General features: G+C 65.2%; 38 protein-coding genes. 27 read left to right on the forward strand and 11 right to left on the reverse strand.

The features are described 5' to 3' along the window. The 5 genes from CBW50_RS20535 to CBW50_RS20555 form a co-directional block, all read left to right on the forward strand. Positions 1–227: carbohydrate porin (locus CBW50_RS20535; protein WP_139842584.1), on the forward strand; the 227-nt coding region annotated here is incomplete at its 5' end. A gap of 368 nt (positions 228–595) precedes the next feature. Further along, positions 596–1849 (forward strand): ABC transporter substrate-binding protein, encoded by a 1254-nt coding sequence (locus CBW50_RS20540; protein ID WP_086143001.1) that lies wholly within the window; start codon positions 596–598, stop codon positions 1847–1849. A 115-nt stretch (positions 1850–1964) separates the two neighbouring features. Next, on the forward strand, positions 1965–2849 hold the full coding sequence (locus CBW50_RS20545) for a carbohydrate ABC transporter permease (protein ID WP_076573023.1): 885 nt from the start codon (positions 1965–1967) through the stop codon (positions 2847–2849). After that, entirely contained in the window at positions 2846–3721 is an 876-nt protein-coding gene (locus CBW50_RS20550) for a carbohydrate ABC transporter permease (protein WP_086147271.1), read from the forward strand. The genes CBW50_RS20545 and CBW50_RS20550 overlap by 4 nt, the downstream gene beginning before the upstream one ends. Positions 3722–3730: 9 nt before the next feature. After that, a complete protein-coding gene (locus CBW50_RS20555) occupies positions 3731–4840 on the forward strand; it encodes an ABC transporter ATP-binding protein (protein WP_086147272.1) in 1110 nt (369 codons plus the stop codon). A 69-nt stretch (positions 4841–4909) separates the two neighbouring features. Here CBW50_RS20555 and CBW50_RS20560 read toward each other — a convergent pair whose 3' ends face one another. The 6 genes from CBW50_RS20560 to CBW50_RS20585 all read right to left on the reverse strand — a co-directional run bounded on the left by CBW50_RS20560 (position 4910) and on the right by CBW50_RS20585 (position 11640). Then, on the reverse strand, positions 4910–5932 hold the full coding sequence (locus CBW50_RS20560; RefSeq protein ID WP_216356385.1) for a ParB/Srx family N-terminal domain-containing protein: 1023 nt from the start codon (positions 5930–5932) through the stop codon (positions 4910–4912). A 99-nt stretch (positions 5933–6031) separates the two neighbouring features. Beyond that, positions 6032–7267, reverse strand: coding sequence for a carbohydrate porin (locus CBW50_RS20565; RefSeq protein ID WP_086147273.1), 1236 nt, complete (start codon positions 7265–7267; stop codon positions 6032–6034). Between the two features lie 92 nt (positions 7268–7359). After that, positions 7360–8493 (reverse strand): ABC transporter ATP-binding protein, encoded by a 1134-nt coding sequence (locus CBW50_RS20570; protein WP_086147274.1) that lies wholly within the window; start codon positions 8491–8493, stop codon positions 7360–7362. Positions 8494–8503: 10 nt separating this feature from the next. Further along, a complete protein-coding gene (locus tag CBW50_RS20575) occupies positions 8504–9343 on the reverse strand; it encodes a carbohydrate ABC transporter permease (protein WP_086147275.1) in 840 nt (279 codons plus the stop codon). 8 nt (positions 9344–9351) lie between these two features. After that, a complete protein-coding gene (locus CBW50_RS20580) occupies positions 9352–10266 on the reverse strand; it encodes a carbohydrate ABC transporter permease (protein ID WP_086147298.1) in 915 nt (304 codons plus the stop codon). A gap of 111 nt (positions 10267–10377) precedes the next feature. Then, complete coding sequence (locus CBW50_RS20585; protein WP_086147276.1) at positions 10378–11640, reverse strand: ABC transporter substrate-binding protein; 1263 nt, start codon at positions 11638–11640, stop codon at positions 10378–10380. Positions 11641–11995: 355 nt separating this feature from the next. On the opposite strand from CBW50_RS20585, the gene CBW50_RS20590 reads away from it, so the two are divergent. From CBW50_RS20590 to CBW50_RS20600, 3 genes are read left to right on the forward strand one after another with little or no spacing between them, the layout of a single operon-like run. Further along, positions 11996–13324 carry an ABC transporter substrate-binding protein gene (locus tag CBW50_RS20590; protein ID WP_226935562.1) on the forward strand — a complete coding sequence of 443 codons (1329 nt, stop codon included), beginning with the start codon at positions 11996–11998 and terminating at the stop codon, positions 13322–13324. After that, positions 13299–14012: a response regulator gene (locus tag CBW50_RS20595; protein WP_086147277.1), complete on the forward strand. Its 714-nt coding sequence runs from the start codon at positions 13299–13301 to the stop codon at positions 14010–14012. The genes CBW50_RS20590 and CBW50_RS20595 overlap by 26 nt, the downstream gene beginning before the upstream one ends. Next, entirely contained in the window at positions 14005–15465 is a 1461-nt protein-coding gene (locus tag CBW50_RS20600; RefSeq protein WP_086147278.1) for an ATP-binding protein, read from the forward strand. The genes CBW50_RS20595 and CBW50_RS20600 overlap by 8 nt, the downstream gene beginning before the upstream one ends. Before the next feature lie 16 nt (positions 15466–15481). On the opposite strand, the gene CBW50_RS20605 is transcribed toward CBW50_RS20600, so the two are convergent. After that, positions 15482–16699, reverse strand: a complete 1218-nt coding sequence (locus CBW50_RS20605) for a hypothetical protein (protein ID WP_086147279.1) — start codon at positions 16697–16699, stop codon at positions 15482–15484. 240 nt (positions 16700–16939) lie between these two features. On the opposite strand from CBW50_RS20605, the gene CBW50_RS20610 reads away from it, so the two are divergent. Both CBW50_RS20610 and CBW50_RS20615 read left to right on the forward strand, forming a co-directional pair. Continuing rightward, positions 16940–17302: a type II toxin-antitoxin system RelE/ParE family toxin gene (locus CBW50_RS20610; protein ID WP_086147300.1), complete on the forward strand. Its 363-nt coding sequence runs from the start codon at positions 16940–16942 to the stop codon at positions 17300–17302. Next, entirely contained in the window at positions 17259–17606 is a 348-nt protein-coding gene (locus CBW50_RS20615) for a DNA-binding protein (protein WP_086147280.1), read from the forward strand. The genes CBW50_RS20610 and CBW50_RS20615 overlap by 44 nt, the downstream gene beginning before the upstream one ends. A gap of 15 nt (positions 17607–17621) precedes the next feature. Here CBW50_RS20615 and CBW50_RS20620 read toward each other — a convergent pair whose 3' ends face one another. From CBW50_RS20620 to CBW50_RS20630, 3 genes are read right to left on the reverse strand one after another with little or no spacing between them, the layout of a single operon-like run. Beyond that, positions 17622–18644, reverse strand: coding sequence for a Gfo/Idh/MocA family oxidoreductase (locus CBW50_RS20620; protein WP_086147281.1), 1023 nt, complete (start codon positions 18642–18644; stop codon positions 17622–17624). A 28-nt stretch (positions 18645–18672) separates the two neighbouring features. Continuing rightward, the gene (gene iolG, locus CBW50_RS20625; RefSeq protein WP_086147282.1) at positions 18673–19659 is read right to left on the reverse strand and encodes an inositol 2-dehydrogenase; all 987 of its coding nucleotides are present in this window, start codon (positions 19657–19659) and stop codon (positions 18673–18675) included. Next, positions 19652–20518 (reverse strand): MurR/RpiR family transcriptional regulator, encoded by an 867-nt coding sequence (locus tag CBW50_RS20630; protein ID WP_034757651.1) that lies wholly within the window; start codon positions 20516–20518, stop codon positions 19652–19654. The genes iolG and CBW50_RS20630 overlap by 8 nt, the downstream gene beginning before the upstream one ends. Before the next feature lie 298 nt (positions 20519–20816). Here CBW50_RS20630 and CBW50_RS20635 point away from each other — a divergent pair, with 298 nt between their 5' ends. From CBW50_RS20635 to cobA, 11 genes are all read left to right on the forward strand, one after another. Further along, positions 20817–21821 carry a sugar ABC transporter substrate-binding protein gene (locus CBW50_RS20635; protein WP_086147301.1) on the forward strand — a complete coding sequence of 335 codons (1005 nt, stop codon included), beginning with the start codon at positions 20817–20819 and terminating at the stop codon, positions 21819–21821. A gap of 296 nt (positions 21822–22117) precedes the next feature. Next, positions 22118–23239: an ABC transporter permease gene (locus CBW50_RS20640; protein ID WP_086147302.1), complete on the forward strand. Its 1122-nt coding sequence runs from the start codon at positions 22118–22120 to the stop codon at positions 23237–23239. A 3-nt stretch (positions 23240–23242) separates the two neighbouring features. After that, positions 23243–24028: an ATP-binding cassette domain-containing protein gene (locus tag CBW50_RS20645; protein WP_086147283.1), complete on the forward strand. Its 786-nt coding sequence runs from the start codon at positions 23243–23245 to the stop codon at positions 24026–24028. Between the two features lie 8 nt (positions 24029–24036). Next, positions 24037–25983 (forward strand): 5-dehydro-2-deoxygluconokinase, encoded by a 1947-nt coding sequence (gene iolC, locus CBW50_RS20650; protein ID WP_086147284.1) that lies wholly within the window; start codon positions 24037–24039, stop codon positions 25981–25983. Further along, positions 25980–27809 carry a 3D-(3,5/4)-trihydroxycyclohexane-1,2-dione acylhydrolase (decyclizing) gene (gene iolD, locus CBW50_RS20655; RefSeq protein WP_086147285.1) on the forward strand — a complete coding sequence of 610 codons (1830 nt, stop codon included), beginning with the start codon at positions 25980–25982 and terminating at the stop codon, positions 27807–27809. Before iolC ends, iolD begins: the two co-directional genes overlap by 4 nt. Before the next feature lies 1 nt (position 27810). Continuing rightward, positions 27811–28725, forward strand: coding sequence for a myo-inosose-2 dehydratase (gene iolE, locus CBW50_RS20660; protein WP_086147286.1), 915 nt, complete (start codon positions 27811–27813; stop codon positions 28723–28725). Then, positions 28722–29519 (forward strand): 5-deoxy-glucuronate isomerase, encoded by a 798-nt coding sequence (gene iolB, locus CBW50_RS20665; RefSeq protein WP_086147287.1) that lies wholly within the window; start codon positions 28722–28724, stop codon positions 29517–29519. Before iolE ends, iolB begins: the two co-directional genes overlap by 4 nt. 13 nt (positions 29520–29532) lie before the next feature. After that, positions 29533–31032: a CoA-acylating methylmalonate-semialdehyde dehydrogenase gene (locus CBW50_RS20670; RefSeq protein ID WP_086147288.1), complete on the forward strand. Its 1500-nt coding sequence runs from the start codon at positions 29533–29535 to the stop codon at positions 31030–31032. 62 nt (positions 31033–31094) lie between these two features. Further along, positions 31095–31733, forward strand: a complete 639-nt coding sequence (locus CBW50_RS20675) for an ANTAR domain-containing response regulator (protein WP_086147303.1) — start codon at positions 31095–31097, stop codon at positions 31731–31733. A 157-nt stretch (positions 31734–31890) separates the two neighbouring features. Further along, positions 31891–33069 (forward strand): CmpA/NrtA family ABC transporter substrate-binding protein, encoded by a 1179-nt coding sequence (locus CBW50_RS20680; protein ID WP_086147289.1) that lies wholly within the window; start codon positions 31891–31893, stop codon positions 33067–33069. A gap of 14 nt (positions 33070–33083) precedes the next feature. Next, a complete protein-coding gene (gene cobA / locus CBW50_RS20685) occupies positions 33084–33848 on the forward strand; it encodes a uroporphyrinogen-III C-methyltransferase (protein ID WP_086147304.1) in 765 nt (254 codons plus the stop codon). Positions 33849–33860: 12 nt separating this feature from the next. On the opposite strand, the gene CBW50_RS20690 is transcribed toward cobA, so the two are convergent. Next, positions 33861–34871 (reverse strand): cyclase family protein, encoded by a 1011-nt coding sequence (locus tag CBW50_RS20690; protein ID WP_086147290.1) that lies wholly within the window; start codon positions 34869–34871, stop codon positions 33861–33863. Between the two features lie 107 nt (positions 34872–34978). On the opposite strand from CBW50_RS20690, the gene CBW50_RS20695 reads away from it, so the two are divergent. From CBW50_RS20695 to CBW50_RS20720, 6 genes are all read left to right on the forward strand, one after another. Continuing rightward, positions 34979–35860, forward strand: coding sequence for a LysR family transcriptional regulator (locus CBW50_RS20695; protein WP_086147291.1), 882 nt, complete (start codon positions 34979–34981; stop codon positions 35858–35860). Positions 35861–35969: 109 nt separating this feature from the next. Further along, positions 35970–39023 carry a CHASE domain-containing protein gene (locus CBW50_RS20700; protein ID WP_086147292.1) on the forward strand — a complete coding sequence of 1018 codons (3054 nt, stop codon included), beginning with the start codon at positions 35970–35972 and terminating at the stop codon, positions 39021–39023. 75 nt (positions 39024–39098) lie between these two features. Continuing rightward, positions 39099–42530: an exodeoxyribonuclease V subunit gamma gene (gene recC / locus CBW50_RS20705; RefSeq protein ID WP_086147293.1), complete on the forward strand. Its 3432-nt coding sequence runs from the start codon at positions 39099–39101 to the stop codon at positions 42528–42530. Then, positions 42527–46201 (forward strand): exodeoxyribonuclease V subunit beta, encoded by a 3675-nt coding sequence (gene recB, locus CBW50_RS20710; protein WP_086147294.1) that lies wholly within the window; start codon positions 42527–42529, stop codon positions 46199–46201. Before recC ends, recB begins: the two co-directional genes overlap by 4 nt. Then, on the forward strand, positions 46191–48149 hold the full coding sequence (recD, locus tag CBW50_RS20715) for an exodeoxyribonuclease V subunit alpha (protein WP_086147295.1): 1959 nt from the start codon (positions 46191–46193) through the stop codon (positions 48147–48149). The genes recB and recD overlap by 11 nt, the downstream gene beginning before the upstream one ends. Before the next feature lie 159 nt (positions 48150–48308). Further along, positions 48309–50163: methyl-accepting chemotaxis protein (locus CBW50_RS20720; RefSeq protein ID WP_086147296.1), on the forward strand; the 1855-nt coding region annotated here is incomplete at its 3' end.

Genomic DNA, 50163 nt, shown 5'->3' on the forward strand with positions numbered 1-50163 from the left:
AGGCGGGCGGCCTGCCGGCCAAGCGCCTGACCAAGCTGACCATCGCGCCGACGATCTCGGCCGGTCCCGGCCTGTGGTCGCGTCCTGAACTGCGCGCTTTCGTGACCTATGGCAAATGGAACGATGCGGCCACCGCCTCGGTCAACGCGTCGAACAACTCCGGTCCCGTGTACAACAACAATACCAGCGGCACGTCGTACGGTTTCCAGGTGGAAACCTGGTTCTAAACACCGACCCGAACCTGCTGCGCGGCGCGCTGTGCGGCCTGCGATGCTCACCGGCTCGGCGCCCCGCGTTCTAGCAAGGCTGCGCTTGCCGGACGCACATGAGTGCCGCGCGCGACGGTTTTGTTCAGTGTTGATGTTTGTAAATGCAGATCAACCTGGCGCATCCTTCGCGGATGCGTTTTTGGCGCCGTCCCGTGATATAAATGCAATGTAGTCATGTCATGGATCGCGGCGCCGTCTTTACACCAAGATGATGCCCGTTTGCAAGCGGGTCTGAGCACAAGAGCGCCGGCACAGGCGCACTATTACCTTTTTCGGCCCCGTATGCCGAAGCCCCCTAAAAGCTTGATCAAAAAAGGAATGTGGAGATGAAACTGAAATTCAAGATTACCCAACTGGCCGCATTGACCACCCTGGCGTTTGCCGGCAGCGCGTTTGCGACCGACGTGGAAGTGTTGCACTACTGGACCTCCGGCGGCGAAGCGAAGTCCGTGGGCCAGTTGCAGCAAATCGTGAAGGAAAGCGGCTTCGGCTGGAAAGACTTCGCCGTGGCCGGCGGCGCTGGCGAAAACGCCGCGACCGCGCTGAAGACCCGCGTCATTTCCGGCAATCCGCCAACGGCCGCCCAGATCAAGGGCCCGTCGATCCAGGAATGGGGCGCCGAAGGCGTGCTGGCCAATATCGATGATGCCGCCATTCCAGGAAAATGGGATGCCGTGCTGCCGAAAGTCGTCGCCGACATCATGAAGTACAAGGGCCACTACGTCGCCGCCCCCGTCAACGTCCACCGCGTCAACTGGATGTGGGTCAACCCTGAAGTGCTGAAAAAAGCCGGCGTGGCCACCACCCCGACCACCTGGGATGCGTTCTTCGACGCGGCCGAGAAGATCAAGAAATCGGGCGGCATCGCCATCGCCCACGGCGGCCAGCCTTGGCAGGACGCCACCGTGTTTGAATCGGTCGCGCTGGGCGTGGGCGGCACGGAATTCTACAAGAAGGCCATCCTCAAGCTGGACCAGAAGGAATTGACCGGTCCGACCATGCTCAAGGTGTTCGACACCCTGGGCAAGGTGAAGACCTACATCGACAAGGATGCGGCCGGCCGCGACTGGAACCTGGCCACCGCCATGGTCATCAACAACAAGGCCGGCTTCCAGTTCATGGGCGACTGGGCCAAGGGCGAGTTCACCGCCGCCGGCAAGGTGCCGGGCAAGGACTACCTGTGCGTGGCCGCGCCGGGCACGGACAAGGCCTACACCTTCAACATCGATTCGTTTGCCATGTTCACGCAAAAGGATGCGAATGCGAAGAAAGGGCAGATCGCCCTGGCCAACGCCATCATGAATCCGAAGTTCCAGTCGATCTTCAACCTGAACAAGGGTTCCATCCCCGTGCGTTCCGGCGTATCGAAGGACAAGTTCGACGCTTGCGCCCTGAAATCGATGGAAGACATGGACGCCACCAACAAGAACGGCGGCCTGGTGCCATCGTTTGCGCACGGCATGGCGCTGCCATCGGCCACGCAAGGCGCCGTGACCGACGTCATCGCCAAGTTCATGAATACCAACATGAGCTCGAAAGACGCGGTTGCCGCCCTGGCCAAAGCGGCAAAAGTGAAGTAATCACGACAGCGCCGGCACTCCCGCCGGCGCGTTCTGCATCGCATGCATCGCAGGCGCGCGCCCTGGCTGTCGCCCAGGGGCGCGCCACACGCAGTTTTACTTCTACGGCTGTCCTATGTCCATACGCAAGCAATTCGACCGATGGATACCGCAGATGGTGCTGGGCCCCACGCTCATCGCCAGCCTGGTATTCGTCTATGGTTTTATCTTTTTGACCGGTTGGCTGTCGCTGACCGAATCGCGGCTGATGCCGAACTACGAGTTCGCCGGCCTGGTGCAATACGTCGAGCTGTTCGACAACGAGCGCTGGTGGACCTCGCTCAAGAACCTCGGCATCTTCGGCGTCCTGTTCATCGCTTGCAGCATCGCCATCGGCCTGTTCCTGGCCATCCTGCTGGACCAGAAAATCCGCGCCGAAGGCGCGCTGCGCGCCATCTACCTGTATCCGATGGCGCTGTCCTTCATCGTCACCGGCACGGCCTGGAAATGGATGCTCAACCCCAGTCTGGGCCTGGAAAAAGTCATGCACGACTGGGGCTGGACCTCGTTCACCTTCGACTGGCTGGTGAACTCCGACATGGCCATCTACACGGTGGTGATCGCCGGCGTCTGGCAGTCGTCCGGCTTCGTCATGGCCCTGTTCCTGGCCGGCCTGCGCGGCATCGATGATGAAATCATCAAGGCGGCGCAAGTCGATGGCGCGTCCCTGCCGACGATCTACTGGCGCATCGTGATTCCCGCCATGCGTCCCGTGTTCTTCAGCGTGCTGCTGATCCTGGCGCACATCGCCATCAAGAGCTTCGACCTGGTCATCGCATTGACGGCTGGCGGACCTGGCAACTCGTCGTCCGTGCCGGCCATCTTCATGTACCAGTTTTCCTTCACCCGCGGCCAGCTGGGCCTGGGCTCGGCATCGGCAATGATGATGCTGGCCACCATCGTGGCCGTGCTCGTGCCGCTGATGTACCTGGAAACGCGCAGCGCAAAGGCGATGAGATGACACACACTCCTACACGTAACAACAAACTCACCCTGGGGCGGGTGGTGCTGTACCTGCTGCTGATCCTGTTCGCGGTGTACTACATCGTGCCCCTGTACGTGACCTTGTCGACGTCGTTCAAGTCGCTCGACGAGATTCGCAGCGGCAACCTGCTGGCACTGCCGCACGTGTGGCAGTTCGATTCCTGGGCCAAGGCCTGGTCCTCGGCCTGCACGGGCGTCACCTGCGACGGCATGCAGCCGTTCTTCTGGAACTCGATCAAGATGGTGATTCCCGCCGTGCTGATCTCGACCTTCCTGGGCGCCTTCAACGGCTATGTGTTCGCGCACTGGCGCTTCCGCGGCTCGGAAATCCTGTTCGCCGCCTTGCTGGTGGGCTGTTTCATCCCGTTCCAGGTGGTGATCCTGCCGATGGCGCGTTTGCTGGGCGAATTCGGCCTGGCCAACACCACCACGGGCCTGGTCTTCGTCCACGTGGTGTACGGCACGGCGTTCACGACCTTGTTCTTCCGCAACTACTATATCGGCGTGCCGGAAGAGCTGATCAAGGCGGCGCGCATCGACGGCGCCGGCTTTTTCCTGATCTTCCGCAAGATCGTGCTGCCGATTTCGGGTCCGATTTTCGTCGTCTGCATCATCTGGCAGTTCACGCAGATCTGGAACGACTTCCTGTTCGGGATTGTGTTTGCCAGCGGCGATTCGCAGCCGATCACGGTGGGCTTGAACAACCTGGTCAACACGTCCACGGGCGTGAAGGAATACAACGTCAACATGGCCGCCGCGGTGATTGCCGCGCTGCCGACCCTGCTGGTCTACCTGGTCGCAGGCCGTTATTTTGTGCGCGGCCTGACCGCAGGCGCAGTCAAAGGTTAAGGAAAGAATATGTCCAGTTTATCGATACGCAGCATCCGCAAGGTGTACACGAATGGCGTCGAAGTCCTCAAGGGCATCGACATCGAAATCAAGGATGGCCAGTTCCTGATCCTCGTCGGCGGCTCCGGCTCCGGCAAATCGACCTTGCTCAACATGGTGGCCGGCCTGGAAAGCGTCACCTCGGGCGAAATCCTCATCGACGGCAAGGTCGTCAACGACCTGCCGCCGAAGGACCGCGACATCGCCATGGTGTTCCAGTCGTATGCGCTGTACCCGTCGATGACGGTACGCGAAAACATCGCGTTTGGCCTGAACGTGAAAAAAGTGCCGAAGGCGGAGCAGGAAGAAATCGTCGCCCGCGTGGCCGAAACGCTGCAGATCACGCACTTGCTGGAGCGCCGCCCGGCGCAGCTGTCGGGCGGCCAGCGCCAGCGCGTGGCCATGGGCCGCGCCATCTCGCGCAAGCCCTCGCTGTTCCTGTTCGACGAACCGCTGTCGAACCTGGACGCCAAGCTGCGCGTGGAAATGCGCGCCGAGATCAAGCTGCTGCACCAGCGCCTGAAGGCGACCATCGTCTACGTCACGCATGACCAGATCGAGGCGATGACGATGGGCGATCTGATCGCCGTCATGAAGGATGGGGTGGTGCAGCAACTGGGCACGCCACAGGAAATCTACGACAATCCGGCCAACCTGTTCGTGGCCGGCTTCATTGGCTCGCCATCGATGAACTTCATCACCGTCAAGCCTGTCATCGAGAGCAACGAGGTGTTTGTCGCCATCGAGAACGCGGGCAAGAGCCTGCGCCTGGCCCTGCCGTTCGCGGCCGACAAGCTGCGCAGCTATGCGGGCCGCGACGTGATCCTGGGCGTGCGTCCCGAGCAGATCACGGACATGAGCAGCGCGCACGGCGACGTGGGCCAGGAACTGGGCTGTTTGATCGACCTGGTCGAGCCAACCGGCCCCGACACCTTGCTGACGACGCGCCTGAACGGCGCCGCCGTCACTTGCCGCACGCACCCGCGCGAAGCCGTGCTGCCGGGGCAGACCATGCAGTTGTCGTTCAACCTGTCGAAGGCGGCCCTGTTCGACCCGGCCAACGGCGAACGCATCGCGTAAGCGCTGCTGCCCCAGAGAAAGCGGCCCGCTTGTCCAGTGACAGGCGGGCCGTTGTCGTTTGCGCCGCGCTTAGTGCGCCAGCGATTTTCTGTACGCGATGGCGTAGCTCAGCTTGCCTTTGTCCTGCGTCAATTCTTCCAGCGTTGCGCGGTCGACCTTGTCCAGCGCGCCCAGCTCCGCCGCGCGCTTGCCGCCGCTGACGATGTCGCCGGGCCGCAGCGCCGCCATTGCCTGCGCCGCTTGCAAGATGGCGTTGGCGTACGCCGCGCGGTCCAGCAGGTCGGTGTGCGCCAGGTCCGGCGCCGGCTTGCCGCGCAGCCAGTCGGCCCAGTAAAACTCGAGAAATTCCGTGGCGTGCCCGGGCGGCTCATAGCCCACGTCGCGCGTGAAGTAGACGAGCGAGCGGTAGGGGTCGTCGCCCAGGAATTTGAGGCCGATGGCGGACGGCAGCTGCTGCGGCGTGATGGCCTGGTTGCGGCCGTTCTTCAGCCACACCTTGTTTTGCGCGCGCATGCGGGTCCAGAAGGCCGCCTCGTCCAGGGCGCTGAAATTGTCGCTGACCTTGACCCAGACTTTCAGCTGCGCGTTGCGCCCGCCGTCGGCATCGCGGAAGGTGGAAAACGTGTGATGGCCGTCCGTCAGGTACACGGTGCCGCGCGGGCCGATGACGACGGTCTTCATGTCGTCGGGACGGCTGCCGACGGCCGCCTTGCAGCGGTAGCCGGCCGGTGGCGCGCTCAGGGTGGCGCCGGCCACGCTGGCCGTGCCGGACAGGACGTCGCCCTGGCCATTGGCTTCGCACAGGTCGGCGAATTTCTTCGGTTTGGCGATGTCGGCGATGTGCTTTTCTTCGGCCGCATAGCGCCCCAGCTTGTAGTACACCTGGTCGTAGCCGATGGCCGGCTGGGTGGGATGCAGTTCATCGAGGCTCACCTGCAGGATGCGCGGCTGGGCGGCGCTGCCTACCACGGTGGCCATCAGCGCCTGCTGGCGCGCGCTGAGGGCGGGCGCGACGGCGGCATCCCGCGCCCAGGCCATGCTGGCAAAAGACAGGGCCAGCGCGGCGGCGACCCGTGGAAATGCGGCGTGCATGCGACCTCCGAAATGAGCGGTATGGCATGCAGCATAGCGCGGCACGCGATTTTGCACAGTCCCGCAGGCGCATGCACTGCGCTATATCAAGGCAGTTTCTTAAAACCACGTCTCCACTTGCAGGCCGAACGAGGTGCCGCTGGTGCCGTTGCCGTACACGGGACCGGACTCGTTGGCCTTGTTGACGGCGGCCGTGGCGGCGTCGTTCCATTTGCCGTAGGTGACGAAGGCGCGCAGCTCCGGGCGCGACCAGTAGCCCTTGCCCGCCGTCAGGGTGGGCGCGAAGGTCAGCTTGGTCAGGCGCTGCGCGGCGCCGCCCGTGGGCGAGGTCACGCGGTCCGTGCCCAGCTCGAACTGCAGCTTGAAGTTGTCGTTGACGGCATACACGGGGCGCACGCCCAGGCTGGTCCAGGTCGAGCTGCCGCCCGAGACGTCGGACTTGTCGCGCTGTACGATGGCCACCATTTCCGCGCTCCACTCGGGCGTCGGCTGTATCCACAGCGAATTGAAGATGCGCAAGCGAGTCACGTCGCTGCCGTTGCGGATCGAGCCCGTGGTGCCCATGCGGTCGCAGCACTGGCCGCCGGCGCCCGTGCCAGGCCCCACGCCGTACTGGATGCCGAAGGTATTGGCGCCGCCCCATACTTTATCCTGCTTGTGCAGCACGGTGGCCTGCCAGCCGCTGTGCGAGGTGCTGTCCTTCTTGTCGGGCGTGATGAGGGTGGTCAGCACTTCCAGCGTGCCGTCCTGGTTGACGGGGATGCCCTGGTAGACGAGGTTTTGCCGGATGGCCGAGTTGCCGGGCTTGTCGTTATCCTTGAAGAAACCATAGCTGATGCGGCCCGGTCCCAGCTTGTACTGGTCGATGCCGCCGCCCGTGCCGTTCATATTGATATATTGCAAGTCGAGCATGTGGATGTCGGGACGCATGTAGTAGCGCTTGCCGATCCAGGCCGTGCCGCCGTTGAGCGTGGGTATGTTTTTCGCTTCCACGTACATCTTCGACATGCTCAGGTCCGAATCGCTGACGGCGGAGCTGGGCGTGTAGGCGGCCACCATGACGTGGCCGACGAAGCTGACGCCATTGGGCGACTTGGCCATTTCCTTCTGGTATTCGAATTCGCCATACGTGTCGCATTCGTTGCCGAGCCGGTAGCGCATGGTGTTGCCGCCCAGGCCGTAGCAGCTTTGCGGACCGCGGCTGTCCGTGCTCGAGCCGAGGCCGGCGCGGAAGTAGCCGTGGTATTCGCCTTCGGCATCGCTGGCGTGGGCGGCGCCGCCGGCGAGCAGCACGGTGCAGGCCAGGGCCAGCGAAGTCTTGATCGGGTGTTGCATACAATCTCCTTGTCGTTATTGAAATGCGTGCTTGGGCACGTCGTGCCGGATCGCTGCCGATCCAGTCGGGGCGGCCGCCTGGGCGGGAAGGCTCAGGCGGCCAGATTCTGTTTCGATGAAATCAGGTTGCCGGGCTGGCGCCGCGTGCGCGCCACGCCCTGCGCGTCGAACAGGTGGAAGGCGCTGCTGGCGGCCGAGACCGTGAACGGCTGGCCCAGCGGCACGCGGTTGTTGCCGTCGCCGCGTATCACCAGTTCCTGGCCGTTGTCCAGGGTCAGGTAGATGAAATTGGCCTCGCCCAGGTGTTCCACCAGGCTGACGACGCCCTGGAAGCGGGCGCTGCCGCCGCCGTTCTCCAGGATGTGTTCGGCCCGCAGGCCCGCCGTGACGGCATCGCCCGCCCGCAGGCCCGCCGGATCGACGAGGGCCGTGATTTCCTGGCCGCTGGCCAGGGCCACGCGCACGCCATCTTCCTCGGCGGCAATGACTTTTCCCTCGAAAAAATTCATCATGGGCGCGCCGATGAAGCCCGCCACGAAGCGGTTGGCCGGCTGCTGGTACAGTTCCAGCGGCGTGCCCGCCTGCTGGATATGCCCGCCATGCATGACGACGATCTTGTCGCCCAGGGTCATTGCCTCGACCTGGTCGTGCGTCACATACACGATGGTGGCGTTCAGCTGGCGGTGCAGCTTGGCAATTTCCAGCCGCGTCTGCACGCGCAGGGCAGCGTCGAGGTTCGACAGCGGCTCGTCGAACAGAAACAGCTGCGGTTCGCGCACGATGGCGCGGCCGATGGCCACCCTCTGGCGCTGGCCGCCCGACAGTTCGCGCGGCAGGCGTTCGAGCAGGTGGTCGATCTTCAGGATGGCGGCCGCGTGGCGCACGCGCCGGGCGATGTCGTCCTTGCCGGCGCCGGCGATCTTCAGGCCGAAGGCCATGTTGCGGAACACGCTCATGTGCGGATACAGCGCATAGCTCTGGAAGACCATGGCGATGCCCCGTTCGGCTGGCGCCAGGTCGTTGACGACCTTGCCGCTGATCGACAGCGTGCCGTGCGAAATGCTTTCCAGGCCGCACAGCATGCGCAGCAAGGTCGATTTGCCGCAGCCGGAAGGGCCGACCAGCACGACGAATTCGCCGTCGCGGATGTCGAGGTCGATGCCGGCCAGCACGTTGTTGTGGCCGTCGTAGGATTTGCTCAGTTGTTGCAGGCTTACATGTGCCATGGTGCACCTATTATTTGACCGCGCCGGACGTCAGGCCGCGGATCAGTTGACGAGAGAAAATGACGTACATGACGAGCACGGGAATGACGGCCAGCGACAGCGCCGCCAGCACGGAGTTCCAGTCCGTCACGTATTGCCCGATGAATTGCTGCACGCCCAGGGTGACGGTCTTGGTGCGGTCCGACGGCGCCAGGATCAGCGGGAACCACAGGTCGTTCCAGGCGGGAATCATGGTGAACACGGCCACCGTGGCGATGGCGGGACGGATCAGGGGCAGGATCACCTGGAAGAAGATGGCGAATTCGCCCACGCCGTCGCAGCGCGCCGCATCCTTCAGTTCGCGCGGCACCTGGCGCACGAATTCGGACAGGATCATCACGGCCAGCGGCAAGCCCTGCGCCGTGTACACGAGCACCAGCGCCGTCAGGGTGTTGATCAGGTCCAGGCGCACCACCAGTTCCAGGATGGACACCGTGCCCAGGCGGATGGGAATCATGATGCCCAGCGCCAGGTACAGGGTCAGCAGGCGGTTGCCCGTGAACGTGTATTCGGACAGTGCCCAGGCCGCCATGGCGCCGAACAGCACGATCAGCAGCAGCGACAGCAGGGTGACGAACAGGCTGTTGCCGAAATACAGCAGGAAGTCCGAATTGGCCAGCACCTTGTGAAAGCCCACGAGGGAAAAGGTGGCGGGCGTGGGCAGGGCCAGCGGATTGTCGAAGATGGCGGCCCGCGTCTTGACCGAGTTGATCAGGATCAAGACGATGGGGAACAGGGCGATGATGGTGTAGCCGGCCAGGATCACGTGCACGGCGGCGCGGCCCAGGGGGCGGGTGGAAACGTTGCGCATGGCGGCCCTTACAGTTCGTAGCGTGTCAGCTTGCGCTGCACGAAAAAGAAATACACGCCCACGCCCACGAGGATGACGAGGAACATCATGGTGGCCACGGCCGCGCCCATGGTGGGGCTGCCCAGCTGGGCCTGGTAACCGAAGAAGGTGCGGTAAAAGAAGGTGCCGAGGATGTCGGTGGCGTAGTTCGGCCCCGCCAGCGCGCCTTTCACGGAGTACACGAGGTCGAAGGCATTGAAGTTGGCGACAAAGGTCAGGATGGTCACCAGTCCCAGGGTGGGCCAGATCAGCGGCAGCTTGATTTGCCAGAAGATGCGCATGGCGCTGGCCCCTTCCGCGTGGGCCGCCTCGATGATTTCCTCGGGCACGGCCAGCAGGGCCGCATAGATCAGCATCATGGGGATGCCGATGTATTGCCAAACAGAAATGAGCGCGATGGTCAGCAGGGCCGTCGACTCCTGGCCCAGCCATGGCGCGAAATAGCTGCCGATGCCCACGCCATCCATCAGCGACTGGCCCACGCCCCACAGCGGCGACAGGATCAGCTGCCAGATGAAGCCGATGATCACCACGGACAATAGGGTGGGCAGGAAGATCAGGGTGCGATAGCTGCGCTCGCCCTTCAAACCCTTGAGGCTGAAGAGGGTGGCCAGCAGCAGGCCGATGGGATTCTGCAGCAGCATATGGATGAGGAAAAACTTGCAGTTGTTCCACATTGCATTCCAGAAACTTTGCGACCATTGCGGGTCGAACAGGATGGTGGCGTAGTTGGCCAGGCCGGCAAAATGGTGGCGGCCGCCCTCATCGCTCGTGTACAGGCCCAGGCGCAGGGTGTCGGCCAGGGGCAGGGCGCTGAACAGCGAGTAGATGATCAGCGCCGGGGCCAGGAACACGGCCACGTGCCACGGGAAAGCTTTCTTCACGGCGAAACTCCAGACGAATAAAAACACCGGCGGCGGGGCCGCCGGCAAAACCGCGCCACCGGGCCGCTGCATCGCACTGCTCAGGCCGGTTGCGGGGGGAGGATGGGGGGATTACTGCTGCGGCTTGTACCACTTGGCAAAGCCGGCCTGGATCTGGCGCGCCGCGTCTTTCGGCGCCAGCTTGCCGTTGAGGACCTGGGCGTTGACGTTCCACAGCTCGTTTTCCATGCTCGGTTCGCCCCGGTTGAGGATTTGCGCGTTCAGGCGAATGGTCGAGGCGCAGCTGGCGCGCCAGCCGTTCATCTGCTTGGCCAGCGGATCCTTGATGGAAATCAAATGGTTCGACAGCGAGAAGAAGCCCGTCACCTTGTTGGTGTAGATGTCGGCGAATTCCTGGGAACCGAGCCAGGCCAGGAATTTGTAGGCGTCTTCCTTGTTCTTCGACTTCTTGTTGACGCTCATGCCGATGTCCGTGTGGTCGGAGATATAGCACTTGTCGCCGGCCTTGCGCACGGGCGGGTTGAAGGCGCCCAGTTCCAGTTCCGGATCCTGCTTGAAATAGGCGATGTCCCAGGAGCCGGACGGATAGATGGCGGCCTTGCCCAGCGCGAACTGGTTCTGGCTGTCGCCATAGGTTTGTGCGCTGGCGCCCTTGGACAGATAGCTGCCCAGCCGGGCTTCATATTCCCAGGCGGCAACAAATTGCGGATCGGTAAACTTGGCCTTGCCGGCGATCAGTGCCTTGCGGCCATCCTCGCCCTTCCAGTAATTGGCGCCGATGCTGGTAAACACCACCTGGTTCGCTTCCCACTGGTCGGCCGTGCCCAGCGCCAGCGGCGCATACTTGCCGCTCCGCTTGACCGTCTCCAGCACCTTGAAGAATTCCTCTTCCGTGGCGGGCGGCTGCAGTTTCAATTCGCGGAAGATTTTCTTGTTGTACAGGAAACCATGCATGACGGAAGCGATCGGCATGCAGAAGGTGTCCTTGCCATCGTCCGTCTGCCACGCCACCTTGGCCGAGGCGGGAAAATTGTCCATGCCGGCCTTGCCGTCGAGCTTTTCCAGCTGGCCCCGCTTGTACAGGGCCAGCGAGACGTCGAACGGGCGGCAGGCCAGCAAGTCGCCGGCCGTGCCGCCGCTCAGGCGCGCGTTCAGCGTGGAATCGTATTCGGTGGGGGCGGTGGGCGAAAACTTGATCTCGATGCCCGGATGCTTTTTCTGGAAAGCGGGGATGAGCACCGTTTCCCACAGGGTCTTGTCGTCCACGCGCCAGCTTTCGATGGTGAGCGTGCCCGCTTGCGCCGTGCCGCTGGCCAGCAGCAGGGCCAGCAATGTGTTGCGCGCGGCCACGCCGCCTTGTGCATGCAATCGCATGATGTCTCCTTGTTGGTGTTGGTCTTGTTTGGCTGCCTGTTACGCTGCAGTTGGCGGACAGTAGCATCGGGGGAAATGTGACGCCAGCTCCCGGCATTGCGCTGACGATCGTTTCTTATCTTGTTGATTTCAAAGGATAATATTGAAATGCGCAGGTGCGCTTGCTTACCTTTCCTTACCGTCGGCCGCTGCCGTGGCGCGCCGCGCGGGGCGTCGGGCGGGCGGGACGGCCCGGGCGTCGTGCAAGATGGCGCAACAAAAGCTCACGTTTCTTTACAAATCAGGGGACTAAATTACCAACCCGCTGTTTTGTAGTTGGGCTATAGTTTGTCGCGACAAGAACAAGGGGACAGTATTGAAGACGCCACCGCGCAGCACCGCCGACCGCCATGCCGGGGCCGCCCGCCGTCGCGGCGTGGCCGCGCTGGCGCTGCTATCGCTGATGTGGACCGGCGCGGCCGTGCCGGCCGAGCCGCTGCAGGTGCTGCACTGGTGGACCTCGACCGGCGAGCGCCGCGCGGCCGACGTGCTGGTGGCGCGCCTGGCGCAGGAAGGCGTCGAGTGGCGCGACGCGGGCATCGCGGGCGGCGCCGGCGTCGGCGCTGGCAAGGTGCTGAAGAGCCGCGTACTGGCCGGCAATTCGCCGGAAGTCATGCAGCTGATCGGCTACACCCTGGGCGAGTGGAGCGACCTGGGCCTGCTGCTGCAGCTCGACAGCGTCGCCGCCAGCAATAACTGGCGCGCAGCCATGTATCCCGCCGTGTGGGGCCTGCTGCAGAATCGCGGCCATACGATGGGCGTGCCGGCCGGCATCCACCGCATCAATACGCTGTTTTACAACCGCAAGATTTTCCAGCGCCTGGGCCTGGCCGTGCCGCGCAGCTGGAGCGACTTCGAGCGCGTGGCCGGTCAACTGCGCCAGGCCGGCGTCACGCCGCTGGCGCAAAGCAGCGAAGCGTGGCAGGTGGCCACGCTGTTCGAGACGCTGGTGCTGGCCGAATCGGGACCCGCCTACTACCGCGCCCTGTTTGTCGAGAAGAAGGCCGAGGCGTATGCCGACCCCCGCCTGCGGCACGCCTTGCAGCGTTTGAGGTCGCTCAAGCAATGGATGGCGGCGCCGCTGCGCGAACAGAGCTGGCCCGAGATGGCGCGCCAGGTGGGCGATGGCGAGGCGGCCATGTACATCATGGGCGACTGGGCGAAGGGCGAGCTGAACGCCTGGGGCCGCGCCACGGACGAGGTGTTCGGCTGCGTCGCCGCGCCCGACACGGGCGAGTACCACCTGTACAGCATCGATACCCTGGCCATGTTCGCGTCCGACTACACGCACCAGGGCGCGCAGGAAAAGCTGGCGCAGGTGGTCGCTTCGCCGTCCGTGCAGCTCGAGTACAGCCAGGTGAAGGGCTCGATTCCCGCCCTGCGCCAGGCCGACCTGTCGCGCCTGGACAGCTGTGCGCGCGCGTCGGCGCAGGCGTTCGCGCGCGGCGCGGCCTTCCAGGCGCCCAGCCTGGTGCACCGCATGGCCACCGATGAAACCAGCAAGGATGCCATCATCGCCGAGGTGCACCGCTATTTCCTCAATGACAAGATCAGCGCGGCCGACGCCCAGCGCCGCATCGCCAGCATGTTGCAGGCGTTGAATAAAAAAGGACGAGACCATGTCGCGCAAAATCCTGGTCGTTGACGACGATCAAAAGACCCGCATGTTGTTGAAGGCCTACCTGGAAAAGAACCAGTACGAGGTGGGCCTGGCGCACGATGGCGCCGCCTTTCTGGCCGAATTCCACCGCCATGTCGACAGCCTGTCGCTGGTGATCCTCGACGTGATGCTGCCCGACACGGACGGCTTTGCCCTGTGCAAGGTGGTGCGCGCCCGCTCGAACGTGCCCATCATCATGCTGACGGCCAGTTCCGACGAGACGGACAGGGTGGTGGGGCTGGAGCTGGGCGCCGACGACTACATCGCCAAGCCCTACAGCCCGCGTGAATTGCTGGCGCGCATCAAGGCCATCCACCGCCGCACGGGCATCGACGCGGCGGCGCCGCCACGCTACTACCGCTTCGTGGGCTTTACGCTCGATACGCTGGAGCGCACGGTCACGGACGCGGACGGCGAGGCGCTGCAGCTGACGGGCCTCGATTTCCAGCTGCTGCGCTATTTTGTCGAGCATCCGGGCGACATCCTCGACCGCAGCGTGCTGTGCGAACAGACGCGGGGGCGCGACGCGGGGCCGCTCGACCGTTCGCTCGACGTGCAGGTGAGCCGGCTGCGCCTGCGCCTGAAGGACGATGGCAAGCAGCCCATGCTGATCAAGACGGTGCGCGGCGCCGGCTATGTGTTTTCGGCCGACGTGAGCAGTGCGCATGTCTGAGCGCGCGCAACGGCTGCCGGGGCGTTTGCTGCCGCAATCGCTGCTGGGGCGCCTGTCCGTCGTGATGGTGGCCGGCGTGCTGGCCACGCAGCTGGCGGGCAACCTGATCTGGGCCGCGCAGCTGCGCCGCGACTCGGCCGTCGAAGCGCGCATGGCCTCGCAGCACCTGGCCCGCAGCGCCAGCAGCACCATCCGCTTTTTTCTCAGCCTGCCCGCCAATTACCGGCCCATCCTGATCCAGCAATTCCGCGAGATGGGCGGCACGCGCTTCTTTGTCAACGTCAACCAGGGGCCGCTGGCCATCCGCGAAATCGCGCCCCACGCGCTGGCCGATACGGTCGTGGCGACCGTGGGCGCGGCGCTGAAGGATGATTTGCCGCAACTGGCCGGCTACCGCGTGGGCTTCGCCTGGCCGGCCGACCTGGTGGTGGCCGACAGCGGCGCGCGCATCGGCGACTTGCCGGAAAACTGGGTCCAGCATATCCTGCTGCTCAAGCCGAATCCGGCCCCCGTGCTGGTGATCCAGGCCGAGCTGGAGCCGGGCAACTGGCTGTACCTGGCGGCGCTGATGCCGAATCCGTATTTCTTGCAAAGCAGCAACCCGTGGACCCTGGACCGGGTGCTGCTGCAGGCGCTGTCGCTGGCGGCCGTGCTGCTGCTGTCCATCCTCGTCGTGCGCTGGACCACGCGGCCGCTGGCGGCCCTGTCGGACGCGGCCGAGGCGTTTGGCCGCGGCGAGACGCCGCCGCCCCTGCCGCAGACGGGCAGCCGCGAGTTCGTGCAGACGGCGCGCGCGTTTGGCGCCATGCGCGAGCGCATCCAGCGCTACCTGGAAGACCGCGAACGCCTGTTCGTGTCGATTTCGCACGACTTGCGCACGCCCATCACGCGCTTGAAATTGCGCACGGAACTGCTCGACGACGATGTGCAGCGCAATGAATTCCACGATGACCTCGACGAGCTGGACATGATGGTCAAGGGGGCGCTGCAATGCGTGAAGGATAGCGATATCCATGAAAACGCCACCGAGGTGCGGCTCGACGCCTTGCTGCAGCGCATGGTGCGCGGCACCCAGCTGGCCGGCCACGACGTGCATTACGTGGAGACGGGCCTGAGCGTGAAGGCCAAGCCGCTGGCGCTCAAGCGCGCCATCGGTAATTTACTGGACAATGCCTTGTTTTACGGCAAGACTGCCCATCTGTCCGCCTGCCGCGAAGGCGAGCACATCGTCATCCGCATCCGCGACGACGGCCCCGGCGTGGCCGAAGAGGCGTTCGCCAGCCTGTTCCAGCCGTATGTGCGCCTGGAGCATGGCCGCGAGCAGAATGCGCACGGCATGGGACTGGGGCTCGGCATCGCGCGCAGCATCGTGCAGGCCCACGGCGGCGAGCTGAGCCTGGCCAACCACCGCGACGGCGGCCTGGAAGCGACCATCCGCCTGCCGGCGCAGTAAGGCGCCGGCGGCAGCGTCAGGCCAGCAGCGCGCTGGGCACGCGCGGCGACGACATCAGCTCGCGGAACGCGGCCCAGTGTGCTTCGCGCGTGGCGCCCTGGCGCTCCACATACGCTTTCGCCATGTCCTGGCCCAGGTTGTAATTGATGACGTACGCGCCCATGGCGTCGTAGAACTGCAGGCGCTGCGCCGATTTCTCGGCCGGATACAGGCGCACGTTGACCAGCCATTCCAGCGCTTCTTCGCGGTTCAGGCTGCCTTCCAGGTACTGGCGCGCGATGTCATTGTCGGCGTAGCTCAGTTTGGCCAGCAAGGCATTGAGTTGCGCATAGCGGGGCGCCAGCTCTGGCTCGAGGCCGGCCAGCGGATACAGCACTTGCTGTTCGAAGTCCAGCCGCTCCGCCTCCGTAAAACTCAGTTCGATGCCGTAATTGGCCGTGCCTTCGGCGATCAAGGATTGCGGCGAGTACAGCGGGTAGACGCAGTATTCCATCCAGCCCTTGCCGCGCACCAGGTCGCGCTCGAGCAGCACGTTGTAGACGTGGTGGCCCGGATACGCTTCGTGGCAGCCGAGGTCGACGGCGCGATCGATATACACGGGCAAGTCCGTATTGATCTGGATCACGCTCTGGTAGTTACCCTTGTACCAGTTGTAGCCGCTCCAGGGTTTATCTGTGACAAATTCCAGCACGAAATCTTCGCCTTCGGGCAGGGCGATGTACTGCAAGGTGCGCTCGCGGCCCGCGCGGATGGCCGCATCCATGACGGCGCGCAGCTTGTCGGCTGGAATGACGAACTGCGCGCGGAAAGCGTTAACCCGGTCGCTCACCGTGCCGTCGCCAGGCAGCAGGGCGTCGATCTGCGCCACCAGTTCTGCGTAATATGCGCGGCTGTGGTGGGGCGAGACGGCGTCGTACAGGCGCGCGCTTTGCGTATCGAAATCGAGGCGTGCGCCTTGCAGCATGTCCGCCTTGGCCAGCACGGCCTGCAACTGCTTGCGCAGGTTGAGGGCGCGCAGGCAAGGTTCGTCGGCCAGCAGGGCCAGCGCCTTGTCTGTCGCGGCTTTGATGTCGCTCAAACTTAAATGCTGTTCTACCGCTTCCTGTTGCCATGCGGGCGGGCCGTAATACGCGTCCACGTACGAGGCATCGTGCTGGCCCATGGCCAGGACCAGCTTGACGTAGCGTTCGGCCACGTCGGCGAGGGAGGGGGAGTGGCTGTCGTCGTTCGTCATGGTGGCCTTGGTTTTCGCGGTTGGGCAGGCGCTTATTGTATAGCGCAATGGCATGCGCGTGAGGCGTGTACGCGTCACATCATTTCTTTACAGTAATTGGGAAAATACATCTTGATATAGTTCAGTGAACCCGACATTCAAGGCCTGCTTGAGCGGGTTTGGTAGCAAGATGGCGTGGTCCTCCTTTTACGTATCAGCGTGCTTTCCCCCTTGATTTTTCTTCGTTTATGGACGAATATGATGGTCGAGATCCGCCATTACCTGACGTCATCGGGCAGGGATTTGTATACGGAATGGCTGAAGCGCCAGCGCGACAACACGGCCAGGGTGGCCATCGTGCGCCGCGTGCTGCGTATGATTGCCGGCAATTTTGGCGACCATAAATTTTGCCATGATGGCGTGTGGGAATTGCGCATCGACGCGGGGCCTGGTTACCGCGTGTATTACGCCATCGCCGGCGAACAGATCATTTTATTGCTGTGCGGCGGAGACAAGCGCACGCAGCCGAAAGATATCGAATACGCCTGTGCCTGCTGGCACGACTGGAAGGAGATAGGACATGAAAGAGGAACTAAGCAAACCACCGAGAGACCGCTCGCATGACGAGGCGATGGCCGAACTGTACCGCGACGATCCCGATCTGGCCCTCGAATTGATCAACCATATCCTCGTCGATGGCGATCACGGCGAACTGCTGGCCGTGCTGCGCCAGCTGACGCGCGCCTTTGGCGGCGTGCCGGCCGTGGCGCAGGCGGCCAAGCTCAATCCCACCCAGCTGTACCGCACCCTGTCGCCCGAGGGCAATCCCTCGCTCGCCACCTTGACGGCCATCCTCGATGCCATGGGCTTGCGCCTGGCCGTGGAACCCAGGCAGCCCGAACGTCCATTTCCCGCGCCGGCCGCCTGAGTCCACGGCGTGGGCTTAAAACTCCACGGGCCGCGCCTCGCGCATCGCCTGCGTCATGGCCAGGCCGATGCGCGTCGCTTCCGTCGCGTCGTGCAGGGTCAATGACAAGGTGCGCCGGCCCAGCGCCGCATCCGTGAATTCCTGCGCCTCGATCAAAAAGGCGTCGGCGAAGCGGGCATAGAAGTCCGGCGTGCATTCGTTGCGCACGCCGTGCGCATCGGAAATTTCCACCCTGTTCAGGCGCGGATTGCTGCCCACGGCCAGGCGGCCGCCCGTGCCGAACACTTCCGTCAGGGTTTCATGGCCATGCGCCATGGTGCGCGACGCCATGAAGCTGGCCATGCTGCCGTCGCTGAACTCGACCGTCGCCAGGCCGTTGTCGACGTCGCCGAACGCCTGCAAGCCCGTGTGGATGGCGTTGGTGCCGCTCGCATACACGCGTCTGGGCACGGGATTGCCCAGCAGCCAGCGCGCCAGGTCGATATCGTGCACGCTGCAATCGAGGAAGATGCCGCCGCTGGTGGGGGCAAAGCGCATGAAGGCGCCGCTGGGGTCGTTCTGGTCGCAGGTTTGCGAACGCACCAGATACGGCTTGCCGATCAGCCCTAGTGCGATCTTTTGCTGCGCGTCATGGTAGCTGGCGTCGAAACGCCGCACGAAGCCGATCATGACGGTCAGCTGCGGGTGGCGCGCCGCTTCGGCTTCCACCTTCAGGCAATCGGCCAGATCCAGCGACAGCGGTTTTTCGCAAAATACGTGCTTGCCGGCGCGCAAGGCGGCGATGATCTGGTCCGCATGCAGCGAGGTGGGCGTGACGAGAAAGACGGCGTCCAGGCCCGGATGGGCCAGCAGGGCGTCGTAGTCGGCATAGCCGGTGGTGATGCCGAGCTGGCTGGCGGCCCAGTCCAGTTCGGCGGGCACGGGGCTGCAGGCTGCCACGACTTCGGCGTTCGGCACGCGCTGCGCCAGGTTGATGGCGTGGCGCTGGCCCAGCCGGCCCAGGCCGACGATGCCGACTTTTAATGTTGGGGATGACATGGTGTCTCCAGATAGCTTTATTATTGGTTTATACAGTGACCACGCGCTGTTCGCGCCACGACAGGGTGGCCGCCTCGGCCAGTTCCAGGGCCTTCAAGCCATCGTGGACGGTGGTGCGCAGCGGCGTGCCGTGGCTGAGGGCGTCGAAGAAATGCGCCATTTCCTGCGCGTAAGCATGGCGATAACGTTCCAGGAAAAAATCTTCCGGCTTGTCCACGCTGACGTTCACGGCACCATAGGCTGTCACTTCCGTCGGCTTGTGATTGCCTGCTTGCAGCATGCCGGCGCTGCCCAGCACTTCGAAGCGCTGGTCGTAGCCGTAGGCGGCGCGGCGCGAGGCATTGATCTGGCACAAACGTCCCTTGGCCGTGCGGATGGTGACGACGGCCGTATCGAGGTCGCCCGCCGCGCCGATGGCCGGGTCGACGAGGCAGCTGCCCGTGGCGTGCACGCTGACGGCTTCATCGTCGAGTATCCAGCGGAAGATGTCGAAGTCGTGGATCAGCATATCCTTGAAGATGCCGCCCGAGACCTTGATGTAGCTCACGGGCGGCGGGCCTGGATCGCGGCTGGTAACCACCAGCAATTCCGGCGTGCCGATCTCGCCCGCTTCGATGCGTGTCTTGACGGCATTGAAGGTGGGATCGTAGCGGCGCTGGAAGCCCAGCATGCACAGCACCTTGGCTTCCTTGACGGCGGCGGCGCAGGCGCGCGCCCGGTCCAGCGTCAAATCGACGGGTTTTTCGCAAAAGATGGCCTTGCCGGCGGCGGCCGAGCGCAGGATCAGGTCCGCGTGTGTGTCCGTGCTCGAGGCGATGACGACGGCCTTGACGGCCGGGTCGGCCAGCGCCGCTTCCACCGTGGCGCTGCTGCCGCCATGCAGGCCGGCCAAGGCGGCCGCCGCTTCCTGGTTGACGTCGACCACGTACTTGAACTGCACGCCGGGCTGGGCAGCCAGGTTGGCCGCGTGGATTTTGCCGATGCGTCCGGCGCCGAATAACGCTACTTCAATCATCATGTTCTCCTGGGGTGTGGATTTCTTCGATGTCGAGCTCTAGTTTGTATGCCAGCGCGATGAACAGCGCCTGGCACAGGCAGATGGTGCTCGTCAGCGAGCGGAAGGCGAAGGCGCTGCCCTCGGTGACGGTGAGCAGCGCGTCGGCCGCCCGCGCGAGCGGGGCCAGCTTGCTGTCGGTAATCACCAGGACCTTGGCGCCCTTGTCCTGCGCCGCCTTGATGCACTGCTGGGTTTCCTTGCCGTAAGGCGAGAAACTGATGGCGATCGCCACATCGCGTTCGCGCACGCTGCGCATCTGTTCGCGGTGCATGCCGCCCAGTCCGCTAATCAGGTGTACGCGCTTGTCCGTGTGTTCCAGCGCGTAGGCGATGTAGGAGGCGATCGGGAACGAGCGGCGCACGCCGATCACATAGATATTTTCAGCTTTCAGCAGCAGGTTGACGGCCGCTTCCAGCTGGGCGTCGTCGAGGCCGGCCGCCAGGTCGTCGAGGCCGGCGCGGCTGGCGCCGACGAATTCGCGCGTCAGGTCGCCCGCGCTCAGGGCCGCGTCGCGCGTGGAAATGAGCTTGCGGATGCGCTGCTGGTAGTCGGGCGTGGCGCCGGCCTGGTCCGTGTAAGCCTGGCGGAATACATCCTGCATTTCAGAAAAGCCCGTGTAGCCGAAGCGCTGCGCGAAACGCACGATGGCCGACGGCTGCACGTCGCAGGCGGCGGCGATGTCGCTGATGCGTTCGAGCATCAGGCTGGCGCGATGCTTTTCAATGTATTGGGCGATGACTTTCAACTGGCGCGACAGGTTGTCGTACTCGGCGGCAATGTGCTGCATCAGCTGTTCGATGGGGGCGGTGGCTGCCATGTGTTTTCCTTGGTGTACTTGCTGGGCCGCGCTGGCGTATCAATTCCATGCGGCTGGTTCTGGCGAGAATTATAGGAGGGAATCCTAAAAATAGAAACGAATTTCTATTTATATTTATTTTGAAAATTTTATTGCATTTGTCTTTTTTGTGGCCTAAGCTGTGCGCAGTGCATCGGGTCTTGCCGGTTGTCCGGTTCCCCGCTGACACGCTTCAAAAGCTGGCAACTATAAAAATCAATCCTTCAAGGAGACATTCATGCAAAGCAATAAGCGTAAGGGATTTCTGAAGAGCCTGGCCATGCTGGGACTCGGCCTGGGACTGGGTCTGGGCATGAGCGCCAGCCACGCGGCGGGCGAGAAATTCGTGCTGATCAGCCATGCGCCCGATTCCGATTCCTGGTGGAATACGATCAAAAATTCCGTCAAGCAAGCAGGTGAAGACTTCAATGTCACCGTCGACTACCGCAACCCGCCGAATGGCGACCTGGCCGACATGGCGCGCCTGGTCGAGCAATCGGCGGCCCGCAACTATGACGGCGTGATCGTCAGCATCGCCGACTTCAGCGTGCTGCAAAAACCGCTGGGCCTCGTTGCCGCCAAGAAGATTCCGTTTGTCACGATCAACTCCGGCACCCTGGCGCAAAGCGAGCAGCTGGGCGCCGTGATGCACGTGGGCCAGCCTGAATACGAGGCAGGCAAGGGCGCCGGCGAAAAAGCCAAGGCGGCCGGCATCAAGTCCTTCGTCTGCGTCAACCATTACGCGACGAACCCGTCGTCGTTCGAGCGTTGCCGCGGCTTTGCCGAGGCCATCGGCGTCGATTTCAAGGCCGCCACCCTGGATGCGGGCGAAGATCCGACCACCATCGAAAGCAAGCTGAGCGCCTACCTGCGCAACAACCCGAAAACCCAGGCCGTGCTGGCGCTGGGCCCCACCTCGGCCCACGCTTCGCTCAAGGCGCTGGAAAAGATGGGTTTGAAGGGCAAGATGTGGTTCGCCACGTTCGACCTGTCCGATGAAATCTCGAAAGGCATCAAGGATGGCAGCATCCAGTTCGCCATCGACCAGCAGCCCTACCTGCAAGGCTACATCCCCGTTGCCGTACTGGCCATCATGAAGCAGGACAAGACCACGGACCTGGCCAAGGTGCGCGAAAAGCTGGTCAATAACGCCAAGTTCAAGGCGCGCCTGGCCGAATACGGCCTGGCGCCATCGTATGGCCCGCGCCATATCGGTTCCGGTCCGGGTTATGTCACCAAGGACAATATCGGCAAGGTGGAGAAATACGCCGGCCAGTTCCGTTAAGCACCCGCTTTTCAATTCAATCAATACCTTACAACGTCTAACAAAACCGTAGCGAGCGGATGGGAGTTGTGGTTGAGAAGCGGAACTGGACGAATGTACAGTGAGCATCGGAGACCGCAAATCGCGACGCGCAGTAGATTTTGACAGGTGTTCTTAGTTGTTGTCCCCGCGCGCAGGCCTAGCTTGCCGGCGCGCGGGTCCTGCCGCCCTGGAATTGTTGTCGAGGCTGGCAGGTTGCTATAAATCAAGGGAGACATAGCATGAGTACCGTGAAATTCAGCGTGGAACAGGGCGGCATGGCCGCCTCGGGCACGCCGCCGCAAAAGCAGGGCTTTGATGAGCGCGTGGGACAGGTCAGCTGGCTCAAGCGGCTGTTCAGCCGCCCGGAATTCGCCTCGATCTCGGGCGCCATCCTGGTGTTCGCCTTCTTCATCCTGACGGCCGGCGACTCTGGCATGTTCAACCTGGACGGCGTGATCAACTGGGCGCAGGTGGCCGCCTACCTGGGCATCATCGCCATCGGCGCCTGCGTCTTGATGATCGCCGGCGAATTCGACCTGTCGATCGGCTCCATGATCGGCTTTGCCGGCATGATGATCGCCATTCCTTCCGTCTATTTCCACTGGCCCGTGTGGGCCGCCATCCTGTTCGCCTTTGCCGGTTCGATGGCGCTGGGCTGGCTCAACGGCTACCTCGTCATCAAGACGCGCTTGCCTTCGTTCATCGTCACCCTGGCCTTTTTGTTCATCCTGCGCGGCCTGACCCTGGCCCTGTCCATCATGTTCGCCAACCGCACCATCGTCAGCGGCATCGGCGCGCTGGCCGCCGACGACTGGCTGGCCACGACCCTGTTCCATGGCGAAGTGGGCACCTCGCTGTTCGCCTGGATGGCCAAGGCGGGCTGGATCACGGCGCTCGACAATGGCGCGCCGCTGGTCAAGGGCATACCCAAGGTCATCGTCTGGTGGGCCGGCCTGGCGCTCGTGTCCGGCTTCGTCCTGGCCCGCACCCGCATCGGCAACTGGATCTTCGCCGTCGGCGGCGACGCCAACGCGGCCAAGAACGTGGGCGTACCCGTGAAAACCATCAAGGTATCGCTGTTCGTCTTCACCGCCTTCTGCGCCTGCCTGTTTGCTACATTGCAAGTATTTGACGTGGGATCGGCCGCCGCCGACCGCGGCATGCAGAAGGAGTTCGAAGCCATCATCGCGGCCGTCATCGGCGGCGCCCTGCTGACGGGCGGCTACGGTTCCGTCGTCGGCGCCTGCTTCGGCGCGCTGATCTTCGGCGTGGTGCAGATCGGCATTACTTATACGAATATCAATTCCGACTGGTTCCGCGTCTTCCTCGGCGTCATGCTGCTGATCGCGGTACTGTTCAACAACTTTGTCCGTGCCCGTGTCACGGAAGCGAGATAAGCCATGAGCGAATACATCCTTGCGCTGGAAAACATCAGCAAACGTTTCGGCTCCGTCATCGCCCTGCAAAACGTCACCCTGCGTTTGAAACCGGGCGAAGTGCATTGCCTGCTGGGCGACAACGGCGCCGGCAAGTCGACCCTGATCAAGACCCTGGCCGGCGTGCACCGGCCCACCGATGGCCAATACCTGGTCGACGGCCAGCCCGTCAGCTTCAATTCGCCGAAAGAGGCGCTGGACCTGGGCGTGGCCACCGTCTACCAGGACCTGGCGCTGGTGCCTCTGCTGTCCGTGGCGCGCAATTTCTTCATGGGCCGCGAGCCGATCAAGAAAATGTTCGGCGTGCTGCCCGTGATGGATATGGAGTATGCGGCCACCACGGCGCGCGACAAGCTGGCCGAGATGGGCATCATGGTGCGCGACCCGCACCAGGCCGTGGGCACCATGTCGGGCGGCGAGCGGCAATGCCTGGCCATTGCCCGCGCCATCCACTTCGGCGCGCGCGTGCTGATCCTCGACGAACCGACGGCGGCCTTGGGCGTGAAACAATCGTTCAATGTGCTGAAACTGATCTACAAGGCGCGCGAGCGGGGCTTGTCCGTGATCTTTATTACCCACAATGTGCACCATGCCTATCCCGTGGGCGACTCGTTCACTCTGTTGAACCGGGGCAAGTCGCTGGGGACTTATACCAAGGAAACCGTTTCCAAGGATGAAGTACTCGACATGATGGCGGGCGGTGCGGAAATGCAAACGCTGATGGCTGAACTCGACGGTGTCACGATTTAAGGATAACCATGAATAACCCGACACAATTTGCCCAGGGCCGCGCGCTCGACGTGATCTGCCTGGGCCGCCTGGCGGTGGACCTGTACGCGCAGCAGATCGGCAGCCCGCTGGAAGACGCGACGAGTTTCGCCAAATACCTGGGCGGCTCGTCGGCGAACATCGCCTTCGGCACGGCCCGCCTGGGCCTGAAGTCCGCCATGCTGTCGAAAGTGGGCGACGACCACATGGGGCGTTTCTTGACGGATACTTTGGCGCAGGAGGGCTGCGACGTCAGCCATGTCGGCATCGACCGCGACCGCCTGACGGCGCTCGTGATGCTGGGCATCAAGGACAAGAACACCTTCCCGCTGATCTTTTATCGCGAAAATTGCGCCGACATGGCCATCGACGCCGCGTCGGTGGATGCGGCCTTCATTGCCTCGAGCAAGGCGCTGTTGATCACCGGCACGCATTTCTCCACCGCCGCCATGCACGCCGTCAGCACGCAGGCACTCACACTGGCGCGCGCCAATAATGTGCGCACCGTGCTCGATATCGATTACCGGCCCGTGCTGTGGGGCTTGTCGGGCAAGGCGGACGGCGAAACGCGCTTCGTCTCGAACGAAGGCGTCACCCGCCACTTGCAGGCGATCCTGCCGCAGTTCGACCTGATCGTCGGCACGGAAGAGGAATTCATGATCGCCGGCGGCGGCTTTGATATCATGGCGTCCCTGCGCGCCGTGCGGGCCGCCACCCTGGCGACCCTGGTCGTCAAGCGGGGGCCGCTGGGCAGCGCCGTCATCGACAGCGTGGTGCCGGCCAGTCTGGATGACGCCTATAACTACCGCGGCGTGCGGGTGGAGGTGCTCAATGTGCTCGGCGCGGGCGACGCTTTTCTTTCCGGTTTCCTGAAAGGCTGGCTGCGCGGCGAGGATTACGAGGCGTGCTGCCGCTATGCGAACGGCTGCGGCGCGCTCGTCGTGTCGCGCCACGGCTGCGCGCCGGCCATGCCGTCGCCCGTGGAGCTCGATTATTTCCTCGCCAATGCGGCCAAACTGACGCAACCGGACCAGGACGCCACCTTGTCGCGCCTGCACCGCACGACGGTGGCGCGCCCGCAGTGGGACGAACTGTGCGTGTTTGCGTTCGATCACCGCACGCAATTCTTTGAGCTGGCGCAACAAGCGGGCGCGCCCGAATCGCGTATCTGGGCCTTGAAGCAATTGATGGTGCAAGCCGTGGCGCAGACGGAAACGGCCTTGCAGCTGGCCGGCAAGACGGGCGTGCTGATCGATGGCCGCTATGGCGTCGACGCTCTCAACGATGCAACGGGACGGGGCTGGTGGATAGGCCGTCCCGTGGAATTGCCGGGATCAAACCCGCTGCAGTTCGACTGGGGCCGCTCGATCGGCTCGCATCTGCTCAGCTGGCCGAAGGAACACGTGATCAAATGCCTGGTGCAGCTGCACCCGGACGACGCCGTGGAAAACCGCCTGGAGCAGGAAGCGCAGATCAAGGCCCTGTATGACGCGGCGCAAGTGAGCGGTCACGAACTGTTGCTCGAAGTCATACCGTCGGACGCCTTGCCGCAGGGTGACGATACCGTCTTGCGCGCCGTCAAGCGCCTGTACAACCTGGGCATCTATCCGGAATGGTGGAAGCTGGAAAGTATGTCGGCCAAGCAATGGCAAGCCATCGATGCCCTCGTGCACGAGCGCGATCCGCATTGCCGTGGCGTCGTCCTGCTGGGGTTGAACGCCCCCATCGACAAGCTGGCCGCCAGTTTCGAACAGGCCAGCGCCAGCAGCACCTGCAAGGGTTTCATGGTCGGTCGCACCATCTTCCAGGAACCGAGCCGCCGCTGGCTGGCCGGCGAGCTTGACGATGCGGGCCTGATTACCGCCGTACGGGCCAATTTCGAGCTGTTGATTGCCCTGTGGCAGCGCACGCGTAACCGACTGGAGCGTGCGGCATGAGCGCCACCGTTCGTTTGACCATGGCGCAGGCGCTGGTGCGCTATCTGTCGGCATTGCGTACCGAGGAGGGCGCAGCCTTGTTTGGCGGCGCTTTCGCCATCTTTGGCCACGGCAATGTGGCGGGCCTGGGCGAAGCGCTGTACCAGTACCGCGACAGCTTCCCCACGTATCGGGCGCACAATGAGCAGGCGATGGCGCATGCGGCCATCGCCTATGCGAAAGCGCACATGCGCCGGCGCATGATGGCCGTGACCAGTTCCATCGGTCCCGGTGCGACGAATCTGCTGACGGCCGCCGCGCTGGCGCACGTCAACCGCCTGCCGGTCCTGCTCTTGCCCGGCGACGTCTTCGTCTCGCGCGCGCCGGACCCCGTCTTGCAGCAGCTCGAAGACGCCACCGATGGCAGCGTCTCGGTCAACGATGCTTTTAAACCTTTATCGCGCTATTTCGACCGCATCGTGTATCCGGAGCAACTGCTCACTGCCTTGCCGCGGGCGATAGCCGCCTTGACGGACGCGGCCGCCTGCGGCCCCGTTACTTTATCTTTGCCGCAAGACGTGCAGACGATGGCGTATGACTATCCGGAAGAATTCTTTGCGCCGCGTGTCGTGCGTTTTCGCGCCGTGCCGCCCGTCGAGCAGGAACTGGACGATGCCGCGCTGCTGCTGAGAAACGCGAAACAGCCGCTGATCGTGGCCGGCGGCGGCGTGCTGTACGGCAAGGCCAGCGCCGCCCTGCAGGCGTTTGCCGAGCGCCACGGCATTCCCGTGGCGGAAACCCAGGCGGGCAAGAGTTCCCTGCCGTGGGATCATCCATTGCAGCTGGGGGCCATCGGCGTGACCGGTTCGCCCGCCGCCAACAGCCTGGCGGCGCAGGCCGACGTGGTGCTGGCCGTCGGCACGCGCTTGCAGGATTTCACGACGGGCTCCAATTCCCTGTTTGCGCAAGCGCAACTGCTCAGCCTGAACGTCAACGCATTCGATGTGCTGAAGCGCCGTGGCCTGGGCCTGCAGGCGGACGCGACGCTCGGCTTGCAGGGCCTGTCGCAGCGCCTGGAGCGCTGGAACAGCGCGGGCCAGTGGCTGGACCGGGCGCAGCAGGCAGGGAGCGCGTGGCGCGACACCGTGCTGGCGATCACGGGAAAACGGGAAGTGGCCGGCTTGCCGTACGACGGCGAAGTCATCGGCGCCGTGCAGCGTTCTTCACCGGACTCGACCACCCGCGACATCGTCGTCTGCGCGGCGGGCACCCTGCCGGCCGAACTGCATAAACTGTGGAGAACATCGACGCCGGGCGGCTACCACATGGAATACGGCTATTCGTGCATGGGCTATGAGATCGCCGGCGGCCTCGGCGTCAAGATGGCGCAGCCCGACGCCGAGGTCATCGTCATGGTGGGCGACGGCAGCTATCTGATGATGAATTCGGAAATCGCCACTTCCGTCATGCTGGACAAGAAACTCATCGTCGTCGTGCTCGACAACCGCGGCTATGGCTGCATCAACCGCCTGCAGCAGGCCTGCGGCAATGCCTCGTTCAACAATATGTTGCCCGACAGCGCACCGCGCATCGACTTCGCCCTGCATGCGCAGTCGCTGGGCGCCTTGAGCGAGCACGTGGCCAGTATCGCAGAATTGGAGCAAGCCATGCTGCGCGCCCGGGGAGCTTCCCGCACGTATCTGATCTGCATCAATACGGACGCCGCGCGCACGACCGAGGAGGGTGGTTGCTGGTGGGAAGTGGCCGTGCCCGAGGTCTCCACGCAAGCCGGCGTGCAAGCGGCCCGTGCCCGTTATGAAAACGATCGCCTGAAACAAAGGAATTGAGATGACTACATGGAATGTCAGGATCGGCATCAACCCGATCTCGTGGATGAACGACGATTTACCGAGCCTGGGTGGCGAGACGCCCCTGGAAACGGCCTTGAAAGAAGGCGCCGAGATCGGCTACGTGGGTTTCGAACTGGGCAACAAGTTTCCCAAGGATGCCCCGTCCCTGAACGCCGTGCTGGGGAAATATGGCCTGGCGTGTGTCTCCGGCTGGTATTCGGGCCGCCTGGCGCACCGCTCGGTGGAAGAGGAGATCGCGTCTGTTGGTCCGCATTTGCGGCTGCTGGCCGACAGCGGCGCCACCGTCATGGTCTACGGCGAGGTGGCCGACGCCATCCAGGGCGAAGCGCGCCCCCTGTATAAACGTCCGCGTTTCCAGTCCGCCCAGCAATGGCAGGACTACGCGGACAAATTGACGGCGTTTGCCGCCCACCTGCTGGCGCACGGCGTGCGCCTCGCCTACCACCATCACATGGGCGCCTACGTGGAAACCCCCGCTGACGTGGATCAACTGATGGCCTTGACGGGCCCGGAAGTGGGCTTGCTGTTTGATACGGGTCATATCACCTTTGCCGGCGGCGACGCGCTGGCGGTTTTAAACAAGCATATCGACAGGATTTGCCACGTGCATTGCAAGGACGTGCGGCCGAACGTGGTGAAACTGGCCCGCAATGGCCACTGGAGTTTTTTACAGGCCGTCATCAATGGCGCCTTCAGCGTGCCCGGCGACGGCTGCATCGACTTCCCGGCCATCCTGACGCGTTTGTATCTGCATGGCTACGAGGGCTGGCTGGTGGTGGAGGCGGAACAGGACCCGGCCGTGGCGCCCAGCTACCAGTACGCGAAGATGGGCCACGACTACCTGGCAAGCCTGGTCGACGCGATTCCCCGCCTGGGCAGGGAGGCGGCATGAGCCCGCTGCTGGTCAAGGCCCGGGCGGGCTCCGCTATCGTCGAGGTCACGCCGGAATCGGCCGGCTGGACGCACGTGGGCTTTGCCGCCCACCGCCTGGCGCCCGGCGAGGCCCTGAAGCTGGACACGGGCGGCCGCGAGCTGTGCATCGTCGTGCTGACGGGCACCGTCACCGTGCAGGCGGGCGGACAGACCTGGGAAGCCATCGGCAATCGCGCCAGCGTGTTTGAAGAGCGCTCGCCGTATGCCGTGTATGTGCCGCTGGAAACAACGGTCGGCATCACGGCCGTGAGCGCTGCCGAGGTCGCCCTGTGCAGCGCGCCGGCCACGACGCACCGTCCGGCGCGCCTGATCGAGCCGGCCAGCATGGCGCGCTCCGTGCGCGGCCAGGGCGCCAATACGCGCTATGTGTGCGACATCCTGCCGCAGACGGCCGAGGCGGACGGCTTGCTGGTGGTCGAGGTAGTCACGCCGTCCGGTCATTCCTCGAGCTATCCGCCGCACAAGCACGACAGCGACAATGTTCCACAGGAAAGTTCTCTGGAAGAAACCTATTACCACCGCCTCAATCCGGAGCAGGGCTTTGCCTACCAGCGCGTCTACACGGATGACCGTTCCATCGATGAGGCCATGGCCGTGGAAAACCACGATGTGGTGATGGTGCCCAGGGGCTACCACCCCGTCACCGTGCCGTATGGCTACGACGGCTATTACCTGAACGTGATGGCCGGCCCGAAACGCGTGTGGCATTTTAAAAATGACCCGGCCCATGAATGGCTGATGCAGACCAAATAATCAAGGACAAGATATGATGACCCCGACAATCGGCCACTTTATTGGTGGCAACCCCATGACTTCGCGCTCGGAGCGCACGAGCGATGTCTTCAATCCTGCCACGGGCGAGGTGACGGCGAAGGTGGCGCTGGCCACTGCCGCCGAGCTGAACGCGGCCGTGGCCGCTGCCCACGCGGCCTTTCCCGCCTGGTCGCAGACGTCGCCCCTGCGCCGCGCCCGCGTCATGTTCAAGTTCAAGGAATTGCTGGAAGAACATTCCGACCAACTGGCCGCCCTGATTACCGCCGAGCACGGCAAAGTGTTTACGGATGCCAAGGGCGAAGTCACGCGCGGCATCGAAGTGGTGGAATTTGCCTGCGGCATCCCGCAAATGATGAAGGGAGAGTATTCGGAGCAGGTGGCCGGCGGCATCGACGCCTGGTCGATCCGCCAGGCGCTCGGTGTCTGTGTCGGCATCACGCCGTTCAATTTTCCCGTGATGGTGCCGATGTGGATGTTCCCGATGGCCATTGCCTGCGGCAATACCTTTGTATTGAAACCGTCGGAGCGCGATCCGTCCGCCAGCCTGCTGCTGGCGCAGCTGCTCACGGACGCGGGCTTGCCCGACGGCGTCTTCAACGTCGTGCAGGGAGATAAAGAGGCCGTCGACGGCTTGCTGCATCATCCGGACGTGCGCGCCGTCAGCTTTGTCGGTTCCACGCCGATCGCCGAGTATATTTACGCCACCGGCTGCGCGCAGGGCAAGCGCGTGCAGGCCCTGGGCGGCGCGAAAAACCACATGGTGGTCATGCCGGACGCGGATATCGCGCAGACGGTGGACGCCCTGATGGGCGCCGCCTTCGGTTCGGCGGGCGAGCGCTGCATGGCCATTTCCGTCGTCGTGGCGGTCGGCAATGTGGGCGACCAGCTGGTGGAAGCGCTGGTGCCGCGCATCGCGGCCCTGAAAATCACGCAAGGCATGGATTTGAAGGCGGAAATGGGGCCCGTGGTGACGCAGGTGCACAAGGACAAGATCGCCGGCTACATCGCCACGGGCGTCAAGGAAGGCGCCAGCCTGGTGGCCGACGGCCGCGGTTTCGTGCTGCCCGGCTATGAGCGCGGCTTTTTCCTCGGCGGCAGCCTGTTCGACCATGTGACGCCGGAGATGACGATTTATAAGGAAGAAATCTTCGGTCCCGTCCTGTGCATCGTGCGCGTGCCCGATTTCGCCACGGCGCTGGAGCTGGTCAACGCCCATGAATACGGCAATGGCACGGCCATTTATACGCGCGACGGCAATACGGCGCGCGAATACACGCACCGGGTGCAGGTCGGGATGGTGGGGGTGAACGTGCCGATCCCCGTGCCGATGGCCTTCCACAGCTTCGGCGGCTGGAAGCGCAGCCTGTTCGGCGACCACCACGCGCACGGGCCGGAAGCGGTGCGTTTCTACACGAAGCAGAAGGCCGTGACGCAGCGCTGGCCCGCCTCAACGGCGGCGGGCGCCGAGTTTGCCATGCCGACACTCAAGTAAATCCAGCTGGTTCGCTTCTTGCTTACTGCAATGGTTGTGTTCAGCCATTGCAGACCGCCACCATGACGTCCAGCCGTACCCAGCCTTTGCGCATCGTTGTCGTCAATACCATCGTCGAGCACGGCGTGCACGGGGACGCGGCGTGGGCGGCGCAAGTGCAGCGTGGCAATGCCTTGCGCATCGGCTTGCTGGAATCGGGTTTTGACATCGTCGCCTCGCTGCCAGCCGACCTTTACCTCCCCGAGCGCATCGCCCAGCTGCAGCCCGACCTCATCATCATCGACGCGGAATCGGACGCGCGCGACGTGCTCGAACACATCGTCATCGCCACGCGCGACGAGCGCCGTCCCATCGTCCTGTTTACGGAAGACGGCGCCACGGCCAGCATCGACGCAGCCATGGCGGCCGGCGTCTCCGCCTACATCGTGGCCGGCTTGCAGGCCGAACGCATCTTGCCTGTGCTCAACGTGGCGCTGGCGCGCTTCCGCCAGGAAGAAAAACTCCGGGCCGAATTGCACGAATCGCGGCACAAATTGCTGGAACGCAAAGTGATCGAGCGGGCCAAGGGCCTGTTGATGACGCATCACGGCTTGACGGAAGAGCAGGCTTACCAGCGCTTGCGCAGCATGGCCATGAACAAGAAACTCAAGCTGGCCGACATCGCCCAGCGCATCCTCGACGTGGAGGACTTGCTGGGATGAAACGTCCATTTCCTGACACATGCTGGTGCAACGCACCATGGCGGTGCAATGCCAGCCGGACCAGACCGGGCGTGCACGGGCACGTTCCTTGCTGCTGGACGGGGAGAACCGTGCCCATGGCGGCGCGGCAAAACAGTATTTATCAGCAAGGAATGGTATGACTGAGAAAATGGGCGAGAGCGCGCAAGTGGCGCGCACCCTGCAGCCGGAAAAACAGACGATACGCATCGGCTACCTGCCGCTGACCGATTGCGCCTCGCTGGTGATGGCGTCAAGGCTGGGCCTGGATGAAAAATACGGCATCAAGATCGCACTGCGCCGCGAGACGTCATGGGCCGGCGTGCGCGACAAGCTGCACAATGGGGAACTCGATGCGGCCCACGTGCTGTATGGCCTCGTGTATGGCGTGCAGATGGGCATAGGCGGGCAGCAGCGCGACATGGCCGTATTGATGAATCTCAATCACAGCGGCCAGGCCGTGACCCTGTCGGCGGCGCTGGCGCGCGACGGCGCCCATGATGGCCCATCGCTGGCGCGCCACATGCGGGCCGCATCGCGGCCGTTTGCGTTCGCGCATACTTTTCCGACCGGCAATCATGCGATGCTGCTGCAATACTGGCTGGCCGCGCATGGCATTGATCCGCTGCGCGACGCGCACGTGATGACGGTGCCGCCGTCGCAGATGGTGGCGGCCTTGCGCGCGGGCCAGATGGATGGCTTTTGCGCGGGCGAGCCATGGGGCTACAAGGCCATCGTCGAGGGCGTGGGCGTGACGGCCGTCGCCAGCCAGGCGATCTGGCCCGACCATCCGGGCAAGGTGCTGGGTGCCAGCGCGGCCTTTGCGCAGCAGCATCCGAATACCTGCCGGGCCCTGATCGCCGCCGTGCTCGAGGCGGGGCGCTGGATCGACGCCAGCGATGCCAACCGGCTGGAAATGGCCGCCACCCTGGCCGAGCCCGCCTATCTGCATACGCCGCAGGAAATGCTGGCGCCGCGCATCCTCGGCCACTACCAGGATGGCCTGGGCAAGACGTGGAACGATACGCATGGCTTGAAGTTTTACGGCGATGGCGCCGTCAATTTCCCCTATCTGTCCGACGGCATGTGGTTCATGACCCAGCACCGGCGCTGGGGCTTGCTGCGCGATGCGCCTGACTACCTTGGCGTGGCGGGGCAGGTCAACCGCACCGACCTGTACCGCCAGGCGGCCGAAATGACGGCCACGCCCGTGCCGAAGACCCCCATGCGTGCGTCGATCCTGTGCGACGGCGTCGTGTGGGACGGCAGCGCGCCGGAAGCGTACGCGGCATCGTTTGCCATCGGTCACTTTTTTTAATGGGAGATGTCATCATGGCGCAATGTGGCAGCGTAACCCTGGTGGGCGCCGGTCCCGGCGACCCGGACCTGCTGACGATCAAGGCAGTAAAGGCCATCGCGCGGGCCGACGTGGTGCTGATCGACGACCTCGTCAACCCGGCCATCCTTGGCCATGCGGCACCCGGCGTGCGCGTGGTCGAGGTGGGCAAGCGGGGCGGCTGCGCGTCCACGCCGCAAGCGTTCATCGAACGGCTGATGCTGGCCGAAGCGCGCGCCGGCCTGCACGTGGTGCGCCTGAAAGGAGGCGACCCCTACCTGTTCGGGCGCGGCGGCGAAGAGCGTGCCTGCCTGCGCAGCCACGGCGTGGCCGTCGAGGTGATCCCCGGCATCAGCAGCGGGGTGGCCGCGCCAGCCGGCATCGGCGTGCCGCTGACGCACCGCGGCCGGAGCCAGGGCGCCATCTTCGTCACCGGCCACGGCAAGGATAGCGCCTCCGAGCCGAACTGGGCGGCATTGGCGCAAAGCGGCCTGACGCTCGTCATCTACATGGGCGTGGCCAGGGTGGCGGCCATCCAGGCCGGCTTGCTGGCCGGCGGCATGGCGCCCGGCACGCCCGTGGCCGTGGTGCAATCGGCCAGCCTGCCGGCGCAGCGCCAGTTGCTGAGCACTTTGCAGGCGCTGCCCGCCGACTTGCCGGCCAGCGGCCTGGGCAGCCCCAGCATCATCGTCGTGGGCGACGTGGTGCGCTGCGCCGACGCCTGGGGTGAGCATGGTGCTTTGCTGGCCGCCGCCGTCTGAGCCTGTCGGCGCCTAGCGGATCGGCAGCGCCACGGGGCGGATGGGCGCCGCGTCGCCGCCACGGAATTTCAATGAGGCGCCGATGAAGGCAAACTGGTACACCTTGTCGCGCGACAAGGCTTCCAGGTCGACCAGTTCCAGGATGGGCGCGCCCTGCTGCGCCAGCAGATAGGTGTGCACGGGCAGGTAATTGTGCGCCACTTCGGACGGGAACGCCTCGAAACTGAGGTTGTCCGCGCCCACCACCATGGCGCCGCCGTCTTCCACGAGGAATTTCGCCGCATCGAGCGACAGGCCGGGGGGATTGGCCATGTACGCTTGCGCCTGCTCATAGTGCTGCATGCGGCCCGTGCGTATCAGCACCACGTCGCCCTGTTCCAGCGTCACTTTCTGCTGCGCCAGCGCCGCGCGCAGGTCCTGCCGCGTGACCCGGTAATTGTCGGGCAGTTGCGACAAGCCCTTGGCCACGGCCACGTCGATCAGCACGCCGCGCGCGACGATGGGCGGCAATTTCTCCGCGCCCGTCACGGTCCAGCCCCGGTCGCCCAGGTACTGCTCCTCCGTAAAACCGTTCCAGATCTTGCCGTTCAGGCCGAAATGGTTCAGGGCGTCGATATGCGTGCCCATGTGCGCATACATGGAGACGGCCGAGCCCGTGTAGCTGACGTGGCGGTTCATCTGTTCGCCCACGTTCATTGAGTCGGCCACCACGTTGCCTTTCGGCGTATGCGTCATCCACATCTGGTAGGGCGGGTCGCCTGCCGCCTGCCAGCTGGGCATGCCGATATAGAAATCGACGGCCAGATCGTAGCTCTTGCCGCCGTCGATGCGGGCCAGGATGGCGGCGCGCGAGGCCGGCGTCATCAGGTTCAGGCGGCCGATCTCGTCCTTCGGGCCCCAGGGGCTGACGCCCACTTCGGGCAGGGCGGGCGTGGCCGGGGCGGCCGGGCCGGCCTGTACTGCGCCTGCCAGCAGGGCCAGCAGCAGCGGTGCGGTTTTCAATGGGGTCGGAAAGGTGAACATGGCGTGCTCCTCGTATCAGGTGAAGAAAGAAGCGCCATCATATTGTTTTCCATTTTAATGATAATCAGCGATAAAATAATAAGATATTCAACCAGAAGGAAAGAATGATGGATGTACTGGCGCTCATGCGCGTATTTCGCACGGTGGTCGAGCGCGACAGTTTCAGCAAGGCGGCGCTGGAGCTGAACCAGTCGGCGGCGGCCGTCAGCAAGCAGGTGCGCCAGCTGGAAGAGCGCCTGGGCACCGTGCTGCTGGTGCGCACGACGCGGCGCATGAGCTTGTCGGACGGCGGCCGCGCCTACTATCTGGAATGCTGCCGCCTGCTCGACGAGATCGCCGCGCTGGAACTGGCCACGCGCGGCTGCACCGGCAAGGTGGCGGGGCGGCTGCGCGTGAACGTGCCGCTGTCCTTCGGCCTGAAGGTGCTCTCGCCGCTGCTGCCCGCCTTCATGGCCCGTTACCCGGAGGTGAAGCTGGAGCTGACTCTCGATGACCGCTTGCGCGACGTGGTGGGCGAGGGCTACGACGTGTCGCTGCGCATCCGCGCCGCGCTGGCCGATTCGACCCTGGTGGCGCGCCGCCTGGGCGACGTCGAGCAGATGATCTGCGCCGCGCCGGCCTACCTGGCGCGGCGCGGCACGCCGGTGCGGGCGCCGGACCTGCATGGCCACGATTGCCTGGCCTACCGCCTGGCCGACAGCCCCGGCGTCTGGCAGCTGGCCGGACCCGAAGGGACGAGCAGCATCGTGCTGCCCGTGCGCTTTTCCGCCGACAACAGCCTGCTGCTGGCCGACATGCTGGTGGCCGGCGTGGGCGTGGGCGCGCTGCCTTCGTTCGTCGCCGCGCCGCTGCTGGCCAGCGGCGCCCTGGTGCGCGTGCTGCCCTCGCACGCCATGGCCAGGCGCGGCGTGTTTGCCCTGATGCCCGATGGCCGCCACGTGCAGCAGAAGGTGCGCGCCTTCTGCGACTTCCTGGCCGCGGCGCTGTAGCTGCTTTCCAGGGCAACCATCGCGCGCGCTTTTTTTCGCTGACAGGCGCGTCGGGCAGGGGCTTTGATAGTATCCTCGTACCTGATAGAACCGGAATAAGCGATCGACAATGCACACTTTGAGCAAGGGCGGGACGGGATCAGGCATCGGGATATGGGCGGGCGGGCTGCTGCTGGCGCTGGCGGTCGGCGGCGCGCTGTATGCGGGCGCGGCGCGCACGGTCAATGACGATGCCGAGCAGCGTTTCGACAACCTGACGTCTGGCGCCCAGCATAGCCTGGCCACGCGGGTGAAAAGCTATTCCGACCTGCTGCGCGGTCTCGAAGCCCTGTTCCGCACCTCGGCGCAGCTGTCGCGCCGCCAGTTCCACGATTACGTGGCCGGCCTCGATATCGCGCGCCAGTTTCCCGCCATCGAATCGGTCAACTATGCGGTGGCGCTCTCGCAGGCGCAGCGCGCGGCATATATCGACGGCGTGCGTCGCGATACCAGCCTGGCGCCGCGCGGCTATCCCGATTTCACCATCCGCCCGCCCGGCGAGCGGCCCGAATACACGGTGCTCACTTACCTGGAGCCCGATTCCCTGCTGCGCGAGCGCATGGGCGTCGATATCGGCGCCAACCCGCTGGTGGCGCGGGCCCTGGCCCAGGCGCGCGACAGCGGCGAGGTCGGCGCGTCGGGGCAGGTGATCATGATCAAGGGGCCGCCCGCGCACGTGGGACTGGGCATGCGCCTGCCCGTGTACCGCAACGGCATGCCGCAGGGAAGCGTGGCCGAGCGCCGCGCCGCCTATCAGGGGTCCGTGGGCATCGGCTTCGGCGTGGCGCAGCTGGTGCACAGCGCGCTCGAACGCAGCGCGCTCGAGCCGCTGCACCTGACCCTGTACAGCGCCGCCGACCCGCTGCCGGCCAATGGCCTGCTGCGCATCACGCCGCAGGACCGCCTGCTGTTCAACGATGACAGTGACCTGGCAACGCCGCCGCCGCAGCCGGGCAGCGACGCCGCGTATTTCGACCGCGTGCTGCCCGTGGTGTACCAGGGCGGCCAGTGGAAGGCCCATTTCCGCGTGCGCAAGGCGGAGCTGTACAGCGGTTTTGACCGTTATTTCCCGTGGCTGGCGCTGGCCGTCGGCGTGGCCGGCACTTTGCTCATTTATGGCTATATTTATACCTTGTACCGCTCGCGCCGCAGCGCGGTGGCGCAGCGCACCCTGCTCGACACGGTGCTCGACAGCGTCGACGCCTACGTCTACATGAAGGATGCCGACCTGCGCTACCGTTACGTGAACGCGCGCACGGCAACCATCCTGGGGCGCGCCGTGGAACAGGTGATCGGCCGCCAGGATGGCGATTTGATGGTGGGCGACGCGGCCGCCGCCGCGCGGCGCACGGAGCGCCAGGTGTTCGACAGCGGCGTCAAGTTCGTCGGCGAGGAGCGCTTCGTCGATGCGCAGGGCCAGGTGCACCACCTGTGGAGCGTGAAGGTGCCGTTGGGCCTGCCCGGCCCCGTCACGGGCCTGATCGGCCTGTCCACGGACGTGACGGAGCTGCACCGCCTGAAGGAGCAGGCCGACGCGGCCAGCCAGGCCAAGAGCGACTTCCTGTCGAACATGAGCCATGAAATCCGCACGCCGATGAACAGCATTATCGGCATGGCGCACCTGGCCCTGAAATCGGTGGCCGATGTGCGCCAGCGCGACTATCTGCAAAAGATCTACCATTCGGGCCAGCATTTGCTGGGCCTGATCAACGACATCCTCGACTTTTCCAAGATCGAGGCGGGCAAGCTGGAACTGGAAGTGCTGGACTTCCGCCTCGACACGCTGCTGGCGAACATCGCCAGCCAGCTGGGCGACGCGGCCTCCCTCAAGGGCCTGATTTTGCAATTCGATATCGCCTCCGAACTGCCGCAGCGCTGGCGCGGCGATCCGCTGCGCCTGGAACAGGTCTTGCTGAACCTGACCAGCAACGCCATCAAGTTCTCCGACAATGCCAGCATCTTCGTGCGCGTGCGCCAGTCCGAGGAGCGCGGCAGCCATACCATGCTGCGCTTCGAAGTGCAGGACCGGGGCATCGGCATGAACCAGGAAGAGGTGGGGCAACTGTTCCGCTCCTTCCACCAGGCCGACCCGTCGACCACGCGCAAGTATGGCGGCAGCGGACTGGGGCTGGTGATCAGCAAGCAGCTCGCTGAACTCATGGGCGGCAAGGTGGGCGTGTACAGCCAGCCGGGCCTGGGCAGCACTTTCTGGTTTACGGCGCGCCTGGAAAAATGCGCGCAGGCCAGCGACGACGGCATCGCCGAGGTGGAGCCGGAGGTGCTGGGCGTGATCCGCGGCGCCTCCATCCTGCTGGTGGAAGATAACGTCTTCAGCCAGCAGGTGGGCTGCGAATTGCTGGAAGACGCGGGCGCCACCGTCTGCGTGGCTGGCAATGGCCGTGAGGCGCTGGAGCTGCTGTCGCGCCAGCGCTACGACTGCGTGCTGATGGACGTGCAGATGCCGGAGATGGACGGCTTCGAGACGACGCGCCGCATCCGCGCCGACCCGCAGCTTGCGGGCCTGCTGGTGATCGCCATGACGGCCAATGCGGGCAGCGAAGACCGCGCCCGCTGCCTGGAGGCGGGCATGGATGAATTCGTGACCAAGCCGATCGCGCCGAATCTGCTGTTCCACCTGCTGGCAAAGTGGTTCCGCCTGCGTGGCGGTATTGGCGGCATCGGCGGCGTTGGGCACGCGCCGCCGGCCAGCCTGTCCGCCGCCACGGCGCACGGGACGACGCCTGCCGTGCATGGGGCGCCGGACTCGCGCGATACGGCCATCCTCGACCTGGCCACCCTGGCGCTCACGTTCAGCAATGACGCAGTCAAGATGCGCAAGTACACCCAGCTGTTCCTCGATACGGCGCGCGACGGCATCGCCGAAATGGAGCAGGCCATGGCGCTGGAAGACCTGGGCCGCCTGGCGGACCTGGGCCACCGCAGCAAATCGTCGGCGCTGGCCGTGGGCGCGCACGCTTTCGCCGCGCTGTGCCTGTCGATCGAAGGCTTGCGCCTGGGCGGCGACATGCAGCAGGCGCGCGCCTTGCTGACGGCCCTGGCGCCGGCCCTGGCCCGGGTGGCTGAACAAATTTCACTGGAATTTGCCGCCAGCGACGCCCCCTGACGCAGGGAGCGGCGATAATACGGCTTTGGCGCGCCCGGCCGTTCCGGCGGGCGCGCGGCAACCCATCGGATCAGCATGCAAACAACCGTCACGCCCGGCCTACTCATCCTGCACGGCAACCAGCTGGAACAGCTGCGCGCCGCCGTCTTCCAGTGGCTGCGGCAGCATCCGCTGGCGCCGCTGGAGACGGACATTTTCCTGGTGCAGTCGAACGGCGTGGCCGAATGGCTGAAAATCGCGCTGGCCGAGGAAATGAAAGTGTGCGCCGCCACGCGCATCGCACTGCCGGCCCGCCTGCTGTGGGAAAGCTACCGGGGCATGCTGGGGCGCGAAAGGGTGCCGCGCGTGTCGCCGTTCGATAAATCGCCGCTGACGTGGCGTTTGATGCGCCTGCTGCCGTCCTTGCTGGCCGATCCCGTCTTCGCGCCGCTGCGCTATTTCCTTGCCGATGGCGACGCGGAACGCCGGCTGCAGCTGGCCGAGCGTCTGGCCGACCTGTTCGACCAGTACCAGGTCTACCGCGCCGACTGGCTGGCCGATTGGGCGGCGGGGCGCGACCAGTTGCGCACGGCGCGCGGCGAGTCCATCGTCTTGCAGGAAGACCAGCGCTGGCAGGCGCAGTTGTGGCGCGCCGTGGCTGCCGACGTGGAGCCGTTCGAACGCGACACGGGCCGCGCCGACATCCACGACGCCTTCCTGGCGGCGATTGCCGCCGGCGATGCGCCTGCGGGCAAGCTGCCGCGCAGGGTGGTGCTGTTCGGCGTGTCGGCCTTGCCGTACCAGACCTTGCAGGCGCTGGCCGCGCTGGCGCGCCACACGCAGGTGGTGCTGGCCGTGCCGAATCCATGCCAGTTCTACTGGGGCGACATCATCGAGGGGCGCGACCTGCTGCGCGCGGCCAACAAACGCCAACAGCAGCGCAACGGCACCGACCTGGCCGAGATTCCGCTCGAAGCCCTGCATGCGCACAGCCACCCGCTGCTGGCGAGCTGGGGCCGGCAGGGGCGCGATTTCATCCGCATGCTTGACGAATTCGACGAACACGCGCATGCCGAAGGGCGCGACGACAGCCTGCGCATCGACCTGTTTGGCGAGGAAACGGGCGAGACCCTGCTGCAGCAGGTGCAGGTGGCCATCCGCGAACTGCGCCCGCTGGCCGAGCATGAACAAACGCCGCCCGATGCGGCCGACCGTTCGATCGAATTCCACGTGGCGCACAGCGTGCAGCGCGAAGTGGAAGTGCTGCACGACCAGTTGCTGGCCATGTTCGCCGGGAGCGGCGAGACGGGCTTGCGTCCGCGCGACGTGGTGGTGATGGTGCCCGACATCGACACGTTTACGGCCGCCATCCACGCCGTCTTCGGCCAGTACCGGCGCAATGACGAGCGTTTCATCCCGTTCGAGATCGGCGACGTGAAGGACCGCAGCGTCAATCCGCTGCTCGTCGCGCTTGAGTGGCTGCTGCACCTGCCGCAGCAGCGCTGTCGCCAGAGCGAGGTGCGCGACCTGCTCGACGTGCCGGCGCTGGCGGCCCGCTTCGGCCTGCAGCCGGACGACCTGGCCACCCTGGGGGCGTGGATCGAGGGCGCCGGCGTGCGCTGGGGCCTGGACCAGGAACACCGCGCCGGCCTGGGGCTGGGCGCGGCCGGCGAGCAGAACGCGTGGATCTTCGGCGTGCGGCGCATGCTGCTCGGCTATGCCAGCGGCAGTGGCGCCAGCTTTGGCGGCATCGAGCCGTATGCGGAAGTGGGCGGCCTCGATGCGGCGCTGGCGGGCTCGCTGGCGCAGCTGGTCGAGGCGCTGCTGCACTGGCGCAGCGTGCTGGCCGGCGCGCGCACGCCGGCCGAGTGGGGCGAGCAGGCGCGCGCGCTGCTGGCCGCCTTCTTTGACGCCGACGACGAGGGCGACCGCCTGACCCTGGCGCAGCTGGAAGGCGCCTTGCAGGGCTGGCTGGAAACCTGCGGGCACGCGGGCTTTGTCGAGCAGGTGCCCTTGTCGGTGCTGCGCGTGGCGTGGCTGGGCGCGCTCGACGAACCGACCCTGAATCACCAGTTCGTCTCCGGCGGCGTCACGTTCTGCACCCTGATGCCGATGCGCGCCGTGCCGTTCCGCGTCGTCTGCCTGCTGGGCATGAACGATGGCGACTTCCCGCGCCGCGCGCCCAAGGCCGATTTCGACTTGCTGGCCTTGCCCGGCATGGCCCGCCCGGGCGACCGTTCGCGCCGCGACGACGACCGCTACCTGATGCTCGAAGCCTTGCTGGCCGCGCGCGACAAGCTGTACGTGAGCTGGGTGGGGCGCAATGTGCGCGACAATTCCGAGCAGCCGCCGTCCGTGCTGGTATCGCAGCTGCGCGACTACCTGGCGGCCGGCTGGTCGCTGGACCGCCACCTGGTATCGCTCACTACCGAGCACGCGCTGCAGCCGTTCAGCCGCCGCTATTTCGAGGCGGGCGGCTTGCTGACCTATGCGCGCGAATGGCGCGTGGCGCATGCCGATGCCGATGCGGATGCGGCTGCGCAGGCGGGGGAGCCGGCGCTGGGACCGTACGAACTCGACCCAGGCACGCGTTTGAAACTGGGCGAACTGGCCAGCTTTCTGCGCCAGCCCGTCAAGTACTTTTTCCGCCGCCGCCTCAGCGTGCATTTTGCCGATGCGGCCATGCTGGGCGACGATGAGGAGCCGTTCGGCCTGAACGCGCTCGAGCGCTACCTGCTGGAAGACACCATGCTCGATGACGGCGGCGCCGTGGAAGCACTGGACGACGTGCGCAGCAGCCTGGAAGCGCGCGCGGCACGCCTGGCGCGCGAAGGCGTGCTGCCCATCGGCCTGATCGGCCGGCAGGTGCAGGCGCAGCTGGTCGAGGCGCTGGTGCCCGTGCGCAGCGCATGGCTGTCGTTGCGCGCCTCGTTCCCGCTGGCGGCCGACAAGCGCGCCATCAACCTGGCGTTCGGCGACGTGCAGATCGACGACTGGCTCGACAGACTGTGCAGCAACGGGCGGGACACGGCCTGGCTGATGCAAATTTCCTCGAAGGTGACGGACAAGGGCGGCCTGGCGCGCGGCGACAAGCTGATGCTGATGTGGCTGCGCCAGCTGGCCGCCGCCGCCCTCGGTTTCCCCGTCACCGGCTACCTGGTGGCGCGCGACGCCATCGTCAGCATGGCGCCGCTCGACCCGGCCACGTCGCGCGATGCGCTGGCCACCTTGCTGGCGCTGTGGCGCGAAGGCATGAACCATCCGCTGCCGACGGCTTGCAAGACGGGCCTGGCGCTGGTGCAGCAGGGCGACCCGCGCGCCGTGTATGACGGCGGCTTTGACGTGTCGGGCGAGCGCGATGAGCTGTGCCTGGCGCGCCTGTGGCCCGAGTTTTCCGCCCTGGCCGCGGAGGAAGCATGGGAAGACTGCACGCGCGAGCTGTATGGCCCGCTGGCCGACTGGCTGCAGCAACACATCACGATCGACCCGATCAGCGCGCCCGATGATGGCGCGGGAGAAGAACCATGACGAGCCACCTGCTCAACCCCCTGGCGTTTCCGCTGCACGGCTCGCGCCTGATCGAGGCGTCCGCCGGCACCGGCAAGACCTGGACCATCGCCGCGCTGTACGTGCGGCTCGTGCTGGGTCACGGCGACAACGACAGCCGCTTCAGCCGCCCGCTGCTGCCGGCCGACATCCTCGTGATGACGTTTACCCGCGCCGCCACGCGCGAACTGTCGAACCGCGTGCGCGAGCGCCTGATCGAGGCGGCCGCGTATTTTCGTAATGAGTTCCGCCACGAATCCGGCGGCAGCGACCCGTTTCTCGACGCCTTGCTCGAATCCTATCCGGACGAGAGCGAACGGCAAAAGGCCGCGCACCGGCTGATGCTGGCCGCCGAGACGATGGATGAAGCGGCCATCTTCACCATCGACGCCTGGTGCCAGCGCATGCTGCGCGAGCACGCGTTCGACAGCGGCAGCCTGTTCGACGAAGAACTGGTCAGCGACGAGCAAGCGCTGTTCGAGGATGCGGCCCACGATTACTGGCGCCAGCAAGTCTATCCCTTGCCGCCGCAGGCGCTCGACGTGCTGCTCGATTGCTGGCCCGACGTGGCAGCGTTGAAGAAGGGAACGCGCGAGCTGGCCCGGCGCGCCGGCAGCATGCGCATGGCCGACGAGGAGCCCTTGTCGGCGCTGATCGCGCGCGAACAGCGGGCGCTGGCCGCGCAGCTGGCCACCCTGAAGGCGGGCTGGGTCGAGCGCACGGAGCAGATGGCCGTCTGGATCAACGAGCACCGCGCCGCCAATCCCAAGTGTTTTAACGGCGTCAAGATGAAGCCGGAAAACCTGGCGAAATGGTTCGACGGCTTGCGCCGCTGGGCGCAGGATCCGCTGTTGCTGCTGCCGGCCATCACGGCCAAGGCGTGGGAGCGCCTGACGCCGTTCGGCATCGAGGATGCGTTTGCCAAGAGTTTCACGGCCCAGGTGCCCGAGTGTTTCGAACATACGGAGGCGCTGGGGACGGCCCTGGCGGCCATCACGCCGCTGGCGCACAAGCTGCACCTGCATGCGGCGGCGGCCATCGCGCGGCGCATGGATCAGCTAAAGCGCCAGTCGCGCCAGTTCGGCTTTGCCGACATGCTGCAGCGCCTGCACGACGCGCTGGCCGGAGAAAACGGCGCGGCCCTGCGCCAGCGCATCGTCGACCAGTATCCGCTGGCGATGGTCGATGAATTCCAGGATACGGCCCCGGCACAGTACCAGATCTTCAATTTGCTGTACCGCATAGCAGAGAATGATCCAGCGCAAGGTCTGTTCCTGATCGGCGACCCGAAGCAGTCGATCTACGGCTTTCGCGGCGCCGACATCCAGAGCTACCTGGCGGCGCGGCGCGCCACCACGGGCCGCCACTACCAGCTGGGCACCAATTACCGCTCGACGGCGCCCCTGGTGGCGGCCGTCAACCAGCTGTTCCTGCACGCCGAGCGCGCCGAGGTGCCAGCTGGCGCCTTCCGCTACCGCAAAGGCGATGAAAATCCGCTGCCGTTCGAGGCTGTCGACGCCAAGGGCCGCGACGAGCGGCTGCTGAACGCTGGCGGCCCGCTGCCGGCCCTGCTGGCCGCCTGCGCCAGCGATGAAGGACTGCGCGGCGACAGCTACCGCGAGTATTTCGCGCAGCATTGCGCGGAACATATCGTCGCCATGCTGGGCGATGCGCAAGCCGGTTTCGACGGTCCCGACGGGTTCGTGCGGCTGCAGCCGGCCGATATCGCCATCCTCGTGCGCGACCGCAAGGAGGCGGCGGCCATCCGCCGCGCGCTGGCGCGCCGCCGGGTCGCCAGCGTCTACCTGTCCGACAAGGATTCCGTCATCGACAGCGAGGAAGCGGCCGACGTGCTGCGCTGGCTGGCGGCGCTGGCCAATCCGCTCGACGGCGGCCTGGCGCGCGCCGCGTTTGCCACGCGCACCATCGGCTTGCCGCTGGGCGAGCTGGCGCGGCTGTCCAGCGACGAACTGGAATGGGAACGCCGGGTCGAGCAATTGAAGGCCTTGCACCTGATCTGGCAGCGCCAGGGCGTGCTGGCCATGCTGCGCCGCTTCATCCACGAGCTGCAGCTGCCGGCCATGCTGCTGCAGCAGACGGGCGGCGAGCGGCGGTTGACGAATCTGCTGCACCTGGCTGAACTGCTTCAGTCGGCCAGCCGCCAGCTCGATGGCGAGCAGGCGCTGATACGCTGGCTGGCCGAGCAGATCGCCGGCGAGGGCGAAAACGGCGACGAGCGCGTGCTGCGCCTGGAAAGCGACGCGGAGCTGGTCAAGGTCATCACCGTGCACAAGTCCAAGGGCCTCGAGTATCCGCTGGTGTATCTGCCGTTCGCCGTCACGGCGCGCAAGGTGGACAAGCGCAACCGCAGCTTCTTCGACTATGCGGATGAAAAAGGCGAACGCCGCCTCGACCTGTCGCTGTCCGACGAGGCCATGGCGCTGGTGGAAGAGGCGCGCATCGAGGAAGACCTGCGCCTGCTGTACGTGGCCCTGACGCGCGCGCGCCATTTCCTGTGGCTGGGCGTGGCCGCGCTGGCGGCGCGCAAGGCGGGCGAGAACACCCTGCACGAATCGGCGCTCGGCTACCTGCTGACGGGCGGCGACAAGCTGCCGTTTGAGCAATTGCTGCCGCGCTGGCAGCAGGTGGCGGGCAATTGCGACGCCATCTACGTGGGCTCGCTGGCGCAGCCCGATGCCTGCACGGTGCTCGACCGCGTGGAGCGGCGTCCCGAGCTGCGGCCCGCGCCCGTGTTCGCGGGCGAATTCGAGCGCGACTGGTCGGTGGGCAGCTTTACCTCGCTGACGCGCCAGATCGGCGCCATGGCGGCCGCGCACGTGCCGCAGCGGGCGCTGGAAGAAACCTTGCTGGAAGACGGCGCGGGCGCGCCAGCCGTGTCGCCGCTGCAGACGGGCGACGCGCCCTGGCACCGCTTCCCGCGCGGCTCCGTGCCCGGCAACTTCCTGCACGAGCAGCTCGAGTGGATGGGCAGCGAAGGCTTTGACAGCGTCCACGATGACAATTTCACCACGCGCCTGGCCGCGCGCTGCGAGCGGGCCGGCTGGGGCCACCGCCAGGAAGACGCCATCGCCTGGCTCCGGGAAATCGCCGTCACGCCGCTGCCGCTGCTCGATGCGTCGCTGTCTGAACTGGACAGCACCCTGTCCGAGATGGAGTTCTGGTTCCCCAGCGAGCATCTGTCCACGGGCGCGCTCGACCAGCTGTGCACGCGCTTGCTGTTGGGCGGCGCGCCGCGTCCCGCGCTGCCGCGGCGCCAGCTGCACGGCATGCTGAAAGGCTTTGCCGACCTGGTCATCGAACGGGATGGGCGCTACTGGGTGCTCGACTACAAGTCGAACGCGCTGGGCGCCAACGACGCCGCCTATCACACGGCCGCGCTGGCGGGCGGCATGGCGCAGCACCGCTACGACATCCAGGGCGCCATCTACATGCTGGCCCTGCACCGGCTGCTGAAAAGCCGGCTCGGCGACGCCTACGAACCGGCCGAACACCTGGGCGGCGCCATCTTCCTGTTCCTGCGCGGGATCGCGAATGCGGACACGCATGGCTGCTACTGGCTGGCGCCGCAGCTGGAACTGCTGGACGGCCTCGATCAATTATTGTCAGAAGAAGCGGAACATCATGCAGCATAGCGAGCAAATGAATGCCTTGTTCAGCCACGTCGACGGCGTCGCCGGGGATGGCCATCTGCGCCGCCTGAGCGCCGCTTTTGCCCGCTTCATCGCCAGCCTGGATGACGGCGGCCCCGATGCGCCCGCCTTGGCCGTGGCCTGCGTGGTGCTGTCCGAGCTGGAAGGGCGGGGCCACAGCTGTCTGATGCTGTTTGAGCTGGCGGGCGAGCCGTCGCAGCTGCTGGGCTGGAGCGAGGAGCTGTGGCATGCCGTGCTGGCCGTTTCCGGTCCGCTGCCGGGCAGCGCCGACGGCTGGCGCGCGCTGCTGGCCGGCGCGCCGCAGGTGTGGCGGGTGGGGRCGCCCGACGTGCAGCAGCCGCTGGTGCTCGACGGCGACCGCCTGTACCTGCGCCGCTACTGGCGCGACGAGACCCTGGTGGGCGGCAGAATCGCTGCGCGCGCGCAGGATTTGGTCAACCCGCCGCTGGCGCAGGTGCGGCAATGGCTCGATATCCTGTTCGACCAGCCCACGCAGGACGGCGGCCCGGACTGGCAAAAAGTGGCCTGCGCCGTCGCCCTGCGCGGCAAGGTGGCCATCATCACGGGCGGCCCGGGCACGGGCAAGACCTACACGGTGGCCAGTTTGCTGACCTTGCTGTTTGCCGTCTCGCCGCAGCCGGAGCAGCTGCGCATCGCGCTGGCCGCGCCGACGGGCAAGGCGGCCGCGCGGCTGAAACAGTCGATCGACAAGGCCTTGAGCGGCTTGGCGGAAAAGGTCGGGGGAGCCTTGCCGCTGCTGGAACTGGCGCGCCGCATGGGCGCGGCGCGCACCCTGCATAGCTTGCTGGGCGCGCGGCCCGACACGCGCGCCTTTGCCCACCATGCGGGCAATCTGCTCGACGTCGACGTGCTGATCGTCGATGAGGCGTCGATGGTGCACCTGGAGATGATGGCCTCGGTGCTTGACGCCTTGCCTTCCGCCGCCATCCTGATCCTGCTGGGCGACAAGGACCAGCTGGCGTCCGTGGAAGCGGGCGCCGTGCTGGGCGACTTGTGCCACGACGCGCAGGCGGGCGGCTACGCGGTCGATACCATCGCGTATGCGCAGGCGGCCAGCGGCGTGGCCATTCCCGCGCAGTTTGCCGGTAACGCCGGTGCGCTGGCGCAGCAGACGGTGATGCTGCGCCACAGCCACCGTTTCAGCGGTCCGATCGGCGAGCTGGCGCTGGCCGTGAATGCGGGCAAGCCTGACCTGGCCAGAGCGTGCTTCGCCGGCGACAGCGGCGGCCAGCTGGCGTGGAGCGTGCCGGCGCAGCAGGAAGACGTGCTGCGCCTGGCCTTGCGCGGGCGCGCGGATGCGCCGGGCGGCTACCAGCCCTATCTGGAACTGCTGAATGCCGGTGAAGCTGCGTACGCGCAGTATGACGACTGGGTGCGCGCCGTGCTGCTCAGTTTTGAGTCGTTCCGCATCCTGTGCGCCGTGCGCGAGGGCGAGTGGGGCGTGGCGGGCCTGAACACGGCCATCGAGCTGCGGCTGGAAAAGGAAGGCTTGATACGCCGCAGCGAGTGGTATGTGGGCCGTCCCGTGATGGTCACGCGCAACGACTACGGCACGGGCGTGTTCAATGGCGACATCGGCCTGACCCTGCGCGACCCTGCGCGGCCCGGCTCCCTGCGCGTGTATTTCCTGGAAGGCGAGCATGTGCGCAGCGTGCTGGCCACGCGCCTGCGCCATGTGGAGACGGCGTTCGCCATGACGGTACATAAATCGCAGGGCTCGGAATTCCGCCACACGGTGCTGGTGCTGCCGCAGGAAGGCGGCGCCATGCTGGCGCGCGAACTGGTCTACACTGGCATCACGCGGGCGCGCGACTTCTTTACCCTCGTGTCGCCCACGCAGGCCGTGCTGTTCGACGCGATTTTGCGCCGCACGCAGCGCGCCAGCGGCTTGAGAGGATTGATCGGCTGACGGCTTGATCGGGCTTGACGCGTTTCCGTAAGGAAATATATGTGTTGTATTCCGAATATTGACGATAATTGTTCCGTTTTTTGTGTGAAAATGCTTGCGTAGGTGAAGTAGTGCAAAAGCACTGTTTCACGCCAATAAAATCGAAACGAGGAGTCCATCATGTTGTCTTCCCTTCGCACGCGGCTGGTGCTCATTTGCGTGGCCATCGTCGTCCTGTCCATGCTGGCCTTGTCGGCCGCCAATTACGTCACCACGCGCAGCAGCATGCTGGCGTCGTCCGACCAGCAGATGCAGCAGCTGCTGCAAAGCCAGTCCGCCGTGCTGGCGCAGTGGGTCGATGGCAAGAAAAAAGTCATGGCCTCCGTCGTCATGTCGGCCGAGACGCCCGATCCGCTGCGCGCCTTCCAGATCGCGGAAAAGGCCGGCGATTTTGCCGAAGTGTTCATCGGTTACGCGGACAAGCGCTCCGTGTTTACCCATCCGGGCCGCCCGGCCGATTTCGACCCGACGGCGCGCGCCTGGTACACGGACACCGTCAAGGCCGGCGTGCCCATGCTCACGCCGCCGTACGTGGATGCGGCCAGCCACAAGCTGGTGGTGTCGTTTACGGCGCCCGTCGGCCCGAAAGAGGCACTGAGCGGCGTGGCGGGCGCCGACGTGCTGCTCGATACGGTGATTGCCAACGTGGTGGCGATCAAGCCGACGCCGCACAGCTTTGCCTTCCTCGTCGACCAGAGCGGCACCATCATCGCCCATGCCAACAAGGACCTGAGCCTGCAGCCGGTATCGAAACTCGATGCGGCGCTGTCGGCCGCGCAGGTCAACCGGCTGGAAAGCACGCGCGCGAGCGAGGCCGTGCGCCTCAATGAGCGCGACGGCAAGCTGTACGTCACGCGCGTGGCGGGCACCGACTGGCTGCTGGCCGTGGTGCTCGACCAGCAGGAAGCCATGCAAGCCTTGCAGACGATGCTGACGACGGCCACGGTCACGGCCGTGCTGCTGGCCGGCGCGGCGGCCGTGCTGCTGTCGCTGCTGGTGTTCAAGATGCTCAAGCGCCTGGAACTGGTGCGCGATGCGCTCGATGACATCGCCTCGGGCGAGGGCGACCTGACGCGCCGCCTCGACGCTTCCGGCGTGGATGAACTGGCGCAGATCGCGGGCGCCTTCAACCGTTTCATCGACAAGATCGCCGCCGTGCTGGTGAAAATCCGCACGGCCAGCGAATCGGTGAAAGTCTCGTCGTCGGAAATCGCCGCCGGCAACCAGGACCTGTCCTCGCGCACGGAGGAGCAGGCCAGCTCGCTGGAAGAAACGGCCGCCTCGATGGAGGAGCTCACTTCCACCGTGAAACAGAACGCGGACAATGCGCGCCAGGCCAACCAGATGGCGCAATCGGCGTCCGGCGTGGCCAGCAAGGGCGGGCAAGTGGTGGCGCAGGTGGTCGACACCATGGCCTCGATCAATGATTCATCGAAGAAGATCGTCGACATCATCAGCGTCATCGACGGCATCGCCTTCCAGACGAACATCCTGGCCCTGAATGCGGCCGTGGAAGCGGCGCGCGCCGGCGAGCAGGGACGCGGCTTTGCCGTGGTGGCGACGGAAGTGCGCAGCCTGGCGCAGCGCTCCGCGGGAGCGGCAAAGGAAATCAAGCTGCTGATCGACGATTCCGTGGGCAAGGTCGATTCGGGTGCGCGCCTGGTCGACGAGGCGGGGGCGACGATGCAGGAAATCGTCGACAGCGTGCGCCGCGTCACCGACATCATGGGCGAAATCACGGCCGCCAGCCAGGAACAAAGCTCGGGCATCGAACAGGTGAACCAGGCGATCGCGCAAATGGACCAGGTGACGCAGCAGAATGCGGCCCTGGTGGAAGAGGCGGCCGCCGCGGCGGAAAGCCTGCAGGACCAGGCCAGCACCCTGGCGCAGGTGGTGGGCGTGTTCAAGCTCGATGAGGGGCAGGCGCCGGCGGCAGCGCCGCAGGCCGCCAGGCCCGTGGCGCGCGCGCCGGCTC

The organism is Janthinobacterium sp. GW458P, assembly GCF_002127585.1.
Classification (GTDB): domain Bacteria; phylum Pseudomonadota; class Gammaproteobacteria; order Burkholderiales; family Burkholderiaceae_D; genus Janthinobacterium.

What these genes read in the sequence shown, in the direction of transcription:
- CBW50_RS20540 (WP_086143001.1), top strand. Translation starts at nt 596, where the DNA reads ATGAAACTGAAATTCAAGATTACCCAACTGGCCGCATTGACCACCCTG.
- CBW50_RS20545 (WP_076573023.1), top strand. Translation starts at nt 1,965, where the DNA reads ATGTCCATACGCAAGCAATTCGACCGATGGATACCGCAGATGGTGCTG.
- CBW50_RS20550 (WP_086147271.1), top strand. Translation starts at nt 2,846, where the DNA reads ATGACACACACTCCTACACGTAACAACAAACTCACCCTGGGGCGGGTG.
- CBW50_RS20555 (WP_086147272.1), top strand. Translation starts at nt 3,731, where the DNA reads ATGTCCAGTTTATCGATACGCAGCATCCGCAAGGTGTACACGAATGGC.
- CBW50_RS20560 (WP_216356385.1), bottom strand. Translation starts at nt 5,932, where the DNA reads ATGCACGCCGCATTTCCACGGGTCGCCGCCGCGCTGGCCCTGTCTTTT.
- CBW50_RS20565 (WP_086147273.1), bottom strand. Translation starts at nt 7,267, where the DNA reads ATGCAACACCCGATCAAGACTTCGCTGGCCCTGGCCTGCACCGTGCTG.
- CBW50_RS20570 (WP_086147274.1), bottom strand. Translation starts at nt 8,493, where the DNA reads ATGGCACATGTAAGCCTGCAACAACTGAGCAAATCCTACGACGGCCAC.
- CBW50_RS20575 (WP_086147275.1), bottom strand. Translation starts at nt 9,343, where the DNA reads ATGCGCAACGTTTCCACCCGCCCCCTGGGCCGCGCCGCCGTGCACGTG.
- CBW50_RS20585 (WP_086147276.1), bottom strand. Translation starts at nt 11,640, where the DNA reads ATGCGATTGCATGCACAAGGCGGCGTGGCCGCGCGCAACACATTGCTG.
- CBW50_RS20595 (WP_086147277.1), top strand. Translation starts at nt 13,299, where the DNA reads ATGTCGCGCAAAATCCTGGTCGTTGACGACGATCAAAAGACCCGCATG.
- CBW50_RS20600 (WP_086147278.1), top strand. Translation starts at nt 14,005, where the DNA reads ATGTCTGAGCGCGCGCAACGGCTGCCGGGGCGTTTGCTGCCGCAATCG.
- CBW50_RS20605 (WP_086147279.1), bottom strand. Translation starts at nt 16,699, where the DNA reads ATGACGAACGACGACAGCCACTCCCCCTCCCTCGCCGACGTGGCCGAA.
- CBW50_RS20610 (WP_086147300.1), top strand. Translation starts at nt 16,940, where the DNA reads ATGGTCGAGATCCGCCATTACCTGACGTCATCGGGCAGGGATTTGTAT.
- CBW50_RS20615 (WP_086147280.1), top strand. Translation starts at nt 17,259, where the DNA reads ATGAAAGAGGAACTAAGCAAACCACCGAGAGACCGCTCGCATGACGAG.
- CBW50_RS20620 (WP_086147281.1), bottom strand. Translation starts at nt 18,644, where the DNA reads ATGTCATCCCCAACATTAAAAGTCGGCATCGTCGGCCTGGGCCGGCTG.
- iolG (WP_086147282.1), bottom strand. Translation starts at nt 19,659, where the DNA reads ATGATTGAAGTAGCGTTATTCGGCGCCGGACGCATCGGCAAAATCCAC.
- CBW50_RS20630 (WP_034757651.1), bottom strand. Translation starts at nt 20,518, where the DNA reads ATGGCAGCCACCGCCCCCATCGAACAGCTGATGCAGCACATTGCCGCC.
- CBW50_RS20635 (WP_086147301.1), top strand. Translation starts at nt 20,817, where the DNA reads ATGCTGGGACTCGGCCTGGGACTGGGTCTGGGCATGAGCGCCAGCCAC.
- CBW50_RS20640 (WP_086147302.1), top strand. Translation starts at nt 22,118, where the DNA reads ATGGCCGCCTCGGGCACGCCGCCGCAAAAGCAGGGCTTTGATGAGCGC.
- CBW50_RS20645 (WP_086147283.1), top strand. Translation starts at nt 23,243, where the DNA reads ATGAGCGAATACATCCTTGCGCTGGAAAACATCAGCAAACGTTTCGGC.
- iolC (WP_086147284.1), top strand. Translation starts at nt 24,037, where the DNA reads ATGAATAACCCGACACAATTTGCCCAGGGCCGCGCGCTCGACGTGATC.
- iolD (WP_086147285.1), top strand. Translation starts at nt 25,980, where the DNA reads ATGAGCGCCACCGTTCGTTTGACCATGGCGCAGGCGCTGGTGCGCTAT.
- iolE (WP_086147286.1), top strand. Translation starts at nt 27,811, where the DNA reads ATGACTACATGGAATGTCAGGATCGGCATCAACCCGATCTCGTGGATG.
- iolB (WP_086147287.1), top strand. Translation starts at nt 28,722, where the DNA reads ATGAGCCCGCTGCTGGTCAAGGCCCGGGCGGGCTCCGCTATCGTCGAG.
- CBW50_RS20670 (WP_086147288.1), top strand. Translation starts at nt 29,533, where the DNA reads ATGATGACCCCGACAATCGGCCACTTTATTGGTGGCAACCCCATGACT.
- CBW50_RS20675 (WP_086147303.1), top strand. Translation starts at nt 31,095, where the DNA reads ATGACGTCCAGCCGTACCCAGCCTTTGCGCATCGTTGTCGTCAATACC.
- CBW50_RS20680 (WP_086147289.1), top strand. Translation starts at nt 31,891, where the DNA reads ATGACTGAGAAAATGGGCGAGAGCGCGCAAGTGGCGCGCACCCTGCAG.
- cobA (WP_086147304.1), top strand. Translation starts at nt 33,084, where the DNA reads ATGGCGCAATGTGGCAGCGTAACCCTGGTGGGCGCCGGTCCCGGCGAC.
- CBW50_RS20690 (WP_086147290.1), bottom strand. Translation starts at nt 34,871, where the DNA reads ATGTTCACCTTTCCGACCCCATTGAAAACCGCACCGCTGCTGCTGGCC.
- CBW50_RS20695 (WP_086147291.1), top strand. Translation starts at nt 34,979, where the DNA reads ATGGATGTACTGGCGCTCATGCGCGTATTTCGCACGGTGGTCGAGCGC.
- CBW50_RS20700 (WP_086147292.1), top strand. Translation starts at nt 35,970, where the DNA reads ATGCACACTTTGAGCAAGGGCGGGACGGGATCAGGCATCGGGATATGG.
- recC (WP_086147293.1), top strand. Translation starts at nt 39,099, where the DNA reads ATGCAAACAACCGTCACGCCCGGCCTACTCATCCTGCACGGCAACCAG.
- recB (WP_086147294.1), top strand. Translation starts at nt 42,527, where the DNA reads ATGACGAGCCACCTGCTCAACCCCCTGGCGTTTCCGCTGCACGGCTCG.